The sequence below is a fragment of the Halomonas sp. DP8Y7-3 genome (genome assembly GCF_019801675.1).
In the GTDB taxonomy this organism is placed as follows: Bacteria; Pseudomonadota; Gammaproteobacteria; order Pseudomonadales; family Halomonadaceae; genus Halomonas; species Halomonas litopenaei_A.
In genome coordinates, this window is record NZ_JAHVIO010000003.1 from 343,860 (window position 1) to 401,014 (window position 57,155).

At 62.6% G+C, this 57,155-nt stretch carries 49 protein-coding genes (1 of these 49 only partly in view); 26 read left to right on the forward strand and 23 right to left on the reverse strand.

Going from position 1 to position 57,155, the window contains the following annotated elements:
* Positions 1–64: 64 nt before the first annotated feature.
* The 3 genes from KUV86_RS03855 to KUV86_RS03865 form a co-directional block, all read right to left on the reverse strand.
* The gene (locus tag KUV86_RS03855; protein ID WP_222483649.1) at positions 65–448 is read right to left on the reverse strand and encodes a hypothetical protein; all 384 of its coding nucleotides are present in this window, start codon (positions 446–448) and stop codon (positions 65–67) included.
* A 102-nt stretch (positions 449–550) separates the two neighbouring features.
* Positions 551–1,684 carry a pyridoxamine 5'-phosphate oxidase family protein gene (locus KUV86_RS03860; RefSeq protein WP_222483651.1) on the reverse strand — a complete coding sequence of 378 codons (1,134 nt, stop codon included), beginning with the start codon at positions 1,682–1,684 and terminating at the stop codon, positions 551–553.
* An 81-nt stretch (positions 1,685–1,765) separates the two neighbouring features.
* Positions 1,766–2,404 (reverse strand): glutathione S-transferase family protein, encoded by a 639-nt coding sequence (locus KUV86_RS03865; protein WP_222237296.1) that lies wholly within the window; start codon positions 2,402–2,404, stop codon positions 1,766–1,768.
* Positions 2,405–2,569: 165 nt separating this feature from the next.
* Here KUV86_RS03865 and KUV86_RS03870 point away from each other — a divergent pair, with 165 nt between their 5' ends.
* From KUV86_RS03870 to KUV86_RS03890, 5 genes are all read left to right on the forward strand, one after another.
* Positions 2,570–3,472: a LysR family transcriptional regulator gene (locus KUV86_RS03870; RefSeq protein WP_222483653.1), complete on the forward strand. Its 903-nt coding sequence runs from the start codon at positions 2,570–2,572 to the stop codon at positions 3,470–3,472.
* A 31-nt stretch (positions 3,473–3,503) separates the two neighbouring features.
* On the forward strand, positions 3,504–3,692 hold the full coding sequence (locus KUV86_RS03875; protein ID WP_222483655.1) for a hypothetical protein: 189 nt from the start codon (positions 3,504–3,506) through the stop codon (positions 3,690–3,692).
* 200 nt (positions 3,693–3,892) lie between these two features.
* Positions 3,893–4,708 (forward strand): alpha/beta fold hydrolase, encoded by an 816-nt coding sequence (locus tag KUV86_RS03880; RefSeq protein WP_222161844.1) that lies wholly within the window; start codon positions 3,893–3,895, stop codon positions 4,706–4,708.
* Between the two features lie 26 nt (positions 4,709–4,734).
* The gene (locus tag KUV86_RS03885; protein ID WP_206943188.1) at positions 4,735–5,640 is read left to right on the forward strand and encodes an alpha/beta fold hydrolase; all 906 of its coding nucleotides are present in this window, start codon (positions 4,735–4,737) and stop codon (positions 5,638–5,640) included.
* 265 nt (positions 5,641–5,905) lie between these two features.
* Entirely contained in the window at positions 5,906–6,961 is a 1,056-nt protein-coding gene (locus tag KUV86_RS03890) for a patatin-like phospholipase family protein (RefSeq protein ID WP_206943036.1), read from the forward strand.
* A gap of 207 nt (positions 6,962–7,168) precedes the next feature.
* Here the strand turns inward: KUV86_RS03890 and KUV86_RS03895 are convergent, their stop codons facing one another.
* Positions 7,169–7,756 carry a Smr/MutS family protein gene (locus tag KUV86_RS03895; protein ID WP_206943035.1) on the reverse strand — a complete coding sequence of 196 codons (588 nt, stop codon included), beginning with the start codon at positions 7,754–7,756 and terminating at the stop codon, positions 7,169–7,171.
* A gap of 172 nt (positions 7,757–7,928) precedes the next feature.
* On the opposite strand from KUV86_RS03895, the gene prmB reads away from it, so the two are divergent.
* From prmB to phaC, 5 genes are all read left to right on the forward strand, one after another.
* On the forward strand, positions 7,929–8,918 hold the full coding sequence (gene prmB, locus KUV86_RS03900; RefSeq protein ID WP_206943034.1) for a 50S ribosomal protein L3 N(5)-glutamine methyltransferase: 990 nt from the start codon (positions 7,929–7,931) through the stop codon (positions 8,916–8,918).
* Positions 8,919–8,958: 40 nt separating this feature from the next.
* Positions 8,959–10,044 carry a chorismate synthase gene (gene aroC, locus KUV86_RS03905; protein WP_206943033.1) on the forward strand — a complete coding sequence of 362 codons (1,086 nt, stop codon included), beginning with the start codon at positions 8,959–8,961 and terminating at the stop codon, positions 10,042–10,044.
* A 200-nt stretch (positions 10,045–10,244) separates the two neighbouring features.
* Positions 10,245–10,652, forward strand: coding sequence for a hypothetical protein (locus KUV86_RS03910; protein ID WP_206943032.1), 408 nt, complete (start codon positions 10,245–10,247; stop codon positions 10,650–10,652).
* Positions 10,653–11,044: 392 nt separating this feature from the next.
* Positions 11,045–11,563: a phasin family protein gene (locus KUV86_RS03915; RefSeq protein ID WP_222483657.1), complete on the forward strand. Its 519-nt coding sequence runs from the start codon at positions 11,045–11,047 to the stop codon at positions 11,561–11,563.
* 192 nt (positions 11,564–11,755) lie between these two features.
* Entirely contained in the window at positions 11,756–13,573 is a 1,818-nt protein-coding gene (gene phaC, locus KUV86_RS03920; RefSeq protein WP_409996340.1) for a class I poly(R)-hydroxyalkanoic acid synthase, read from the forward strand.
* 167 nt (positions 13,574–13,740) lie between these two features.
* On the opposite strand, the gene lnt is transcribed toward phaC, so the two are convergent.
* From lnt to miaB, 5 genes are all read right to left on the reverse strand, one after another.
* Positions 13,741–15,234 carry an apolipoprotein N-acyltransferase gene (lnt, locus tag KUV86_RS03925; RefSeq protein WP_222483661.1) on the reverse strand — a complete coding sequence of 498 codons (1,494 nt, stop codon included), beginning with the start codon at positions 15,232–15,234 and terminating at the stop codon, positions 13,741–13,743.
* A gap of 65 nt (positions 15,235–15,299) precedes the next feature.
* On the reverse strand, positions 15,300–16,163 hold the full coding sequence (locus tag KUV86_RS03930) for an HlyC/CorC family transporter (RefSeq protein ID WP_206943026.1): 864 nt from the start codon (positions 16,161–16,163) through the stop codon (positions 15,300–15,302).
* Positions 16,160–16,666, reverse strand: coding sequence for an rRNA maturation RNase YbeY (gene ybeY / locus KUV86_RS03935; RefSeq protein WP_206943023.1), 507 nt, complete (start codon positions 16,664–16,666; stop codon positions 16,160–16,162). The genes KUV86_RS03930 and ybeY overlap by 4 nt, the downstream gene beginning before the upstream one ends.
* On the reverse strand, positions 16,666–17,757 hold the full coding sequence (locus KUV86_RS03940; RefSeq protein ID WP_222161850.1) for a PhoH family protein: 1,092 nt from the start codon (positions 17,755–17,757) through the stop codon (positions 16,666–16,668). Before KUV86_RS03940 ends, ybeY begins: the two co-directional genes overlap by 1 nt.
* 133 nt (positions 17,758–17,890) lie before the next feature.
* Positions 17,891–19,234, reverse strand: coding sequence for a tRNA (N6-isopentenyl adenosine(37)-C2)-methylthiotransferase MiaB (gene miaB, locus KUV86_RS03945; protein WP_222161851.1), 1,344 nt, complete (start codon positions 19,232–19,234; stop codon positions 17,891–17,893).
* A 549-nt stretch (positions 19,235–19,783) separates the two neighbouring features.
* Here miaB and KUV86_RS03950 point away from each other — a divergent pair.
* Positions 19,784–20,410 carry a TIGR04211 family SH3 domain-containing protein gene (locus KUV86_RS03950; protein ID WP_222161852.1) on the forward strand — a complete coding sequence of 209 codons (627 nt, stop codon included), beginning with the start codon at positions 19,784–19,786 and terminating at the stop codon, positions 20,408–20,410.
* Between the two features lie 12 nt (positions 20,411–20,422).
* Entirely contained in the window at positions 20,423–21,073 is a 651-nt protein-coding gene (locus tag KUV86_RS03955) for a thiopurine S-methyltransferase (RefSeq protein ID WP_206943017.1), read from the forward strand.
* An 84-nt stretch (positions 21,074–21,157) separates the two neighbouring features.
* Here KUV86_RS03955 and KUV86_RS03960 read toward each other — a convergent pair whose 3' ends face one another.
* From KUV86_RS03960 to cysP, 5 genes are all read right to left on the reverse strand, one after another.
* A complete protein-coding gene (locus KUV86_RS03960; protein WP_206943016.1) occupies positions 21,158–21,745 on the reverse strand; it encodes a YajG family lipoprotein in 588 nt (195 codons plus the stop codon).
* Positions 21,746–21,897: 152 nt separating this feature from the next.
* Positions 21,898–23,001 (reverse strand): sulfate/molybdate ABC transporter ATP-binding protein, encoded by a 1,104-nt coding sequence (locus tag KUV86_RS03965; protein WP_222483663.1) that lies wholly within the window; start codon positions 22,999–23,001, stop codon positions 21,898–21,900.
* Entirely contained in the window at positions 22,998–23,825 is an 828-nt protein-coding gene (gene cysW, locus KUV86_RS03970; RefSeq protein ID WP_206943014.1) for a sulfate ABC transporter permease subunit CysW, read from the reverse strand. Before cysW ends, KUV86_RS03965 begins: the two co-directional genes overlap by 4 nt.
* Entirely contained in the window at positions 23,825–24,688 is an 864-nt protein-coding gene (gene cysT, locus KUV86_RS03975) for a sulfate ABC transporter permease subunit CysT (protein WP_206943013.1), read from the reverse strand. Before cysT ends, cysW begins: the two co-directional genes overlap by 1 nt.
* A 24-nt stretch (positions 24,689–24,712) precedes the next feature.
* Entirely contained in the window at positions 24,713–25,735 is a 1,023-nt protein-coding gene (gene cysP / locus KUV86_RS03980; RefSeq protein WP_222483671.1) for a thiosulfate ABC transporter substrate-binding protein CysP, read from the reverse strand.
* A 385-nt stretch (positions 25,736–26,120) separates the two neighbouring features.
* Here cysP and rpe point away from each other — a divergent pair, with 385 nt between their 5' ends.
* From rpe to KUV86_RS03995, 3 genes are read left to right on the forward strand one after another with little or no spacing between them, the layout of a single operon-like run.
* Complete coding sequence (rpe, locus tag KUV86_RS03985) at positions 26,121–26,810, forward strand: ribulose-phosphate 3-epimerase (RefSeq protein ID WP_222483674.1); 690 nt, start codon at positions 26,121–26,123, stop codon at positions 26,808–26,810.
* The gene (locus KUV86_RS20125; protein ID WP_409996339.1) at positions 26,807–27,241 is read left to right on the forward strand and encodes a GIY-YIG nuclease family protein; all 435 of its coding nucleotides are present in this window, start codon (positions 26,807–26,809) and stop codon (positions 27,239–27,241) included. The genes rpe and KUV86_RS20125 overlap by 4 nt, the downstream gene beginning before the upstream one ends.
* Before the next feature lie 29 nt (positions 27,242–27,270).
* The gene (locus KUV86_RS03995; RefSeq protein ID WP_206943008.1) at positions 27,271–28,128 is read left to right on the forward strand and encodes a mechanosensitive ion channel family protein; all 858 of its coding nucleotides are present in this window, start codon (positions 27,271–27,273) and stop codon (positions 28,126–28,128) included.
* Between the two features lie 104 nt (positions 28,129–28,232).
* Here KUV86_RS03995 and KUV86_RS04000 read toward each other — a convergent pair whose 3' ends face one another.
* Positions 28,233–29,534, reverse strand: a complete 1,302-nt coding sequence (locus KUV86_RS04000) for an NAD(P)/FAD-dependent oxidoreductase (protein WP_222483681.1) — start codon at positions 29,532–29,534, stop codon at positions 28,233–28,235.
* A 171-nt stretch (positions 29,535–29,705) separates the two neighbouring features.
* Between KUV86_RS04000 and KUV86_RS04005 the strand changes: the two genes are divergently transcribed.
* From KUV86_RS04005 to trpC, 5 genes are all read left to right on the forward strand, one after another.
* On the forward strand, positions 29,706–30,398 hold the full coding sequence (locus tag KUV86_RS04005; protein WP_224908189.1) for a phosphoglycolate phosphatase: 693 nt from the start codon (positions 29,706–29,708) through the stop codon (positions 30,396–30,398).
* Between the two features lie 254 nt (positions 30,399–30,652).
* Positions 30,653–32,155 (forward strand): anthranilate synthase component I, encoded by a 1,503-nt coding sequence (gene trpE, locus KUV86_RS04010; RefSeq protein ID WP_206943185.1) that lies wholly within the window; start codon positions 30,653–30,655, stop codon positions 32,153–32,155.
* A gap of 245 nt (positions 32,156–32,400) precedes the next feature.
* Positions 32,401–32,982 carry an anthranilate synthase component II gene (locus KUV86_RS04015; RefSeq protein WP_222483682.1) on the forward strand — a complete coding sequence of 194 codons (582 nt, stop codon included), beginning with the start codon at positions 32,401–32,403 and terminating at the stop codon, positions 32,980–32,982.
* 18 nt (positions 32,983–33,000) lie between these two features.
* Positions 33,001–34,020 (forward strand): anthranilate phosphoribosyltransferase, encoded by a 1,020-nt coding sequence (gene trpD, locus KUV86_RS04020; protein ID WP_222161922.1) that lies wholly within the window; start codon positions 33,001–33,003, stop codon positions 34,018–34,020.
* Between the two features lie 80 nt (positions 34,021–34,100).
* Entirely contained in the window at positions 34,101–34,901 is an 801-nt protein-coding gene (gene trpC / locus KUV86_RS04025; protein ID WP_206943000.1) for an indole-3-glycerol phosphate synthase TrpC, read from the forward strand.
* 201 nt (positions 34,902–35,102) lie between these two features.
* On the opposite strand, the gene KUV86_RS04030 is transcribed toward trpC, so the two are convergent.
* Both KUV86_RS04030 and KUV86_RS04035 read right to left on the reverse strand, forming a co-directional pair.
* On the reverse strand, positions 35,103–36,935 hold the full coding sequence (locus tag KUV86_RS04030; protein ID WP_222161924.1) for a cation:proton antiporter: 1,833 nt from the start codon (positions 36,933–36,935) through the stop codon (positions 35,103–35,105).
* A gap of 161 nt (positions 36,936–37,096) precedes the next feature.
* Positions 37,097–40,240, reverse strand: a complete 3,144-nt coding sequence (locus tag KUV86_RS04035) for an FAD-binding and (Fe-S)-binding domain-containing protein (RefSeq protein WP_222483683.1) — start codon at positions 40,238–40,240, stop codon at positions 37,097–37,099.
* Positions 40,241–40,591: 351 nt separating this feature from the next.
* Here KUV86_RS04035 and serS point away from each other — a divergent pair, with 351 nt between their 5' ends.
* Positions 40,592–41,869 carry a serine--tRNA ligase gene (serS, locus tag KUV86_RS04040; protein WP_222483684.1) on the forward strand — a complete coding sequence of 426 codons (1,278 nt, stop codon included), beginning with the start codon at positions 40,592–40,594 and terminating at the stop codon, positions 41,867–41,869.
* Positions 41,870–42,011: 142 nt separating this feature from the next.
* On the opposite strand, the gene KUV86_RS04045 is transcribed toward serS, so the two are convergent.
* Positions 42,012–42,854 carry an SIMPL domain-containing protein gene (locus KUV86_RS04045; RefSeq protein WP_206942992.1) on the reverse strand — a complete coding sequence of 281 codons (843 nt, stop codon included), beginning with the start codon at positions 42,852–42,854 and terminating at the stop codon, positions 42,012–42,014.
* 520 nt (positions 42,855–43,374) lie between these two features.
* Between KUV86_RS04045 and KUV86_RS04050 the strand changes: the two genes are divergently transcribed.
* Positions 43,375–44,565: an AI-2E family transporter gene (locus KUV86_RS04050; protein ID WP_206942990.1), complete on the forward strand. Its 1,191-nt coding sequence runs from the start codon at positions 43,375–43,377 to the stop codon at positions 44,563–44,565.
* A gap of 57 nt (positions 44,566–44,622) precedes the next feature.
* On the opposite strand, the gene KUV86_RS04055 is transcribed toward KUV86_RS04050, so the two are convergent.
* Both KUV86_RS04055 and KUV86_RS04060 read right to left on the reverse strand, forming a co-directional pair.
* A complete protein-coding gene (locus KUV86_RS04055; protein ID WP_222483685.1) occupies positions 44,623–46,572 on the reverse strand; it encodes an alkaline phosphatase D family protein in 1,950 nt (649 codons plus the stop codon).
* Positions 46,573–47,080: 508 nt separating this feature from the next.
* Complete coding sequence (locus KUV86_RS04060; RefSeq protein ID WP_222483688.1) at positions 47,081–48,733, reverse strand: FMN-binding glutamate synthase family protein; 1,653 nt, start codon at positions 48,731–48,733, stop codon at positions 47,081–47,083.
* A gap of 367 nt (positions 48,734–49,100) precedes the next feature.
* On the opposite strand from KUV86_RS04060, the gene KUV86_RS04065 reads away from it, so the two are divergent.
* The 4 genes from KUV86_RS04065 (at position 49,101) to KUV86_RS04080 (ending at position 54,168) form a co-directional block, all read left to right on the forward strand.
* Positions 49,101–49,307 (forward strand): cold-shock protein, encoded by a 207-nt coding sequence (locus KUV86_RS04065; protein ID WP_045994373.1) that lies wholly within the window; start codon positions 49,101–49,103, stop codon positions 49,305–49,307.
* A 324-nt stretch (positions 49,308–49,631) separates the two neighbouring features.
* Positions 49,632–51,401, forward strand: a complete 1,770-nt coding sequence (locus tag KUV86_RS04070; protein ID WP_206942984.1) for an SLC13 family permease — start codon at positions 49,632–49,634, stop codon at positions 51,399–51,401.
* Between the two features lie 359 nt (positions 51,402–51,760).
* Positions 51,761–52,429 carry an alpha/beta hydrolase gene (locus KUV86_RS04075; protein WP_206942982.1) on the forward strand — a complete coding sequence of 223 codons (669 nt, stop codon included), beginning with the start codon at positions 51,761–51,763 and terminating at the stop codon, positions 52,427–52,429.
* 119 nt (positions 52,430–52,548) lie between these two features.
* Positions 52,549–54,168: a diguanylate cyclase gene (locus tag KUV86_RS04080; protein ID WP_222483690.1), complete on the forward strand. Its 1,620-nt coding sequence runs from the start codon at positions 52,549–52,551 to the stop codon at positions 54,166–54,168.
* A gap of 157 nt (positions 54,169–54,325) precedes the next feature.
* Here the strand turns inward: KUV86_RS04080 and KUV86_RS04085 are convergent, their stop codons facing one another.
* From KUV86_RS04085 to nirB, 3 genes are all read right to left on the reverse strand, one after another.
* A complete protein-coding gene (locus KUV86_RS04085; protein WP_206943184.1) occupies positions 54,326–55,729 on the reverse strand; it encodes a PhoH family protein in 1,404 nt (467 codons plus the stop codon).
* Positions 55,730–56,105: 376 nt separating this feature from the next.
* Positions 56,106–56,492, reverse strand: a complete 387-nt coding sequence (gene nirD, locus KUV86_RS04090) for a nitrite reductase small subunit NirD (RefSeq protein WP_222483691.1) — start codon at positions 56,490–56,492, stop codon at positions 56,106–56,108.
* A 34-nt stretch (positions 56,493–56,526) separates the two neighbouring features.
* Positions 56,527–57,155, reverse strand: partial view of a nitrite reductase large subunit NirB gene (gene nirB / locus KUV86_RS04095; protein ID WP_206942968.1) — the 3' portion only. 1,912 nt of this gene lie beyond the right edge of the window; the window shows 629 of its 2,541 coding nt (coding positions 1,913–2,541); its start codon lies beyond the right edge, outside the window — the gene reads right to left on this strand; the stop codon is at positions 56,527–56,529.

Consider the following 57,155-nt stretch of genomic DNA (forward strand, 5'->3'; position numbering starts at 1 on the left):
GAGAGGGGGGCGATAGGGAGGCGATAGGGAGGCGCCCCCCCGCTACACCAGGCACCCTGAGAGGTTAAAAGGACTCGCTATGGAGGCGAGCGGCGGGGACGCCGTAGCTGATGAGATCATCGGTCAAGTTCGCTACGAAAGCAGAGGGGCCGCACACAAGATAGTGTGTTTCGGGATGACCAGCGGTCTCGAGCACGGCAGTGGCGCTGAGGCGTCCAGCAACGTGGAAGTCATGTCCGAGGCGATCTTCCGGGGCCGGCTGGCTGTAGAAGATGCGCTGGTGTAAGTGGGCATGACGAGCCACCAGTTCGTTGACTTCCTGGCGCAGGGGATGTTGATCGCCTCGGCGAGCTCCGTGAAGGTACCAGGCGGGGCGTCCTTGTCTGGCCGCCGCGTGAAGCATGGCGACCATAGGGGTGAGACCAATACCCGCACTGATCAATGCCACCGGTGTCTCTTTGTCAGGCAACACGAAGTCGCCGGTGGGCCTGCCTGCTTTGATGATTGCTCCTTCGCCAAGGACGTCGTGCAGGTAGCGTGATACCAGGCCTTAGGCCTCGCGCTTGATACTGAGACGGTAGTGTTGGCTATCGGCAGGATCACCTGACAGCGAGTAGCTACGCGAGGTGGTGCCAAGCTGTCCTGGAATTTGCATGTCCACGTTAAGGTGCTGGCCTGCGGTGGCCGGTACTAGGGGATGTTGGTCGACAGGTGCGAGGTAGAAGGAGGTGACGTCCTTGCTCTCGCGTACCTTGCGCTTGATCGTGAGGTCTCGTGTGTGTTGAAGATCTCGCTGCCAGCGAAGTGACAGCACATGGCGGCGTTCCAGTATGCGTTCGATAGTGACGTGTATAAATCGCCTGGCTTGTGGGTCGGAGGACGCCCCCGGGCTCCAGTTGATTCGTGCGGTGCCACTGATGTGCAGCAGGCTGCCTTGGTTGAAGTCCACGAAGACAAGACCCACCCGTGGATCCTTGAGCAGATTGCCGATGGTGTTGAAGAAGTTGTTACCCGCATAGTCCGGGATGACCAGCTCTTGCTCGCTCTCCACCTTGACGAAGCCCGGCGCGCCCCCGCGATGAGAAGCGTCGAAGCCGTTGTGACGTGCTTCGGAGTGATCGTGATGGCCAGACCCCATAAACATCGTGTCGGCGCGTTCAATCCAGTGAATGTGGTCGCGTGTCAGCTGGCTGAAGCGCTTGAGCGTGCCAGGCGCGTTGGCTTGGGTACGCGATAGTGTGCGCTGTTGAATGTACTGGGGGCAGTTGCCAAAGGACTGCTGAACGTCGATGACGTAGCCATCGGAGGACCGTGAAATTCGCCCGTTGAAGCGATTCCTGCGTCGGCTGGCGAGATCGATGCCCAGCACTCCCACATCACCGCCTGAGAATAAGCGCTCGGCTAGCGGATCACTCGGCTCTGGCTCGGTACGGAGGCTCAGCTGATAGGGCGTGGGAGAGTGCAGAAATCCGTCGGCCCCCTCCAGCACAGTGACCCAGGTACGACCGTTCAGGTCGCTACCTGCCATGACCAGAAAGGGCAGAGCAGTGTGGAAATCTCGATGCTGGTCGGGCAGAAAGTCTCGAATAAAACCGCCTGCCCAACTGGCAACGTCGCCGACACCCGCACGATGCTGGGCCTCGCGTTCGCCCTGATGAAAGGGAGTGGTGGGCACTTGCGTCATGGATATCCTCGCAGGATCTTGGAGGGGAACTGATTGATGGAACTGTATTTTGGGTCGTCGATGAGCTCTGAAATATGACGGTTAGGCCGGGCGCGGCTCTGGCGCCACCACCGGTGACGATGCCATGGCCACGAAGCCAGGCAGTGCGCGCACGCGCTGCAGCCACGTATGCACGCTCGGATAAGGCCTTAAGTCGACGCCGCCTTCTGGGGCATGGGCGATATAGCTGAAGAGCGCTACGTCTGCGAGCGTCGGTCGCCCAGTGGCGAGCCATGCTCGAGTGGATAGGTGAGTGTCCAGGATACCTAGCAGGTCGTGAGCCTTTTCTACTGCTGCCGAGTGATCCAGCGGGACATCGAACACCTTGACGAGGCGAGCGGCGCAGGGGCCTGCAAACAGGTTGTCGGCAGCAATGGTCAGCCAACGCTGCACTTCGGCCGCGTCCTTGGGTGAGGCGGGAAGCCAGTCGCTGTCCGCTGCATAGTTCTTGACCAGATAAACGAGAATGGCGTTGCTGTCCGAGAGTGTATAGCCGTTGTCGTCGATGGCCGGGACGAGACCGAAGGGGCTGATCGCCAGGAATTCGGGTGCTTTGTGCGCGCGATTGGCCATATCAAGATCGACTGTCCGATAGGGCAACCCGAGCAAAGAGAGCATTAGCTCTACCCGGTGGCAGTGACCAGACTTTGGCGTGCGGTATAGGGTGATGGGGTGCGACATGATGGGTGCCTGCTGTGGAAGTGTGAGCTTAAGCCTCGGTAATGACGAGCATTGGACGGCCACTGTGGCGGGCCTCACTGCTTGATGAGCTTATCTCTCTCCGTTTTATGAATTAATATGGCAAAAAAGAAAGGCACTATTTTATGAAATGGAGGTAATCGGCGAATGGATCGGCTGCAAAGCCTAAAGGTCTTCATTGCGGTGGCAGAAGCCGAGAGCTTCGCGGAAGCCGCTCGCCGACTTGGCATGAGTGCGCCCTCGGTGACGCGAGGGGTGAATGCCCTTGAGGCTCGTCTAGGTACGCGGTTACTGATCCGCACCACCCGTCGAGTGCGATTGACAGAAGTAGGTCGCGCCTATCTGGAGGATGCCCGTCACGTGCTGGCGCAGCTGCAGGCCGCTGACGATGCTGCTTCCGGCGCGGCCATTCGTCCGCTCGGCGAGTTGCGACTCACCTGTCCCAATGAGTTCGGCCGGCGATATATGACGCCCATGCTGGTGGACTTTCTCGACGCCTATCCGGATGTGTCAGTGGATGTCGTGATGCTCGACCGAGTGGTCAACATGGTGGAAGAGGGCTTTGATGTGGCACTACGTATCGGTCCTCTTCCGTCATCAGAACTGGTCGCAGTCAGGGTGGGGGACGTGCGACGAGTGATCTGTGCAGCACCTGATTATCTAGAGCGCTGGGGCGAGCCTCAAAAGCCTCAAGAGCTAAAGGATCATCGCATTGCCGCGGTCTCTGCCTTGAGTCCAATCGTCGAATGGCGCTTTGGACGTGACGAAAAGGACACCGTGAGGATAAGTCCTCGGCTACGTCTGAGTAGCGTGGCTGCGGGGATCGAGGCAGCGTGTCACGGCTGGGGGCTGACGCGTGTGCTGTCGTATCAGATCGCGGATGAGCTGGCCTCGGGCCGTCTGCGCGTGGTGCTGCAGGATCACGAGCCCGCTCCTTGGCCGATTCATCTGGTGCATGTCGAGGGCCGGCGTGCGCCAGCGAAGGTGCGTAGCTTCGTGGATTTTGCCCGCGATCGCCTGCGTGCTCGTTTGGCAGACATGCTGGAGTGAGCGGGGCCGCAGCCGCCCTGCGGATAGTCTGATGATTGCAGCCCATTGCAATGAGACTGGCATGCGGGCTTCTGGTGTCGTCACCGATGAGTTACCGGGCCAACCAAAGCCCAATGATCACTGCGATGGCGACGGTGAGGAAGAAAATGCGGTTGCGCTGACGCGTATCACGACGGGGCTTGGAGGACACGTGAAATACCTGGCTGATGAAAGCGAATGACGAGGCGTCAGAAGCGCCGGTGGTTGCCATGAGACCGGTGCAAAGAGGACGAGACTCCACGGTGGCGACCGAAGGCCTACGTCCCACTGCCGGCAAGCCACTTGAGCACGGCGCTGACTCGCCATAGGGTAAACTCGTTAGCCTGCTGACGCTACCGGCGGCCGGATTGCCGCTGCCCCTATGATGATGAGCGAAGGACAATGACCGAGTCACACCGCCCGACCTTGCTGTTTGCCCACGCCAACGGGTTTCCCGGGGGCAGCTATCGCAGTCTGTTGGCTCCACTGAAGGAGCGTTTTGACATCCAGCCACTGGACCGGCTGGGGCATCATCCTGACTTTCCTGTCGGTCACAACTGGCTGGCCTTGCGCGACGAATATCTGGACAGTACGCGTGATCTGCCGGGCCCCTTTATCGGCGTGGGACATTCCATGGGCGGCGTCATCACCGCCATGGCAGCGCGCCAGGCTCCTGAGCGGTTCCAGGCAGTGGTGATGCTCGACCCGCCGCTGATGCTGGGGTTGGACGCAATGGCCATGCGCCTCAGCAAATGGCTGGGCATGGTGGATCGGGTGACCCCGGCGGGCAAGAGCAAAGGGCGGCGCGCGCGCTGGGAAAGCCGCGATGCCATGCGTGCCCAACTGCGGCGCAAGGGGCTGTTTCGGGCCTTTACGCCGGAAGCCCTGGACGACTATATCGAGGCAGGCACGACGGTATTGGAAGACGGTAGTGCCGTACTGAGCTATGACCCGGATATCGAGGTCGAGATATTTCGTCACCTTCCTCACCACCTGGATCGTCTGCCCCGCGAGGTGTCGGTGCCTATCGGAGTGTTGGCGGGAGCGTCGTCGGATCTGCTGACGCCGTCGCGCTGCAGGCGGCTTAGTCGCCGCGGTATCGTGCTGGAGACGGTGCCGGGGACGCATATGTTCCCCATGGAGCAGCCGGATGCGACGCGAGAGGCCTTGCTGTCCATGATCGATCGCCTGCTGGCACCAGAGGGGGCGCGTAAATGACCCGGATTCCGACGACGGCAACCGCCATGACCTCGACAGGCGCTGCTCTGGGTTTGGCTGAAGGGCGCCTGGCTGAAGGGCGTTTGGCTGCGCTGGTCTGGGGGGAAGAGGGGGCGCCCACCTGGCTGGCGCTGCACGGGTGGCTCGACAACGCGGCCAGCTTCAGTCGTCTCGCGCCGCTGCTGGCACGTCGCCTTGGCATACGCATCGTGGCCATCGATATGGCGGGCCACGGGTTGTCACGGCCACTGGCCGGGAGTCTCGATTACGCCATCTGGGACTACTGCCATGACCTGCTGGACGCCATGGACGATCTGGGGCTGGAGCGCGCACCGCTGCTGGCGCATTCGCTGGGGGCAGGGGTCGCCTGTCTGCTGGCCGCTGCGTTGCCCGAGCGGGTCGAACGCCTGGTATTGATCGACGGCCTGGGAGCTCTCACGACCGCACCGCAAGAGACCGCCCAGCAACTCGGACGGTCGCTCAAGGCGCACCGTCGCCGGCGGTCCCGCTCCCCCCGCTATGCGGATCTCGACAGCGCGGTGGAGGCACGTGTCGTCGGTGGTGCGACGCCCGTGGATGCCGAGACGGTTCGTGACATTGTGGCGCGCAATCTGGCACCAGCGGACGATGGGCAGCTGCAGCTGCGCACTGATCCACGCTTGCTGCGACCCTCTCCCGTCAGGCTGACCGACGAGCAGGTCGCCCACCTGCTTGAGGCTATTGCCTGCGAGGTACTGCTGATCGAGGGACGCGACGGTATCCTCGGCGACAGCCCCCGCGGCATTGCGGCGCGGGCACGGGTTCGCCAGCTGACACGGCACGTGCTTGAGGGCGGGCATCATCTGCATGCTTCGCCCAGCCATGTGCAGGCGGTGGCAGACACCATCGTCAGTGCCTTAGGCGACCCCGGGGGTCCCGCCGCTTCATCCTAGCTGGCCCGGCAAGCTCCGGCATGGGCATGGCGTGGGGCGTCAGCCGCTCGTACCAGATGCCGGCCTCGAAGCGGCTGCGCCGTGATCAGCGGTGTAAGTGTTTCCACGCAGGGGTGGACTAATCTGATAGACAGGTTCGAGGCAGCCGTATTCGCCAGAGCCTGTCAGATCATCGTGCGTCGGCAGGACGGTCATTGCCCAGCCCTCGACCTTGCCGTGGACTCGGGGACGACCCGCCGACATCAAGCGGCAGGAGGGCCACGCCATGACGACCTATCGCCACGACTGTCCGCCGGGCTTGCCCGGCAAGCGCATCGCTCTGACCCTGGGCAGCGGCGGAGCCAGAGGCTACGCCCACATCGGTGTTCTGCAGGAGCTGGCCGCGCGCGAGTACGAGATCGTCGCTATCTCGGGGTGTTCCATGGGCGCTCTGGTCGGGGGGATCTTTGCCGCGGGCAAGCTGGAGGACTATCGGCAGTGGGTGGAGGAGCTGGGCTCGTTCGGGGTGCTGCGACTGCTCGACATGTCTTTCACTTCCATGGGCGCCATGCAGGGCAAGAAGGTCATGAGCAAGATCGAGTCCTTCATCGGTGATGTGGCCATTGAAGATCTGCCGATACCGTTCACTGCGGTGGCCACCGACCTGGTGCGCCAGCGCGAGGTATGGTTTCAGCGCGGTTCGTTGCTGAAGGCTATCCGCGCCTCCATTGCCATCCCGGGGGTGTTTACCCCGGTGGAGGACGGGCCACGCCTGCTGGTGGATGGCGGCCTGCTGAATCCCTTGCCGATCATTTCCAATGTCTCGGTACACGCGGACCTGGTAATGGCCGTCAACGTCACGGCCAACAGTCCGCAGCTGGTCACCCTGGAAGAACTGTTGCCGACCCATTGTCCCAGCTGTGACGAGTCACGTGCTGGGTCGGCGTCCCCTGCGTCTTCCCCCTCGAAGGACGAACGACGCAAGGGGGATCGAAGACACGAGGCGAAAGGGACGCCGCTGGTACGTCGGCTGCTGGACAGCGCCAATACCGAGGCCGAGGCGGATCGCGCCGAGCGGGGCACGGCGGCGCTGGGTCCCAAGGACTGGGGACGCCTGGCCACCATCCTCACCTCATTCGATATCACCCAGGCGGCCCTGGCGCGCTACAAGGAAGCGGGATACCCGCCCGATATTCTGGTGGAGGTGCCCAAGACGGTGTGTGGGTCGTTTGAGTTCCACCGGGCCAGAGACCTGATTCGGCTGGGACGTCACCTGACCTGCCAGGCGCTGGATCGTATCGAGACCTGTGGCCTGGTGGAGCATGCCGAGGTGCGTCGCTAAGCGCATCACTGGCGATTACGTGGCGGCGGATCGCCAGCGCAGGCAGTGATGCGGTGTGCCCCAAGGAAGCGCCGCAGAAATGTAGCGAGCGATGGCAGGTCGGCTACTGCCGGAACGGAAAGTCCGGAGTTTACGAGCGGTTAAATGAGGATCTTGAGTAACGCCAGCCGTCGAGATGTCGAGCGCAGCAATTTATGCGGCGTTTTCCTACGGGGTGTGGCCACGTCTGCGCAGGAGCACGTACACCGCGCCGGTGCCGCCCTCGGCATCGGTGGCGGAGCAGAACGCCAGCACGCTTGGCCACTCCCTGAGCCAGGCATTGACGTGGCTCTTGATCACCGGGTAATCCGCGGTGGCGCCCCAGGCCTTGCCATGGACGACAATCACGCAGCGATGGCCGCTGGCGACGGAATCGCGCAGAAAGCTCTCAAGTTCAGCCCGGGCTTCTTCCAGGCTGTAGCCGTGCAGGTCGAGCCCACCCTCCCACTGGATCAATCCGCGCTTCAGCTGGCTGCGCGTCCGGTAGGGCAGGTCAGGCAATGCGAAATCGAGATACTCGGAAGGACGTACCGGCTCTACCCGACCGTCGGAGGTGCGCCCCGTCGCCACGTCATCCCCGGCACTGACCGCGGCCGCGCGTCTCGCGGCGGCGGCCTGGTCCCGCTGTGGATGCGATGTGGTGCGCGGCTTGCCGGTATCAGCGCGATTGTGCCGGATGCGACGGACTCCCGCCTGTTCCAGGGCCTGGCGAAACGCGTTGATGTCGTCGTCGGGCGGTGGCTGGCGGTGGCTCATCGGGGCCTCAAGTGCGTGAATGGGGCGGTCAGTATACCGCGCTCGTCGTGGCAGTGAACCGCTGGCGCGGATACAATGCCGGACAGTCCATTTCGCTACGCCGATTGCCTGTTGCAGCGCGTGCTGCAAGGCCGGATAGCCCCATCGCGAACCCGCTCGACAGGATTCCCCCTTGGCTGATTCTTCTTCTGCCCCCTCATCCACGCGCCTTCCTGCCCAAGGGCGCGACGCTTCCTCCACGCTGGTGCTCGCCGACGGCGAACTTGCCGATGGTCTGATCACCCTGCGCGACTGCCTGCGCTGGGCCACCAGTGAGTTTCATCTGGCCGGATTGACCTACAGCCACGGCACCGATAGCGCCTGGGATGAGGCGGTAGCGCTGGTGCTGGGCGCGCTGCATCTACCCTGGGACGTTGATCCCAGCGTGCAGGAGGCCCGCTTGCTGCCGATGGAGCGTGAGCGCATCGTGGCATTGGTCCGCGCGCGTATTACCGATCGCCGGCCGCTGCCCTATCTGCTCGGCGAGGCATTTTTCGCCGGGCTGACCTTTGCCGTGGATGAACGCGTGCTGATTCCGCGCTCGCCCATCGCTGAACTGATCGAGAGCGGCTACCAGGCGTGGTTCCCGGAAGAGCCGCCGCGACGCATTCTGGACCTGTGTACCGGCTCTGGCTGCATCGGTATCGCCAGTGCCGAATATCTGCCCACTGCAGAGGTCGATCTGTCGGATATCAGCCAGGATGCCTTGGCCGTGGCGCGGGCGAACATCAATCGCCATGATGTAGGGCGTCGGGTGCGCGCGGTGCAAAGCGATGTCTTCGATGGCCTGGAGGGGCAGCGCTACGACCTGATCGTATCGAATCCGCCCTATGTGGATCTGCGGGACCTGACCACCATGCCTGAAGAGTTTCGCCATGAACCCGCGCTGGCACTGGGTGCCGGCAGCGACGGCCTGGATATCGTCCGGCGCATCCTGCGCGAGGCGAGAGCACACCTGACGGACCAGGGCGTGCTGATTGTCGAGGTGGGCAATTCTGACCATCACCTTGAAGCGGCCTTCCCCGAGGTGCCGTTCCTGTGGCTCGACTTCGAGCGCGGCGGTCAGGGCGTGTTTGCCTTGACCGCCGATGAACTCGACGCCCATGCGGCGTCCTTTGCCTGAGTTCGCCTAACACTTTCGCGATACACACAGAGGAGCGCCCATGTCCGGCAATACCTTCGGCAAACTGTTTACCGTCACCACCTTCGGCGAGAGCCACGGGATCGCGCTGGGCGCCATCGTCGATGGTTGTCCTCCTGGCATCGAGCTGAGTGAAGCCGACCTGCAGGCGGACCTCGACCGCCGGCGTCCCGGCACGTCCCGTCATACCACCCAGCGGCGCGAGCCGGACCAGGTCAAGATCCTGTCCGGCGTGTTCGAGGGCAAGACCACCGGCACATCGATCGGTCTGTTGATCGAGAATACCGATCAGCGCTCGAAGGACTACTCCAAGATCAAGGACCAGTTCCGGCCCGCCCACGCGGACTACACCTATCACCACAAGTACGGCGTGCGCGACTATCGCGGTGGCGGTCGCTCCAGCGCCCGCGAGACCGCGATGCGCGTCGCTGCTGGCGCGATTGCCAAGAAGTACCTGGCCAGTCAGGGCATTGTGGTGAGGGGCTACATGAGTCAGCTGGGTGAGCTGGCCATCGAATTTCGCGACTGGGCCTCGGTAAACGATAATCCGTTCTTCTGCCCTGACCCAGAGCGCGTGCCGGAGCTCGAGGCCTACATGGACCAGCTGCGTCGTGATCAGGACTCGGTCGGTGCCAAGATCACCGTGACCGCGGAAGGCCTGCCGCCTGGCTTGGGCGAGCCGGTGTTCGACCGTCTCGATGCTGACCTGGCCCACGGCTTGATGAGCATCAATGCGGTGAAGGGCGTAGAAATCGGTGATGGCTTTGCCAGCGTGTCACAGCGTGGCAGTGAGCATCGCGACGAGATGACTCCCGAAGGCTTCCTGTCCAATCATGCGGGCGGTGTGCTGGGGGGGATTTCCAGTGGTCAGACCTTGATCGCTCATCTCGCGCTCAAGCCGACCTCGAGCATCACCATTCCAGGACGCTCCATCGATGTGGACGGCAATCCGGTAGAGGTAGTGACCAAGGGCCGTCATGACCCCTGCGTCGGCATTCGTGCGACGCCGATTGCCGAAGCGATGATGGCGTTGACGCTGGTGGACCACCTGTTGCGCCATCGCGCACAGAATAGCGAGGTTTCCGTCAGCACCCCACGGTTACGCTGAATCGCGGAGCGTGACAGGACTGCTACACTCAAGATGGCGTGAAAGGAAGATGACGAAGCAAGGCATCTTTTGCTTATTGCGTCTTGTGCTTGCTGCGCAGGGTGGCGCTGGTCAGGACAGTCGCCGTCGATATCGCTGATGTGATATTCCCCTAGCGCCGACGCAACGTCGACATATCGACCAGGGAGTAAGAGGCCAGCATGAAAATCAACGTCGAGTTCGATCTGACGCCAGAAGAATTCCGTCAGGCACTGGGGCTTCCCAATATCGAGGCCTTCCAGCAGGACCTGCTTGATCGCATTCAGCGGCAGATGGAATCCGGTGTCGAGGGCTATGACCCCATGAGTCTGATGCAGCCCTTCCTGCAGCAGCCTGCTCTGCAACAGGGCTTGTCCCAGGGTCTGGCCAGCTTTGGCAACTATCAGAAAATGATGATGGATATGCTGACTCAGGCGGCTCAGAGTGCGCGCAGTACATCGAGCTCCTCGAGCGACTCGGAGCAGGAGTCGGGATCGGCGTCGCGATCCAGCAGCACCGCTCGGTCGAGCAGTGCGTCTCGTCGGACAGGCAGTGCCAGTGCCAGGTCCGGCAGCAAGGACAAGGGCTGACGGCTTGGCCATGGCAACAGGCGCGGCGATGCCGGTGACGAGTGTCCCATGCATATTCGCGCAGCTCGAGGGGATGTCATGGCACTGTCATCCTGTGTGTGCCAGACTGACCTTTGTTGCGTTGCAACAATGATGCTGATGGCGCGCGCCAGGAGCAACGTCAGGCTGGCCTGCAGTTGCCATGCAGAGCCATGCAAGAGCCATGGCGGTCGCCTGGAACGACAGGCGTCATGTGACTCCAAAGGGGCGCAATGCCCCCATGAAGAGTCCGCATGAAGTGCCTGCATGAAGAACATCCGGTGCGCTGACGCTACGGCGTCATTGACACGAAATGCTGAATGAACAGGCTGTTTGGACAGGGTTCATCGACAGGACTTCCAGGAGGTTTGGTCATGCAAGACAAGATGTTCGACAACTTCAGCGAGCAGACTCGTCAGTTCTTCGAGCCGATGCGCAAGCTCAATTCCCTGATGCTGGACAACATGGAAAAGATGTCCCAGTACCAGATGGAATCGATGAAGCGCTATAGCCAGATGGGCACCGAGCGCATGCGCGATGCCACCGAGATCAACGATGCCGAGGGGCTGCGCGACTTCTCCACCCGTCAGGCCGAGATGCTCAACGAGCTGTCGGCGCAGATGCTGGAAGATGCCCGCGCCATGAGCCAGCTCAGCCTTGAGTTCAAGACAGAACTGGAGACGTTGTTCGCCGAGTCCGGCCAGCAACTTGCCGAACAGGCCACCCAGGCACGGGACCAGGCTACGGCCGCCGTGGAAAAGGCCACCCAGCAGGTGACCGAAGCGGCGGAAAAGACCGCCCAGCAAGCGTCGCAGGCAGCCTCCAGTGCTACTACATCTACCAAGTCGACAGGCACCGCCAGGGCGACCTCGAGTCGCAAGCGCACGTCCTGATCGCGGTATCACCCTGGCGGTCGGTCAAGCGACAGCCAGCAAAGGGCAGGGGTCCGGTGGACCCTTGCCCTTACGCATCAAACAACCATGACAAGATGAGGGTGGATACCGCGATGCCGGCCGGCGAACGGTGAGCCATCCTGTGTGCGGGGCAGTGGAGAGGAGGTCGCCATGGCGGCAGGTGAGCAGGTAATGGACAACCCTGAAGAGTGGGGCAGCCAGTTGTCAGTGCTGAGCGCAGAGTACCAGGCACTGATGGAGGACTTTCTTTCACGCATGGTACCGAGTGATGCAGCCGACTCGGTGATGGAAGATATTCGCAACAGCTTCCAGGCAGGTGCGGAATCGCTGATGCGTAACCCCACCTTGCTGTGGGAGACCCAGACGAAGTTGATGCAGGATCAGCTGGCGCTGTGGCAGCAAGCCATGTCTGCCGCCAGCGGCGGCGCCCTGGAGCCCTTGGTGACTCCCTCGCGGGGGGATCGCCGGTTCAAGGATGAGGCCTGGACCAGCGACCCGGCCTATAACGCCATCATGCAGCAGTATCTGCTTTTCTCCAGCACCGTGGAGAACCTGGTGGATCGGCTGGACGACCTGAGCCCTGGCGAGAAGCGCAATCTGTCGTTCTACGCTCGCCAGATGGTCAATGCCATGTCACCGACCAACTTCGTCTCGACCAACCCGGAGGTCATGCGCAAGACCCTGGAAACCCGCGGTCAGAATCTGGTGGATGGTCTGGCGCGACTGCGCGAAGACCTGGCCAACTCTGCCGAAGGTCTGAACGTGACCATGACCGATCGCAGTGCCTTTGAGGTCGGCCGCAACATCGCGGTGTCCGAAGGCGCCGTGGTCATGGAAAACGAGCTGATCCAGCTGATTCAGTATGCGCCCACCACGGAAAAGGTGTTCAAGACACCGCTGCTGATCGTTCCTCCCTGGATCAACAAGTATTACGTGCTGGACCTGCGCCCGGAAAACTCGCTGGTCAAGTGGCTGGTGGACCAAGGGCATACCGTCTTCCTGATTTCCTGGCGCAACCCAGGCCCCGAGCAGCGCGACCTGACCTGGGCGGACTACATGCAGCTGGGGCCCATCGCGGCGCTGGATGGCATCGAGCAGGCTACCGGAGAGAAGTCGGCCAATTTCCTCTCCTACTGCATTGGCGGCACCCTGACCGCGTCGACCATGGCGTACCTGACCAGCACCCGGCGCGGGCGCAAGGCCAAGTCGGTCACCTACATGGCGACGCTGCAGGACTTTCGTGATCCTGGGGAAATCGGCGTGTTCCTCAGCGAGCCGGTGCTGCAAGGGATTGAAGCCAAGCTCGAGCAGGATGGTTATCTTGATGGCCGGGTGATGGCGTATTCCTTCAACCTGCTGCGTGAGAATGACCTGTTCTGGTCGTTCTACGTCAACAACTACCTCAAGGGCGAGGACCCTGCCGCCTTTGATCTGCTGTACTGGAACACGGACGGTACCAATCTTCCGGCGGGCACTCACGGCTGGTATCTGCGCCACCTGTACCAGGAAAACCTGCTGGTCGAGCCGGGCGGGATCGAGCTGGACGACGTCAAGATTGATCTGCGCAAGGTATCGACCCCCAGCTACTTCGTCGCCACCCGTGAAGACCACATCGCCAAGTGGAACAGCAGCTACTACGGGGCCTTGCTGCCCAAGGGGCCCGTCACCTTCGTACTTGGTGGCTCCGGGCATATTGCCGGGATCATCAACCCGCCCCACAAGAACAAGTACGGTTACTGGACCAATAGCGAACTGCCCGACAACCATGACGACTGGCTGGCTGGCGCCGAGGCCCACGAAGGATCCTGGTGGCCGCATTGGCAGCAGTGGATGTTGGACGGTGGCTATGTGGATGCAGACAAGATGGTCGAGGCCCGTCAGCCCGGAGGGGGAGAGCTGGCCTTGCTGGAACCTGCGCCAGGACGTTTTGTGAAGATCTCGATTCCGGAGGTACTGGGCGAGTCTCCCGAAGACGAACCGTCCTCCTGAGACGCGCTCTGACGAGGGCTGTCACGACAACGCCGCAAGGGCCTTGGCCCTTGCGGCGTTTTGCTTGCGGGTGCTCTGTCTGCCGGTCTTTGGTAGCGATTGGCGCTTGCTGGGGCGATAGGCCTTTAGCGGCTGACGCCACCAGTCAGCTGCGCATCACTCTTTCGTCAGGCGGTGCGGCGGCGCCAGCCGATCCCGACCAGCAGCAGCAGGGCGGCCAGTGCCCAGGTGGGCCAGCTGCCGGTGCGCGTGAAAGGCGTCAGGCCTTGCATCGGTTGCACCTCGCCGTCCAGCCTGGCGGTGGTGAATTGTGGCAGCTGGTCGAGGATCTCGCCCTGGTCGTCGATGATCGCCGTAATCCCGTTGCTGGTGGCACGGATCACGTAGCGGCCGTTCTCCAGGGCTCGCAGGCGGGCCATCTCCAGATGCTGGTGCGGGCCGATGGAGTTGCCAAACCAGCTATCGTTGGACACGGTCAGCAGCAGTTCGGCGTGGCGAGCTCGCTGGGCTACCAGGTCGGCATAGATGATTTCGTAGCAGATCGCGTTGCCGATGGTATGCCCCGCGGCCACCATCGGGTCCTGGCGATCGGGACCCGGTGTCATGGCCGGCATCGGCAGGTCGAAGAAGGCGATGGCGCCGCGCAGCACGCTCTCCAACGGCAGATATTCACCGAAGGGCACAAGATGCGCCTTGCGATAGCCGCCGCTGGCGTTGCCGTAGGCGGATACGGCGTTGTAGAAGCGGCCGTCTTCATCCCGCTGCAGGATGCCCGTCAGCAGTGCCGTGTCGGGTGCCAGGGCAGCCTGTGCGCGGGCCATGATGGGTTCTGCCTGGTCTTCGAACATCGGCAGGGCAGCCTCCGGCCAGATGACGATATCCGGCTCGGCGGGACGGCTGGCCTCCAGTTCTCCCGTCATGCCGAGATAGGTGTTGACGGCTTGACGCTGACCTTCAGGCAGCCACTTGATCTCCTGGGGCAGGTTACCCTGCAGCAGGCTGACCTTGAGTGGCTCGCCAGCAGGTGTGGTCCAGTGGCTTGGCAGGACGACGGCCACGGCCCAGATCAGGACCAGTGGCAGTGCTGCCAGATAACGCCTTTGCAGCAGCTCTACCAACAGGGCACCACTGGCGGCAACGGCTAACGACAGCAGATAGACGCCGCCCAGGGGAGCCAGCGTCGACAGCGGCGAGTCGACCTGGGTACTGCCCAGCAGCAGCCAGGGAAAGCCGGTGAATAGCCAAGTGCGAATCCACTCCATCAGCACCCAGAAGCCGACAAAGCCCGCAAGCCCCGCGACGACGGTAGGGCGTGCTGGCATCAGGCGCCGGAACAGGCCAAGAGGAATGGCGACGAACAGGGCCATGCTGGCAACGAACAGCGAGGTCAGAAAGAAGGCCAGTGGAGCGCTGGTGTAGCCATAGTCGTGGATGGACACATAGACCCAGGAGGCGCCGCTGCCAAATAGCCCCAGGCCATAGCTCCAGCCGCGCAGCAGCGCCTGACGCGGCGACATGAGGTAAAGGCCGGCGTAGACCAGCGCGGGGGAAAGGAGGGCCAGCCACCACCAACCAAAGGGGGCAGCCGCCAGGGTGGTCAGGCCACCGGCAAGCAGGGCAGCAAGGTAACCGAGTCGGCCACCGAACAGTCGCTCGAGCATGGAACGTCCATCCTTGGGTCACGAGAGATAGGGGAGGGGCGATGCCCCTTGCGGGGCATCGGGGATCATTCGCTTTCGGCGTTGGCGGGCTCGACTTCCAGCAAGCGAATGCGTCGGTTATCGGCGTTGAGCACGGTGAAGCGCCAACCGCCGATCTGGGTATGTTCACCGCGAGCCGGAAGGTGGCCGAAGCGTTGCATGACCAGGCCGCCAAGGGTGTCGAATTCATCATCGGAAAAGCGGGTATCGAAGCGCTCGTTGAAGTCTTCGATGGGGGTCAGGGCTCTGACGGCGTAGCGATCTTCACCCAGCTGACGAATGTCCTCTTCCTCGTCGGTATCGTGTTCGTCTTCGATGTCGCCGACGATTTCCTCGAGGATGTCCTCGATGGTGACGATACCCGCGGTGCCGCCGTATTCATCCACCACGATCGCCATGTGATTGTGGGTATCGCGGAATTCCTTGAGCAGGCTGTTGAGGCGCTTCGACTCCGGGACGAACATGGCCGGACGCAGCACTTCCTCAAGCTGAAAGGGGCGTTCCTCGCTGTTGTTCTGCAGCAGGGGCAGCAGATCCTTGACCAGCAGGATGCCCTTGACCTCATCGAGGTTCTCGCCGATGACCGGATAGCGCGAGTGGCCGGTTTCCAGAATGATGGGCAGGTAGTCTTCCAGCGGTTGTTCGAGCTCAAGCGCAGTGACCTGAGAGCGCGGAATCAGCACCTCCCTGACCTGCTGATCGCTGATGTTCAGGGCGCCCTCGATGATGGTCATGGCGTCCTGTTCCAGCCGTAGACGGCTGCCTGCCTGGCGCAGGAATTCACGGAGTTCTTCCCGCGAACTGGGCTCGTCGCTGTCGTTGGACAGCGCGCTGAAGAGTTTGTCGAACCAGGACTTGTTGGCCTGGCTACTCGATCGGTCTTCGCTCATGCGTCGGCTCTCTCGTCCTCGCTATCGGGATCTGGAGATGGGGCCGGCGGGGCGTAGGGATCAGAAATACCCAGGCCGGCAAGGATACTGCGCTCGAGGTTTTCCATGACCTCGGCTTCATCGTCCTCGATATGATCGTGGCCGAGCAAATGCAAGGTGCCATGGACGACCATATGAGCGTAGTGATCGATCAGCCGCTTGTCCTGCTCCATCGCTTCGCGCTCGACCACCGGGTGACAGACCACCAGGTCTCCCAGCAGCGGCAGGTCGAGGCCGGGTGGGGCCTCGAAAGGAAAGGACAGAACGTTGGTCGGGGCATCCTTGCCACGATAGTCACGATTGAGGGCCTGGCTTTCGTCGCTATCGACCAGGCGTATCGTCAGTTCGGCATCTTCACGGCCGGGAAAGTGTTCCAGCACGGCATCGACCCAGCGTTGAAGCTGGGCCGAGTCGGGCAGCGCTTCGGCGTGGCTGGCGATCTGACGATCGACGCAGGCGCTCATCAGTGGGCGTCTCCGTTGCTGCCATTGCTGAACTGGAGGCGATCGGCACGTTCCTGGCGGCGTTCTTCGGCGCGGGCCTCGCGGCGCGCGCGTTCCTCGGCTTCCTGGTTGGCTTCGAACAGGTCATAGGCCTCGATGATGCGCTGGACCATCGGGTGGCGGACCACATCCTTGGCGGCGAAGTGTGTCACGCCAATGCCGGCGGTGTCCTTCAGCACGTCGAGCACCTGAATCAGGCCTGAGCTCTGCCCGCGCGGCAGGTCGACCTGGGTCACGTCACCGGTGATCACCGCGGTCGAGCCAAAGCCGATACGGGTGAGGAACATCTTCATCTGTTCGCGAGTGGTGTTCTGGCTCTCGTCGAGGATGATGAAGGCGTTGTTGAGGGTTCGTCCACGCATGTAGGCCAGCGGGGCGATCTCGATCACCTGGCGCTCGATCAGCTTGGCAACCTGCTCAAAGCCGATCATTTCATACAGGGCGTCGTACAGCGGACGCAGGTAAGGATCGATCTTCTGGGCCAGGTCGCCAGGCAGGAAGCCGAGTTTCTCGCCGGCTTCCACGGCTGGGCGTACCAGCAGGATGCGGCGCACCTGCTGCTGATTGAGGGCCTCTACCGCGGCCGCCACGGCAAGATACGTCTTGCCGGTGCCCGCCGGGCCGATGCCGAAGTTGATGTCGTGCTGGCGGATGCTGGTGACGTAGCCCTGCTGGTTCAAACCGCGAGGCTTGATCAGCGTACGCGGCGTACGGATCAGCACTTCGCCGTCGCCGATCTCTTCTTCGGTCTCTTCCTCAAGGGCTTCGATACCGGATTCCTGCAGGAACAGGTGAACGCTGTCAGGGGTCAGTTCGGTAGACGCGGTCTCGCGGTAGAGATGCTCCACCAGGTTGGAGGCTGCCTTGACCCGGGGGCCGGGACCCGCCAGCTGGAACATGTTGCCGCGGTTGCGCAGGGTGACGCCGAGCCGGCTTTCGATCAGCTTCAGGTGCTCGTCGCGCTGGCCGCACAGATTGGCGAGACGGCGCGGCTCGTTGGGTTCAAGGTTGAGCGTGATGATGCGATTGGCCTGGGTCGATGGCTGGCTCAAGGCGAGAAAAATCCGTGGTTGATGACTAGAGGGTGTAAACAGTTCCGTCAGCTTACTGCCCCGGCGTAGGCCAGGGCAATGATCCGAGGTGGTGTCGATGCGTGTTGGACAGCCACCTCCGGTCGGCTGCGTATCAGTAGCGCTCGCCAGAGGCGAGTTCGCCGCGCAGTGAATTGGGCAGCGCTTCGGTGATTTCCACGTCGACAAAGTAGCCAATCAACTCGGTCGGATTGGCCGCGCGGAAGTTGACGACACGGTTGTTCTCGGTGCGGCCGGACAGCTGTCCCGGGTCACGCGGCGAGAAACCGGATACCAGCACGCGCTGGGTAGTGCCTACCATGCGACGACTGATCTGCATGGCCTGCTGGTTGATACGCTCCTGCAGGATGGCCAGGCGCTGCTTCTTGACCTCTTCTGGCGTGTCGTCCTCAAGCGCCGCTGCCGGGGTACCCGGACGGGCAGAATAGACAAAGCTGAATGAGACGTCGAAGCCGATCCGGTGAATCAGGTCCATGGTGGCTTCGAAGTCTTCTTCGGTTTCACCGGGGAAGCCGATGATGAAGTCGGAGGAGAAGCTGATGTCGGGACGCAGCGCGCGAATGCGCTCCATCTTGTCGACGTACTCCTCGACCGTGTGACCGCGCTTCATGGCCGCCAACACACGGTCGGAGCCTGCTTGCACCGGCAGGTGCAGGTGGCTGACTAGTTCCGGGATGTCAGCGTATGCCTCGATCAGGCTGTCGCTGAACTCCACCGGGTGGGAGGTGGTGAAGCGGATGCGGTCGATGCCATCCACTGCCGCCACGCAGGCAATCAGCTCGGCCAGGTCAATCTCGTCGCCATCGTCGTTGATGCCACGGTAGGCATTGACGTTCTGCCCCAGCAGGTTGATTTCGCGAACGCCCTGGTCGGCCAGGTGGAAGACCTCATCCATGACGGCCTCGAAGGGCCGCGAGACCTCTTCGCCGCGGGTGTAGGGCACCACGCAGAAGGTGCAGTACTTGGAGCATCCCTCCATCACCGAGACGAAGGCACTGGCACCATCGGAGCTTGGCTTGGGCAGGTGATCGAACTTCTCGATCTCGGGGAAGGTGACGTCCACCACCGAGATCTGGTTGGAGCGGCTGGCATCCAGCATGCCCGGCACGCGGTGCAGGGTCTGTGGACCAAACACCATATCCACGTGGGGAGCACGCTTGCGGATGGCATCGCCTTCCTGGCTCGCCACACAGCCGCCGACGCCGATGACCAGGTCGGGGTTCGACTGCTTGAGCTTTTTCCAGCGGCCGAGCTGGTGGAAGACCTTTTCCTGGGCCTTCTCGCGAATCGAGCAGGTGTTGAGCAGGATCACGTCTGCGTCTTGCTCGTTGTCGGTCAGCTCCATCTGATGAGATTCGCCGAGCAGGTCCGCCATGCGGGCGGAGTCATACTCGTTCATCTGGCAGCCGTGGGTCTTGATGAAGAGCTTCTTCGTCATAACGGTGGTCGGGCTCCCGGCCCGAAGTGCATCAGGCAGGCCTGGTTACGTGAATGTGGGTAATCGGGCGCGAGACTGGCGGCCGAACGGCCGTGGCGCATGGGGGCACATTATACGCACCGACCGGGGATGGGGCCAGTGTGCCCCTGTCTGCCGGCACGGCTTGGGCCGCGCTGTGGCAGGGGCTGCTCACGGGAGGCGAGAGCCCTGCGATGTGGTAGTCTTGCCTGCGAGCCAGACAGGCGGGTGATTATTTTGTGACCGTTTTGAGTCAAACCCAGGCGACGCGCCCCGGGCGCGGCGATGTCCAGCGGTTTTCCCGACAGTTGTCCACAGCTGTTGTGGAACGTTTTTCACCTCGTCGCTGTCCTGTGTCGAGTTGCCAAGAAAGCCCTTGAGAGCCTCCTTGGCAAGCATGGCACGCGTCGGCACGCCGGCCGCGCCGCACAGCGAGCGACCCTATTCTCATTGCGCGCTGTTGAGCTGGCAGGATGCCAGTGCAGCGTCACAAGCGTCGTAACCGAGCCCAGATTAGTCAGGAAAGACGGCATGAAAACGCAATTTCTCAAGACAGTGACCCTTGGCCTTGCGCTCGCCAGCAGTGCCTTGCCGGTGATGGCCCAGGACGATGGCAACGCCAGGTGGGTCACGGATGAACTGACCACCTATGTGCGCAGCGGCCCCACCGATGGCTACCGCATCGTTGGCACGCTGACGGCGGGCCAACCAGTCAGTCTGCTCGACACCTCCGGTGACTATTCACAGGTGCGCAGCTCCAGTGGCGATGTGGTGTGGGTGCCCAGCAGCGAGCTTCAGGAAACGCCCAGTGCCAGCGACCAGCTGCCTCAACTCGAATCGCGAGTGGAAGAGTTGACGGCAGAGCTCGACGGCATCAATGAAAGCTGGGAAGAACGCACCAGTACCATGACAGAGACGCTTAAGGTGCGTGAGCAGCGCATTACCGAGCTTGAGACGCGCAATCACGAGCTGGAGAGCTCCTTTGACGAGATCAGTGAGGTCAATCGGGATCTGGAAGCGCGTCTGGAGACCCGCAAGGAAGACCTGCTGATGCGCTACTTCATGTACGGTGGCGGTGTCGCCGGTGCTGGCCTGATCGTCGGTTTGATCGTTCCGCACCTGCCCCGTCGTCGCCGCAAGCGCGATCGATGGTTCTAAGCGAGACCGCCCATGCAACAACACTGGCTGAAGCGCTGGGAGGAAGGCCGGATCGGCTTTCATCGCGATAGCGTGCACCCGGCGCTGGTACGGCACTGGCCGCTTCTCGGCGCGACACCGGGTACCAAGGTACTGGTGCCTTTGTGCGGAAAGAGCCTCGACATGCGCTGGCTAGCCGAGCATCAGCACCCGGTGCTGGGCATCGAGCTGGCCGAAGCCGCCCTGGCCCAGTTTGTGGAAGAAGGACCGGGTGAGGTGTCGCGCTATCAGCAGGACGGATTTTCCATCCAGCGCCAGGGCAGCATCGAGCTCTGGTGCGGCGATTTCTTCCACTTTCACATCGCCCAGGCGGCGGAGATTGGTGCCTTCTACGACCGGGCCGCCCTGATCGCCTTACCCGAGGCGACGCGTCAGCGCTACGCCTTCCACCTGGCGCAGTTGATTCCGCCTGGAGCACGCGGATTGCTGGTCAGCCTGCGACGAGATGGCGAGGACGGGCCGCCCTACAACGTCAGCGATGAGGAGATTCGTCGCCTGTTCGACCCGAATTTCATCGTCACCCACCTGGAAGATGGTGAGCGTGAGGACAACGGGTTTCAGGAGTCGGTGTGGGCGCTGGTGCGGCGGGGACCTGTCACCGACGAGCCAGCGCAGCATCGGTAGGTCGTTACGCTAGCGCACAACGAAGGCGCTTGCCGGCCACTGGACCGGCAAGCGTGGACCGGTAACCGGCAATGACAGGAGGGCTTAGCGAGCCAGCAGCTGGCCCAGTTGGGGGTCGGCGAAGGCGCGATTGAGTCCGTCGGACAGCAGGTCCGTGACCATGCGCTGATTAGTCGCCTTGTCAGGTTTTACCGCGTAGCTCTGCACGCGTCGTGAGGTGTAGGTGCCGGTGTAGGTTTGACCATCGTTGGTGGCCACCGCTTCGATCACGCTCTCCAGGCGAGCTTCGTCTACCAGTGGCTGGCTCTGGCCGCGCTGGTAGCTGAGCTGCTTCAGCGTCAGGGTCAGGGTGGGACGTCCCGGGGCCGGTTCAGCGGTAGGGGCGAAGCCCATGTCGCGCACGGCGCGTTCCGCCTCGGCTTGCAGCCGCGGCACGATCTCATGGGGGCTGACGGTGATGGTCGCCGTCGAGCTGGCGCTGCCGGTTCGGGTGCCGAGCACGTCGGAAGGACGGTCATCGGCGGCAATCACGGTGACTGCCTGGCCAGAGCCGGACGCGGGCACGGCCACGCTGCGCTGGGGATCAGGCTGAAGCTGGTGGGGGCTGGAGCAGGCGGCAAGGGCAAGCAGCATGGCCATGCCAGCTGCGCCCTTCAACAGGCGACGAAGCATAGGGGTGAACTCCTTGTCATGGTATCTGAAAGTCGCAAAAACGCGTCGGCCGGTCACGCCGCTGCAGCAGCAGCGTGTGTCCGGGCTGCGCGATGATACGCCTATCAGAAGGGCAAGCGCAGGGAAAAGTTCCTCTAAGGCGCCTGATGGCGTCAGGCGCTAACCTGCTGCGGGCGCACCTGGGGGCCAGGGGCCTCCTGGGCGTCGGGATAGTGATGCCAGCGTCTGGGCAGGGCATGCACGCGCATGCCGCGCTTGAGGGAGAGGCGCTCGGCGTCCTGGTGGCTTAGTGTGGCCATCCACGGCTCGCTCATCCAATCGGCACTGAGCTCTACACGGACTTCTGCACCCACCGGCACTATCGACATCACGCTGGCAGGCAGGTGGGCATCCGCCTGTGCCTGCAGGGCCACCTGAACCTCGTGGGGACGCAGCAGCAGTTCCTGGCGTCCGTCCTCGAGGTCGACCGCCAGGCGCGCATCACCGCAGGTCAGCACGCCGTCCTGGACGACTCCCTCCAGGTGATTGACGTCGCCGAGGAATTCGAACACGAAACGATTGCGGGGTGCCCGATAGAGCGTATCCGGCGTGTCGACCTGCTCGATCCGTCCATTGCTCATCACTACCACGCGGTCGGACAACTCCAGTGCTTCCTCCTGGTCATGGGTCACGAAGACGCTGGTAAAGCCGAGCTCATCGTGCAGGTGCCTCAGCCAGCGGCGCAGCTCCTGACGAACTTTGGCATCCAGTGCACCGAAGGGTTCGTCCAGCAGCAGGACTTCCGGCTTGAGCGCCAGGGCGCGAGCCAGTGAGACGCGTTGCTGCTGGCCACCGGACAGCTGCGCGGGAAACCGCTCTGCCAGGTGCGACAGCTGGACCATCTCCAGCAGCTGCATCACCCGGGAGCGAATCTCGGCACTGGAGGGGCGCTCGGCGCGGGGCAGAACGGTCAGGCCGAAGGCGACGTTGTCGAAAACGCTCATGTGTCGGAACAGCGCGTAGTGCTGGAACACGAAGCCGATGCGGCGATCGCGCACGTGGACCTGGGTGACATCGCGCTCGCCGAACAGGATGCGGCAGTCTCGATGGTCATCGGGGGTCTCGAGGCCGGCAATGATCCGGAGCAACGTGGTCTTGCCGGAGCCAGACGGGCCGAGCAGGCCGATCAGCTCACCGCTGCGGATCTCCAGGTCGATAGGAGACAGCGCCTGGGAGCGTCCAAAGTGCTTCTGGATGTGGCGCAGATGAATGCTCATGTCAGGGCCTCCCGGCGCGTGGCGCGCCATTCAAGCATGGCCTTGGCGGCCAGGGTGAGAAGGGCAATCAGGGCTAGCAGGGCGGCGCTGGCGAAGGCGCCTACCGTGTTGTAATCCTGGTACAGCAGCTCTACGTGAAGCGGCAGGGTGTTGGTTTCACCGCGGATGGCGCCAGACACCACCGATACCGCACCGAATTCACCGACCGCCCTGGCATTGGTCAGAATCACGCCGTAGAGCAACGCCCAGCGAATGTTGGGCAGGGTCACCCGGCGGAACAGGGTGAAGCCTCTGGCGCCCAGTGTGACGGCGGCTTCTTCCTCACGGGAACCCTGTGCCTGCATCAGCGGAATCAGCTCCCGCGCGACGAAGGGGCAGGTGACAAAGATGGTGACCATCAGGATGCCAGGCCAGGCAAACATCAGCTGAATGTCGTGGGCATCCAGCCACCCGCCGATCCAGCCGTTGCGACCGTACAGCAGCAAGTAGACCAGGCCAGCCACCACGGGGGAGATGGCAAAGGGAATGTCGATCAGTGTCTGCAGCAGGCGGCGTCCAGGGAAGGCAAACCGGGTGACCAGCCAGGCCAGCATCACCCCGAAGACGAGGTTGATCGGAATCGTCAGCAGGGTGACGAACAGCGTCAGGCCGATCGCTGCCAGGGTGTACTGGTCTGTCAGGTTGGCGATGAAGGGACCGACCCCTTCGGCCAGTGCCTGGGCAAAGATGGCGACCAGGGGCAGCAGCAGGAACAGTGCCGACAGGCCCACGGCCACCGCGATGAGGCTGCGTCTGAGCCATGGTGCATCACCGATACGTTGCATCAGCCACGTCCTCCATGCAGGCGGCGGATAAAGCGGCCTTGCCACAGGTTGATCGCCAGCAGCAGCAGCAGCGAGGTCAGCAGCACCACGGAGGCAATCGCGGAGGCACCGACGTAGTCATATTCCTGCAGCTTGACGAAGATCATCAGCGAGGTGATTTCCGTCTCGTAAGGCATGTTGCCGGCGATAAAGATAACGGCGCCGAATTCGCCGAGCGAGCGCACAAAGGCAAGGCCGGTACCGGTCACCAGGGCGGGCCACAGGTGCGGCAGGATCACCCGACGAAAGGCGACGCCATCTCTTGCCCCCAGGCTCATGGCGGCCTCGTCGATTTCGCTGGGCAGATCCTCGAGCACTGGCTGCACGGTCCGCACCACGAAGGGGATACTGGTAAACGCCATGGCCAGGGCGATGCCGACCCAGGTGTAGGACACCTGCCAGCCCAGCGGCTCCAGCAGCTGGCCCATCCAGCCCTTGGAGGAGTAGAGCGTCGCCAGGGTGATGCCGGCCACTGCGGTGGGCAGGGCAAAGGGCAGGTCCATCAGCGCGTCCAACAGACGCTTGCCGGGGAAGTCATAGCGCACCAGCACCCAGGCCATGAGCAGGCCAAAGACGGCATTGATCAGTGCCGCGACGAAGGCGCCGCCGATGGTGGTGACGTAGCTGGCCACGACCCGTGGTTCGGTGATGATGAACCAGTATTCGGAAAGGGACAGCCCCTTCAACTGGCCCACCAGGCCGGTCAACGGCAGCAGCAGCACCAGCGAGACAAAGGTCAGGCTGATGCCCAATGACAGGCCGAAGCCCGGCAGCACATGGCGCCGGGCTTTGCGGGCTAAGGGCAGGGAAATGGCCTTCAGCATGGGGGCAATGGTTAACCTTGAGGTTTAACGGCGCTGCAGCTGGTCCAGCTCGCCGCCGCTCTTGAAGTGGGTGTCCATGGCATTGTCCCAGCCACCAAACACGTCCTTGACCTCGAACAGCTCGGTGGCAGGGAAACGGTCTGCGAACTCTTCCTTCACCGCCTCGTCATGCACGCGATAGTTGAAGCCAGCCAGCTGGCGCTGGGCCTGTTCGGTGTAGAGGTATTCCAGGTAGGCACGAGCCAGGTCCAGGTTGCCGTTGCGCTCGGCGTTCTCCTCGACCACGGCCACCGGGAATTCTGCCAGGATGCTGACAGGCGGGACGATCACGTCGTATTCATCGCTGCCGTATTCGTCACGGATGTTGTTGACCTCAGACTCGAAGCTGATCAGCACGTCACCAATGCCGCGCTCGATAAAGCTGGTGGTCGCGCCGCGGCCGCCGGTATCGAACACCTTGACGTTGCCGAGGAAGTCGCTCATGAACTGGCGAACCTGATCTTCGTCACCGTCGAAATTACGTTCGGCCGAACCCCAGGCAGCCAGATAGGTGTAGCGGCCGTTGCCGGAGGTCTTGGGGTTGGGGAACACCAGCTCGACGCCCTCGGCTGCCAGATCTTCCCAGGTCTCGATGCCCTTGGGGTTGCCCTTGCGGACCAGGAAGGCGGTGGTCGAGTAGTAGGGGGATGCGTTGTTGGGCAGCTGGCTCTGCCAGTCTTCCGCGACCAGGCCTGCATCCGCCAGGACCTGAACGTCGGTGACCTGGTTGTAGGTCACGACATCTGCCTTGAGACCCTGCAGGATGGCACGTGCCTGAGCGGATGAGCCGCCGTGGGACTGCTTGATCGTCAGGGTGTCGTCGTGCTCGGCCTGCCAGTGTTCCTGGAAGGCTGGGTTGATGGCGGCAAACAGCTCGCGCGCGATGTCATAGGAAGAGTTGAGCAGCTCCTTGTCCTCGGCCATTACCGGCGAGGCCATGGTGCCACCAAGGCCTGTAGCCAGGGCGAGGGACAGGGCGGTACGGCGAAGGATCGGGGACAGCTTCATGTCAGGCTTCCTTGACGTCAGAGAATGTCGCGAGTCCTTCGAGAGCCGTTCGATAATGCTTGGCGAGGACTGCGAGAGGGTGCGCGAGGGTTGCGCCAGTGCCGTGCCCGGGGATGCAAGAGCGTTGCAGGAACTCCGGGAACGATACGCAGGCTAAACCTAAATTTTGGTAATGACAATCCTTCTGCTTAAAACGTTTGGCTATATAAGGCGATAAGATGTGAATAGGTTGCAAGCCATGACGGCGCTGTTGCGGCGAAGGATGTCATTGGTTAACGCTGCCCTGCCACGGCCCAGCTGCTAGAATGCGATTTTCGTCAGGTGGCGGCACCCTTGACCGCTGTGCGGCGCCGCTCGCTTTTTGTCTCTTGCCAGCAGGGATGTCATGAACGATTTTCTGATTGCGCCTTCCATTCTGTCCGCCGATTTCGCCCGGCTGGGGGAGGAGGTGGACAATGTGCTTGCCTCCGGCGCCGATATTGTCCACTTCGATGTCATGGACAATCACTATGTGCCCAATCTGACCATTGGCCCCATGGTCTGTGAGGCCCTGCGCAAGCATGGCGTCACTGCCCCGATCGATGCACACCTGATGGTCAAGCCGGTGGATCGCCTGATTGGTGACTTTATCGACGCCGGTGCCACCTACATCACCTTCCACCCGGAAGCCTCGGAGCACATCGATCGGTCGCTGCAGCTGATACGTGACGGTGGTTGCAAGGCTGGCCTGGTGTTCAACCCGGCGACGCCGTTGTCCTACCTTGATTATGTGATGGATAAGGTCGACATGGTGCTGTTGATGAGCGTCAACCCCGGCTTCGGCGGCCAGTCCTTCATTCCCGCGACACTCGACAAGCTGCGCCAGGCGCGTCAGCGGATTGATGCCAGTGGTCGTAACATTCGCCTGGAGGTCGATGGCGGCGTCAAGGTCGACAATATTGCCGAGATCGCCCGCGCTGGTGCCGATACCTTTGTGGCTGGCTCGGCGATCTTTGGCGGCCAGCGTAGCGACGACCCGCACGGCTACGACAGTGTCCTCGCCGATTTCCGGGCACAGCTGGCCGGTGCGCGTTGAGCGCTGAAGCGGACTATTCTGGCTCAGGGTGGGCTGGCTCTGACGGGGCTGACCCAGCCCAGCTCGACCCGACGCAGCGTGACTCGAGCGGGGACGAAGCAGGCAACCAGGCCGGCCTGCCGCAGACGTCCGCACGCTGGTACCTGTACGTGGTGGAGACGGCCGCTGGTGCCCTTTACACCGGCATCACCACGGATGTCCCCAGGCGACTGGAGCAACATCGCAGCGGCAAGGGAGCCAAGGCGCTGCGAGGCAAGGGCCCCCTGACCCTTCGCCATCACGAGGTGGTGGGTTCGCGCAGTGAGGCGAGCCGCCTGGAAGCTGCCGTAAAGCGCATGACGGTGCGCAGCAAACGACAGTGGCTGACGGCCCGGCGGGACAGCGGTTTGCCCGTCCTGCCGGCGGAACAGGCCCAGCAGCCACCCCCATAACGAAGAAAATGCCAAGCAAGGAGAGGGATATGGACGTTCTGGATAAGCTCAATGTGGATGCTCTGGTGGCATTTGCCTCCACCACAGGGCTGCAATTTCTGATCAACCTGGTCGCCGCTGCGGCGATCTTTATCATTGGCCGTTGGGTGGCCAAGGCGGTACACCGCGTTGTGATCAAGGGCATGGAGCGGGCGAACGTCGAGCCGCTGCTGATCAAGTTCCTTGGCAACATCCTGTACGCCTTGCTGCTGATCTTTGTGGTGCTGGCAGCGATCAGCCGCATTGGTATTCAGACGGCGTCACTGATTGCGGTGATCGGTGCAGCAGGCCTGGCGGTCGGCCTGGCATTGCAGGGGTCATTGGCCAACTTCGCCGCGGGAGTGATGGTGATCATCTTCCGTCCCTACCGCATCGGTGACTATGTGGAGGCAGGCGGCGTCAGCGGCACGGTGGAAGATGTGCAGATCATCAGCACCGAGCTCAGCACCCCTGACAATCGCAAGATCATCGTCCCCAATGGCCAGATGATGAGTGGTGCCGTGGTCAACTACTCGGCCCATGCCACACGTCGTGTAGACCTGGCGGTGGGTGTCGGCTACGACGACAATATCGATACCGTTCGCCGTGTGCTGGAAAGCGTGGTGGCCGACGATCCTCGCGTGTTGAGTGAGCCCAAGCCCAATATCCGCATGAATGCGATGGGGGACTCCTCCATTACCTGGATTGTGCGTCCCTGGGTCCAGGCTTCCGATTACTGGAGCGTCTACTGGGAAATGACCGAGGAGATCAAGCGCCGCTTTGACCGCGAGGGTATCAGTATTCCGTTCCCCCAGCGCGATGTGCATCTCTATCATCACGCCAAGGAAGAGAGCCAGGCCAACGGCTAAACTCGCCGTTTATTGACCTGTTGCCAAAAAAAAGGCTGCCTTCCCGGGCAGCCTTTTTTTCTGGAGTGCGCCAGGCATGGCGCCTGGCACACCAGGGCGCAGGATCAGTGCAGCTTGAGGCGTGGCTTCAAGAACCGGTTGAGGCCATCGACCACCACCATCATGGCGGTCTTGATGGAGCCATGAATGGTGCGCTGGTGCATCCGGTACAGCGACGCATAGAAGAAACGTGCCAGGTTGCCTTCGATAAACAGGCTGCGAGCGGAAGCGGCCCGCATGAGGCTGCCGATGGCATCGAAGTGTGCCAGGGAGATCAGCGACCCTCTGTCACGGAACACGAACTCCTTCAGTGGCTTGTCGTCGATCACGGCGCACAGGTTCTTGTACAGGACGCTGGCTTGCTGGTGGGCGGCCTGGGCCCGTGGCGGTACCACCTTGCCGTCTGGCTGGGGACAGCTGGCACAGTCACCGAAGGCGAAGATGTGCGGGTCATCAATGCTCTGCATGGTCGCGGCCACCTTGATGCGGTGGTTGCGCTCTGTCTGCAGGCCCAGCTCCGAAAGAAAGGCGGGTGCCTTGATGCCGGCGGCCCATACGCCGAGGTCGATGTCGATGCGCTCATCATCCGAGGTGGTGATCGCATGTTCGTCGACCTTGGTCACGCGGGTATCCACATGGACCTTGACGCCGAGTTTCTCCAGCTCCTTGTGCACGGCCTGACTGATGCGGTCCGGCAGGGCCGGCAGGATCTTGGGTGCCGCCTCGATCACATGCACCCGCAGATGCTCACGGCCGAGCTCGGTGAATCCGTAGCTCTTGAGCATGCGTGATGCATCATGCAGCTCAGCGGCGAGCTCGACCCCGGTGGCCCCGGCACCGATGATACCGACGGTGATGCAGGGCGGTTCATCGTTGGTCATCCGGGTGCTGTAACGCATGAAGGTATTGAGCAGTGCCTGACGGAAGCCTTCTGCCTGGGCCGGGCTGTCGAGAAAATGGCAATGGTCGGCGACGCCCTCGGTACCGAAGTCATTGCTGACGCTGCCAACGGCCATGACCATGTAGTTATAGGACAGGCGCCTGGCAGGCAGGATCTCGTGTCCATCGTCGTCAATGATGGCTGCCAGGGTCAGGGTTCTGGTGTCTCGGTCGAGATCGCACAATGTACCGCGCTGGAAACGGTAGCCGTTGCTGGCGGAATGGGCCTGGTAGGAAATCTCGTCCTGGCCGGAGTCGAGCACGCCGGTGGCAACCTCGTGCAGCAGAGGCTTCCAGATGTGCGTGGAATTGCGGTCCACCAGCACCACGTCCGCCTTGCCTTTCTTGCCCAGGCGTCTGCCCAGGCGGGTGACGAGTTCCAGGCCGCCGGCGCCACCGCCGACAACAACAATGGTGGGTTTGCTCATTGCAGAGCTCCATAAAGGGGAGGGGAGCGCCATCATAGGCAGATAAGTGCTTGGCTGACCACGGTGGTTGCGCCAGAATGTGCGCCTCGCATGTACATTCCGTTTTCTGCATAGTGAAGGGGATCGTGCAGGGGACGGTGCAGGGTATAGAGCAGGGGATAGTGCAGGGACATGGTGAACGACGGTTGGAAAATGCCTGTGGGCGAGGCCCTGGATGGGTCACAGTTGGTGGCCTTTGACCTGGATGGCACCCTTATCGACTCAGTGCCTGACCTGGCCGCGGCGGTCGATGCCGCGTTGCTCGACGTGGACCTGCCCGTGGCAGGTGAGGCGCGCGTGAGAGACTGGGTGGGCAATGGGTCATGGTCGCTGCTGGAGCGGGCGCTGACAGATGCCTTGGGCGAGGCCCCCAGTGAGGTGTTGTGCAAGACCGCCCACGAGCGCTTCCTCGAGCACTATCACCGGCACCCCTGCGTGCATACCCGCCTCTATCCGGGGGTCGAGACCGCCTTGTCTCAGCTGTTTCGCCGAGGCTTGATCCTGTGCCTCGTCACCAACAAGCCCGAAGCGTTCATTGGTCCCATTCTCGAGCACCTGTCGATCGACGGCTACTTCACGGTGTGCCTGGGAGGCGACACTCTCCCTCGTAAGAAGCCGGACCCCATGCCGCTCAGGCACCTGTGCCAGCAATTCGACGTCAGTCCTTCGCAGTGTGTGATGGTGGGCGATTCACGCCATGACATTCAGGCCGGCAAGGCCGCTGGGTATCGGACCATTGCGGTGCCCTATGGCTATAATCACGGCGAACCTGTCAGCCTCAGCGAGCCCGATCTGATAGTTGAATCGCTTGACCAACTCGTTTAGGGTTTTTCGGCATGACGCTATGTCATGGCGTTATGCCGATAGGCTCTGGCTATAGCCATGACGACCTCGCCGAGGCGGAGTCGTGTTGCCTTTTCACCCCCTGACTTGCTGCGATGGATTGCCCATGGCCCAGCCTTCTTCTTCCTTGATGACCCACCCGCACTGCTCGATGTCGGCGACACCGGCGCGTTGCGGTTGGCGATGGTGACGCTGGACCCTCTGTCACCCACTTTTTCATTGAGGACCTGGGCATGATGACCCCCGAGCGTTTTGCTGAGCTGGCCGACGCTGGCTATAACCGTATTCCCGTTACCCGTGAGCTGATGGCCGATCTGGACACGCCGTTGTCCACCTACCTGAAACTGGCCGATCAGCCTTGGACCTTCCTGCTCGAATCCGTCACTGGCGGCGAAAAGTGGGGGCGTTACTCGATCATTGGCCTGCCCTGTCGTGAGCGCATCGAAGTGCGCGGTCATCTGGTCAAGCACATCGTCGATGGTGAAGCGTCCGGGCTCACCGAGGCCGAAGATCCGCTCGCCTGGATCGAAGAGTTCCAGAGCCGTTTCAAGGTGCCGGTGCTGGATGACCAGCCGATCTTTGACGGTGGTCTGGTGGGCTATTTCGGCTACGACACCATCCGTTACATCGAACCCCGCCTCGCCGGCGTCGAGAAGGATGATCCCATCGGGGTGCCGGATATTCTGCTGATGGTGTGCGATGAGCTGGTCGTGTTCGACAACCTTTATGGGCGCTTGACCCTGTGGACCCACGCTGACCCGGCGACGCCTTCCGCCTATAGCGCCGCGCTGTCACGACTGGAGGCGCTGGAGGAGTCACTGCGCAGCCCGCTGGCGCTGCCTTCCCGGCTTCCCGGCCAGGCTCGACCGCAGGTCGAGGAGGGGCACTTTACCTCCGGCTTCACGGAAGAAGGGTTCAAGGCCGCCGTGGAGAAGATCAAGGACTATGTGCTGGCCGGAGACGTGATGCAGTGCGTGCCGTCCCAGCGTATGTCCATCGACTTCGAGGCAGAGCCGCTGGATCTGTATCGTGCCCTCAGAAGCCTGAATCCGTCGCCCTACATGTTCTTCTTCAATCTTGATGATCACCATGTGGTGGGCGCCTCGCCGGAGATCCTGACGCGGCTGGAAGATGGCATGGTGACCGTGCGCCCGATCGCCGGGACCCGTGTGCGCGGCAAGACCGAGGCCGAGGACAAGGCGCTGGAAGAGGACCTGCTGGCAGACCCCAAGGAAGTCGCCGAGCATCTGATGCTGATCGATCTGGGGCGCAATGACGTGGGCCGCATCTCCGAGACCGGTAGCGTCGAAGTGACCGACCAGATGGCCATCGAGCGTTACTCGCACGTCATGCACATCGTCTCCAACGTGACCGGCAAGTTGAAGCCTGGCTACAGTGCCATGGATGTCCTGCGTGCCACCTTCCCAGCGGGTACCTTGTCCGGCGCGCCGAAGATTCGTGCCATGGAGATCATCGACGAGGTCGAGCCGGTGAAGCGCGGCGTCTACTCCGGAGCTGTGGGCTACCTGTCCTGGCACGGCAACATGGATACCGCCATCGCCATTCGCACGGCCGTGATCAAGGATGGCCAGCTGCATGTGCAGTGCGGTGCAGGCGTGGTGGCGGACTCGGTCCCCCAGTCGGAGTGGGACGAGACGCTGAACAAGGGCCGTGCCCTGTTCCGCGCCGTCGCCATGGCCGAGCAGGGTCTCGACAAGCCGGGTGGGCGCAGCCGCTGAAGGCAGGCGGCAGACGCGCCAGGCTTGACAGTCCTGAGGTCGACACACACTATAAGCCCATGATGAAGATGAATCCGACAACATCCCGTGATCGCCAGCAGTGGTGGCGCCCCTTCAACTGAAGAGGGCGGAAGACCCCGTGCCAGCCAACGGGATGTCGTGACAGCAGAAGTGCCGCCCATGAGGCGGCATTTTTGTGTGGTTCGTCTCGATGGGTGAAGCCAAATTTTGATTCTGGAGCCAACATGATCTTGATGCTCGATAACTACGATAGCTTCACCTACAACATCGTGCAGTACCTGGGGGAGCTGGGAGCCGAGGTGGTGACGCGGCGTAATGACACCATCAGCCTGGATGAGATCGAGGCCATGGCACCGAGTCATATTGTGGTGTCGCCGGGACCCTGTACCCCCAACGAGGCGGGTATCTCGCTGGACCTGATTCGCCACTTCGCCGGCAAGCTTCCGCTGCTGGGTGTCTGCCTGGGACATCAGGCCATTGGCCAGGTGTTCGGTGGCAAGGTGGTGCGAGCGCCCCAGGTCATGCATGGCAAGACCTCTGACATTCGCCACTCTGGCCAGGGCGTGTTCAAGGGACTGGATGACCCCCTGTCGGTCACGCGCTATCACTCCCTGGTGGTCGAGAGAGAAAGCTTGCCCGAGTGCCTGGAAGTGACCGCCTGGACCGATGCGGACGACGTGACGCCAGGCTTGATCATGGGCTTGCGTCACAAGGAGCTGCCCATCGAAGGCGTCCAGTTCCACCCGGAGTCGATTCTGTCCCGACAAGGCCACGAAATGCTGGCCAACTTCCTTGAGCGCCACTGAACCGATCAGGAGACTAGCATGCAGATGACCAATGCCATCGCGGCGGTGATGCGCCGGGAAAATCTTGGCCGCGAGCAGGCTTACGCAGTGATGAATACCATCATGACCGGCGAAGCGACCGACGCTCAGGTCGCCGCCTTTCTGATGGGCATGGCCATGAAAGGGGAGACCGCTGAAGAGATCACTGGCTGCGCCCAGGTGATGCGCGATCTGATGACCCCGGTCCGGTTGTCCTGCGAAAACGTGGTGGACATCGTCGGTACCGGCGGGGATGGGGCAAACCTGTTCAACGTCTCCACCGCGTCCAGTTTTGTGGCGGCCGCTGCCGGGGCCCATGTGGCCAAACACGGCAATCGCGGCGTGTCCTCGTCCTCCGGCAGCGCAGACCTGTTTCAGGTGGCGGGCATTGGCCTTGATCTGGATGCTGAGCAAGTGGGCCGCTGTATCGAGGAAGTGGGTGTTGGCTTCATGTTCGCGCCGAACCACCACCCGGCCATGCGTCATGCGATCGGCCCGCGTCGTGAGATGGGGGTGCGCACGCTGTTCAACATCCTGGGTCCGCTGACCAATCCGGCGGGGGCGCCCAATCAGTTGTTGGGGGTGTACCATCCGGATCTGCTCGAGCTGATGGTCGAAGTACTGAGGAAGCTGGGCAGCCACCACGTTCTGGTGGCCCATGCCGAGGATGGACTGGATGAAATCTCTCTGGCCGCGCCGACCCGGATTGCCGAGCTCAAGGATGGTGAGATTCATCGCTACACCCTGACTCCAGAAGACGTGGGCATCGAACGACAGTCCCTCGATTCGCTGAAGGTCAGTAGCGCCGAGGACAGCCTGCGCCTGGTGGAAAAGGCGCTGACCGGTGAAGGGCCCGCTGCCGATATTGTCGCGCTCAATGCCGGTGCTGCCTTGTACGCCGCCGACGTGGCGGACTCCCTAAAGGAAGGGGTGCTGATGGCCCAGGATGCCCAAGGGACGCGGCTGGCGCTGGAAAAAATGAAGGAGCTGGCGCACTTCACGCGAGTCTTCGCGCAGTGACCGCGACGGCTTGGACGTCAGTGACGACTGTTTTGACGCCGTAATGGCATGCCCGCAGGGGCCGCAAGGAGAATCACAACATGGCCAATGCCACCCCGACGATCCTCGAGAAGATTCTCGAGCGCAAGGATGAAGAAGTTGCCAGCAGGCGCCAACAGGTGAGTGAGCAGGCGCTGCTCGAGCGGGCTCGCGAGCAGGATGCGCCGCGGGGCTTCGTGCGCGCGCTGGCGGAGCGCATCCGTGAAGGCGATCCCGCGGTGATTGCCGAGATCAAGAAGGCATCGCCATCGAAGGGACTGATCCGCGAGGACTTTCGTCCCGCCGAGATTGCCGAGCAGTACGCTCGTGGAGGCGCTGCATGTCTCTCCGTGCTGACCGATGCAGACTTCTTCCAGGGACACGAGGACTACCTGGTGGCGGCCAGGGCTGCTTGCGACCTGCCGGTGATCCGCAAGGATTTCATTGTGCATGGCTATCAGGTCAGCGAGGCCAGGGCCATCGGAGCCGACTGTATCCTGCTGATCGTTGCTGCGCTGGACGACGTGAAGATGCAGGACCTTCACCAGCAGGCCGGTGAGCTGGGCATGGACGTGCTGGTGGAAGTCCATGATGCCCATGAACTCGAGCGGGCACTGGCACTTAACCTGGCGTTAGTGGGGATCAACAACCGCGACCTGCACACCTTCAACACGCGGCTCGAGACGACCCTGGACCTGCTGCCGCGGATTCCGCCGAATGTCACCGTCATCACCGAGTCGGGGATTCACGATCGCCACGACGTGCTGCGCATGCGTGAGCATGACGTCAACGGCTTCCTCGTGGGCGAGGCCTTCATGCGTGAGGAGGAGCCTGGGGAGGCGCTGAGGCGGCTATTCTTCTGACGCTCGTCCGAGCGCACTAGGCTCGGTCTGCTGGGGTATTTGCCCCACCAGCAGGTGTCCCGCATGTCTTCCCATATGACTTGGGCCGGTCGTTTGACCGGCCCAAGTTGTTTTCAGGTGAGGGGCGTTTTCAGGTAAGGGGCGTTTTCAGGCGAGAGACGTCTTCGGGCGGAAGGTGGCCTCATGCAAGAGGCGGCTGGCTCAGGTGATGTCTCCACCGGGCATGACCAGCCGGATGACATGATCGCCCTTGCGCGGGCTGAGCGGTGCATCCGCACTGGCAATCCTCGGTCGCCCCGACGAGCCGATGCAGATGAGAGGCGCTGTGCGGGTACCGGGTGCGCCGATGGGGGGCGCCGCCTTCTCGCCCGAAGGCCTCAGCACCTGACGATGGCGTGGGGTTTCCGTCAGTTTCTCGACCTCGAAGCGGGCGCCTCGCTCGACCAGGCTGGATAGCTGGGCAAAGGTCATCTCCCTGCCGAACAGGTAGGGCACGTGTTCAATGGCAGTGGCATGCTGGCGTCTGGCCTGGCGGCCCAGGTTGACCGCCAGGCGAAACACCTGGCCCTGGCCGAGCAGGTGCTCGAAGTGCAGTGCCGCCAGGTCGTTGAGCTCGCGGTAGGGAGACAGCGGCACGAGGTAGCCGATGCCGGTCAGCTCCATGTGCTGTGAGGCGTGTTCCGACAGCGGATCACCGTAATAGGCGGACAGCTTTTCGGCGCGCGCCGCTTGCACGGCATCCCAGCTTGAGTCGGTCAGCAGTACCCCAAGGCCTGCCTGGCGCAGGCAGTGTGCCATCTGGCGGGCCACCGGGTTGGCGCCAATGATCAGTACGCCATGGGCGGAAGGGCGGCGCACCTTGAGCCAGTCTCCCACCGGTCGAGCGAGCAGGCTCTGTGACACCACGGTTGCGATGATGACCAGAAAGGTCACCGGCACCAGCCGATCGGCGCCGGGCACTCCGATCTCTTCGAGACGCAGGGCGAATAGCGATGCCACGGCGGCGGCGACGATACCGCGAGGAGCAATGAACGCCAGCAAGCCTTTCTCGCGCCAGTCCAGGCCACTGCCAATAGTGCATAACCATACCGCCAACGGACGGACCAGCAGCAGCAACACCGCCAGGAAGGCCCAGGCAGGCCATCCCAGCAATGCCAGCTGCTCCACGGTCAGGCGCGCTGCCAACAGGATGAACAGGCCAGAGATCAGCAGTACTGACAACGTTTCCTTGAACTCGATGATCGGCCGTGTCGGCACCCCGCGCATGTTGGCAAGCCAGGCCCCCATCACGGTAACGGTCAGCAGCCCCGATTCATGGAACAGGGCGTTGGATACCGTGAAGAGCCCCAGCATGGTCATCAGAGTGCCAAAGCTGTGCAGGCGCTGTGGCAGCAAGTGCTGGCGCAGCACCTGGCCCCACAGGTAGCCGCCGGCCACACCGAGCCCGAAACCGACCAGCGCCGTCTGGGCGAACAGCGCCAAGGTATGCGGTAGCGCCTGGGTGCCGGAACCCAGTGCCACGAATTCATACACCAGTACGGCACCGATGGCGCCCACCGGGTCGATCAGAATACCTTCCCAGCGCAGGATCTGGGTCAGGTGCTCACGGGCCCGCAGCGTCTGCAGTAGCGGCAGGATGACCGTCGGTCCCGTCACGACCAGCAGCGCACCAAGCAGACTCGCCATCTCCCAGCTCAGCTGCAACAGCCAGTGTGCCGCCAATGCACCGCACACCGCAGTGATCAGGGCGCCCCAGGTCACCAGTCGTCGCACCGTGCGGCCATGGCCGCCGAGCTCGCGAAAGTTCAGGGTCAGGCTGCCTTCGAACAGGATCACCGCCACCGCCAGCGACACCAGCGGAAACAGCAGGTCGCCGAACAGCGCGTCGGGGTCCAGCAGGCCCGTGACAGGGCCGGCGGCGATGCCTGCAATCAACAGGGTCAGGATGGCGGGGACCTTGAGACGCCAGGCCAGCCACTGTGACCCCAGTGCCAGCAGGCCCACGCTGGCCAAGGTGAGTCCGGCATGCTCCATGATCGGTTGACTCCGAAAAGAGAAAAGCCGCGCAGACTAGCGGCGCGGCGTCCATCATGCAATGCATTCGCCTTATAGACGTCAACGATGGTCTGACTGTTGCTCTATGGGAGCCACCGCATCTCGCTGCCGCGGGTTCTCTCTGCTCCCGGGGCAGCGCCTCAGCTGGCGCGGCGCAGGGCCTCCAGCAGAGCCTGCAGCGGGTGGGGCAACTGCAGGTCCGAGAAACGCTTGGTCTGGCTGCGGCAGGAATAGCCGGTGGCCAGCAGTCGCCCCTGGGCGCCATGTTGCTGCACGACGGGTTCCCACGACTGAGCATAGATGGTGCGTGACGTCGCCAGGTTGCGGGCTTCATGGCCGTAGGTGCCGGACATGCCACAGCAGCCGGATGCCAGCGGTGCCAGGTCCAGCCCGAAGCGCTCGAACAGCTGTTGCCAGGCCTTGGGGCTGCCGGGCGCCTGGGTCTTCTCGGTGCAGTGCGACAGCAGCTGGAAGGGCGCCTCCTGGCTCAGGTCCAGTCCGCTGGGGACCAGGCCATTGCCAAGGCTGAGCAACCATTCCTGCAGCATCAGCACCTCGGGAACCGCGTCCGACCCCAGTGTCTTCACGTACTCCTGGCGGTAAGTCAGGGTCATGGCGGGGTCGATGCCGACCAGGGCGACGCCACTGCTGGCCAGCGCCCTGAGTTCCCGAGCACGGCGTCGGGCGGTTCGCTCGAAGGCCCCCAGGAAACCCTGCACATTGAGTGGCTTGCCGTTGGGCTTGAAGGGCGCCACGAAGACGCGGATATCCAGTCGTGACAGTAGCTCCACCACATCGGCGACCAGCCTGGCTTCGAAGTGGCTGGTAAAGGCGTCCTGTACCAGGATCACACTGCGTGCCTTCTGGCGCTCGCTCAGCCGGCCAAGGGTCAACGGCGTCGCCTGTGGCACGCCCCAGGCCTTGAGCTGCTTGCAAAGGCGTGCTTGCGACAGGCGCGGACTGTCGACCATGCCCAAGCCGTTGCGCAGCAGCCGATCCACCAGTCGATGGTTCAGCGCGGTGTTATAGGCGGGCGCCAAGGGAGCCAGTGCCGGCAGCATGAACTCCAGTCCGCCGATTAGGTAGTCCCGTAGCGGACGCAGGTAGCGACCGTGATAGACCTCGAGAAACTGCGAACGGAAGGCGGGGACATTGACCTTGACCGGACATTGGCCAGCGCAGGACTTGCAGGCCAGGCAGCCGGCCATGGCGTCGTAGACCTGGTGGGAGAAATCGTCCTTGCCGCGCAGACTGTTGCGCGCCCGTCCGGGCAGGTGCTTGAGCCATCCCAGCAGCGTTTCCTCTCTCTTGCGTTGCGCTTCCTCGACCACATCGATGCCGGCCTGGCCCTGCAGGCGCAGCCACTCGCGCATCAGGCTGGCTCGCCCCTTGGGGGAGTGCACCCGGTCCCGCGTGGCTTTCCAAGACGGGCACATGGCGTCATTAGGGTCATAGTTGTAGCAGGCGCCGTTGCCGTTGCAGTAGACCGCATCTGCGTGGGCCTGCCAGACCCGCTCATCGATCTGGCGATCGAAGTCCCCACGCATGGGCACCTTGTCAATCGCCAGCAGGCCCGGATCGGTGGCCGTCACCGTGGTGTCGCTGCTGGAGTCGTCGACGCGGTCAGCCACGAGGGGCGTGGCAATCTTGCCCGGGTTGAGCTGGTTGTGGGGATCGAAGGCGCCCTTTAGTCGGCGCAGGCTGGGGTACAGCTCACCGAAAAAGGCCGGCGCATACTCTGAGCGAACCCCCTTGCCGTGCTCGCCCCACAGCAGGCCATGATAGCGCTGGGTGAGGGCGGCCACCTCGTCGGAGATCTCCCGGATCATGGCCTGCTGCTGCGGGTCTTTCATGTCCAGGGCCGGGCGCACATGCAGCACGCCGGCATCGACATGGCCGAACATGCCGTAGTCGAGGCCCCGGGCGTCGAGCAAGGCACGGAATTCGGCAATGTAGTCGGCCAGGTGCTCTGGCGGAACGGCGGTATCCTCGACAAAGGGCAGGGGCCGTTTCTCGCCCTGCACGTTGCCCAGCAGACCCACGGAGCGCTTGCGCATGGCATAGACGCGACCAATCGCCTCGCGGCCCTCTGCACGGGTGTAGCCCAGCCTTGTGACGCTGGTATCGCTGTCCAGAGCCTGGCAGAACTCGGCGACCCTGGCGCTCAGGCGATCCGGGTCGTCGTCGTTGAACTCCACCAGATTGATGCCTTCGATGGTCATGCCCGCTTCCACCGGGAAGAACTCAGCGACCGCGTCCCAGACGAAGTCTTCCATGGCCAGGCTCAACACCTTGTCGTCCACCGTCTCGATCGACGTGGGACGCAGCGCCTGCTGCGAGTCCGGTGAAGCGCCACCGGCCATCAGCGCCTTGGCATCGGCCAAGGCATCCATGAAGCTTGGGTAGCGGATGTTGACCAGCACCGCGTGGCGAGGAATCGGCAGCACGTTGAGCACCGCTTCATTGGTCAGCGCCAAGGAGCCTTCTGCGCCGCACAGCACGCTATTCAGGTTCAGTCGACCGTCTTCGCTGCGTAGATGAGCCAGGTCATAGCCCGTCAGGCAGCGGTTGAGCGGTGGAAAGATGGCGTCAATCTGAGCGCGCTGGTGATCGATGATCTCTCGAGCCACCCGGTAAGCACGTCCCCTGGCGGTCTGTTCCTGGCACAGTGCGGCCAGTTCGCTCTCGTCCACGGGTCCCGTGACCAGCCGCTCCCCACCGATCAGGATGCTGTCCAGTTCGAGTACGTGATCACGCGTCTTGCCGTAGGTGCAGCTGCCCTGGCCACTGGCATCGGTGGCGATCATGCCGCCGATGGTCGCCCGATTGGAGGTGGATAGCTCAGGGGCAAAGAACAGGCCGTGGGGCCTCAGGGCAGCATTCAGCTGATCCTTGACCACACCTGCCTGAACCCGCACGCGGCGGTTTTCCACGTCGATCTCGAGAATCTGGTTCATGTGGCGGGAGACATCCACCACTAGGCCGTCGCTCAAGGATTGTCCATTGGTGCCGGTACCGCCCCCACGCGGCGTCAGCGTCACCTGGCGGAATTCATCGCGCCCGGCCAGTCGGCCCAGCAGCACCAGATCGTCGGCGTGGCGTGGAAAGACCGCGGCCTGGGGCAGGCGCTGGTAAAGGGAATTGTCAGTGGCCAGCACCGTCCGACTGGCATAGTCGGGAGCCATCTCGCCCTCAAAGCCTTCGTTCTTCAATGTCGTGAGGAAGGTGACATAGTGCTGGTCAAGGTCGGTCGCGGTGTCAACAAGAGGCAGGGAAGCGATCATGGTCTCGGTCGAAGCTGGCCCCGCATTGGCGAGTTGTAGCGCTCGCGACAGGGCGGAAGAATGAGGTGTGCCTACTTTACCGCGACTTTGGCTGCGATACATCCTGAACCCGGCTGTCCCTCGTGTCCGGTAACGCCAGCATCTGCCAGGCCGGTGATGTCAGCCCGGGCCAATGGCGTCGCCTGCGGGATTTGCCTACAATGACTGGCCTGCGCGGAGGGCGCCCGAGCCGAATGCCTCCACCTGTGGTGAGTCATGGCTCGTTGGCGATGCAGTATGTCGGCCCACGGCGCCTCCGCACCAGACTGATACGTCATCTCCATTTCCTACATAGCCGACGGACCCGATTCCATGCTCGATCCGAAACTGCTGCGCGGCGACCTCGACACGGTCGCGACACGACTGGCCACCCGCGGATATACCCTCGACAGTTCAGCGCTGTCATCGCTGGAGGCCCGGCGCCGTGAGCTGCAGGCCGAGACCGAGCGCCTGCAGAACGAGCGTAATACACGCTCGAAGGCTATCGGCAAGGCCAAGGCGGCGGGAGAAGATATTCAACCGCTGCTTGATGAGGTGAGTGATCTGGGCGAGCGCCTGGACGCGGCAAAACATACCCTGGGCGGCGTCCAGGGGGAGTGGGACGATATCGTGGCGGGCATTCCCAATCTGCCCCACGACAGCGTGCCCGCGGGCAAGGATGAAAGTGACAATGTCGAGGTGTCCCGCTGGGGAACCCCGGCTGAGTACGCCTTCGAGGTGCAGGATCACGTCGACCTGGGCGCCAAGAAGGGCGACCTGGACTTCGAGGTGGCCGCCAAGCTCACGGGCGCTCGCTTTGCCGTCATGCGAGGCCCCATCGCTCGGCTGCACCGTGCTCTGACCCAGTTCATGCTCGACAAGCAGACGCTGGAGCACGGCTATGAAGAGTGCTACGTGCCCTATATGGTCAACCGCGATTCGCTGTACGGTACCGGCCAGTTGCCGAAATTCGGCGAGGACCTGTTCAAGCTCGATGACGAGCGTGAGTTCCACCTTATCCCCACCGCCGAAGTGCCGCTGACCAATCTGCTGCGCAATGAAATCGTCGATGCCAAGTCGCTGCCGCTGAAGCTGACGGCGCATACACCGTGCTTCCGCAGCGAGGCGGGCTCTCATGGTCGTGATACTCGCGGCATGATTCGTCAGCATCAGTTCGACAAGGTCGAAATGGTTCAGCTAGTGGATCCTGCGACCAGTTATGACGCCCTGGAAGAGATGCGCGGCCACGCCGAGGCCATCCTGCAGGCGCTGGAATTGCCGTACCGTGTGGTGACTCTGTGCACCGGCGATATGGGCTTCTCCGCGGCCAAGACCTACGACCTTGAAGTCTGGCTGCCCAGCCAGGCCACTTATCGTGAAATTTCTTCGGTATCCAACTGTGAGGATTTCCAGGCACGACGCCTGCAGGCTCGTTTCCGTGCCCAGGGGGAAAAGAAACCCCAGCTTTTGCATACCCTGAACGGCTCAGGCCTGGCCGTGGGCCGCTGCCTGATTGCCGTGATGGAAAATCATCAGAATGAAGACGGCTCGATCACCGTGCCCGAGGTACTCAGGCCGTATATGGGTGGCGTCGAGCGCATCAACATCTAGAAAGCCCGGCAGCAGCGGTGATTCCAGCGCTGCAACAAAGCCCCCGGTAGGGACCACTACCGGGGGCTTTGTCGTGTTGAGCGCGGGTGGTCCACCCGCCGCTTGCCGTCAAGCCATGTGGCTGGCGGCTTGGTCGCTGCCTTCAGGGACTGGACGCGGTTGCCGCCTGACTGTCCGGGTGATCGGCCGACGGGCTTTCCTGTCCTGCCAAGGCCCAGCGCACCTGGACGCCAGCGTCGATGGTAATGTTGCCGGGGCTGTAGTCTGCCGCACCGCCGCTTTCCGCCATGTCGGCGCGCATGGCCATCATGCGTGGCTGGAACACCGGGGCGTTGGTCTCGCTGACCTGAACCACGTCACCCAAGGTAACGCCCAGGGTATCGGCCATCAGTTCGGCCTTGGCACGAGCACGCTCCAGCGCCTGAGTTAGTGCCTGATCGCTGGCAGCATCGCGATCGGCGAGGTCGTAGCTGACCCCATCCAGAGCGTTGACGCCTGCAGACGTCAGCGCGTCAAGCAGGGTGGGCAGGCTGTCCAGGTCGCTGATGGAAAGACGGATCGGTCGTTCGAGGCGGGTGCGTACCATGGGGGTCGGGTTGTCGCCATTCTGGCTCGCGCGATGCAGCATTTCCTGCTGCACACGCAGCGATCCGGCGTTGATGGCATCACGCTCAAGCCCGGCGTCCTCCAGCGCGGCGATCAGCTCAGCGGCCCTGGACTCCAGCTTGGAGCGGGCCTGACCGAGGGCCTCTGCGTGATCGCCACTGTCTTTCTCCTGGGCAATAGCGGGGGTCAGCTCCCATAGCCGTGCGCTCAAGGTCGCCTTGTCGGGAGCCACCTGGAGCTCTGACTGCGCCTGAATATCCAGGTAGCGCTGCGGCGCCGGTTCGCTGGCCAGCAGGGGACCGCTGGCAAGTGCCAGGCCAAGCCCGAGCCCCAGCAGGGCGGCAGGGGAAAAGCGGCGGCGGGGATGGGTCAGTGCCATGATGTGCTCCTTGGGTGTTCCCTTTCCTATGGTCTTGTGTGCCGGGTGGCAGCTATCCGAGAGACAGCCTTGGTGCGACGGTTGTGGCTCGACCCGCACGGTGAGACTGGCCTTCCGCCGGCCCCGGCGATTCAGTCCTTCGACGTCGCCAATGGCGATGCGTTCCTGGCCTGGCAAGAACGTCCATGATAGTTGCATGGTTGCAGTCGCGTTCAATGACGGCATGGCCGAGGGCGATGGACATGGGCCTCCCGCTCAGAGCCCAAGGCCTTGAGTTTACGTACCTGGGCCCAAGGGCCCGGGCCTGCAACGTATTGTGGTAGCGGTCATGTTACTTTGTGCTGAAATGATTGGCAGGGCAGTATGTCGTGCGAGCCGGATGCGGCCTGGACGGGAGTGTGGCCGAGGACGTCATTGTCTCGGTGGCGTGTAGGCCCGTCAGCAAGCCCACGGCATGCGTTGAGTCGCTGCCACCCCAGTCAAGGACGACCTGACCTACCTGACAGAGGAGTACAGGTGCATGGAAGACGATGTCAATGCGCAGGAAGAGCGCAGACTTCCCCTCAACTTGACCCTGGCGCTGGCGGCGCTGGTGGTCATTGTCGCGGGGATGCGGGCCGGCTCCGATCTGCTGGTGCCGGTGTTGCTGTCGCTGTTCATTGCCGTGGTGTGTACCGCTCCGGTGCAATGGCTGCACGAGCGTGGCCTGGGACTGCGCTCCTCGGTGTGGCTGACGCTGGTGGTCATCGGGGGCATGCTCAGTCTGCTGGCGCTGTTGCTGGTCAATACGGTCAGCACCTTCTCCGAAGCGCTGCCCGGCATTGAAGAGAAGCTCTACGAATATTATCTGCGCCTGCTGGATGGTCTGGCGAGCATGGGGCTGGCCATCGATACCCAGCGTCTGGCGGGTTTTCTTGATACCGAGCAGCTGGGCGAGTGGATCCCTGCGCTGCTCAGCCAGTTGGGCAACCTGATGATGCAGAGCATGGTGGTAGCCTTGCTCGTGGTATTCATGCTGTTCGAAACCCTGAATTTCCGGGACAAGGTGTCGCGGGCGCTGGCGAATCCCGCGCCTAGTCTCGAGCGGTTCAACGAGTTCAGCCACACGCTCAAGCGATATCTGGCCGTCAAGACGGTGATCAGCCTGATTACCGGTGCTCTGGTGTGGATCGCCTGCCAGATCGTGGGAGTAGACTTCCCGCTGTTGTGGGCAGTGTTGGCCTTTGCGCTCAATTACATCCCTAACATTGGCTCCGCTATCGCTGCGATCCCCCCGGTGTTGCTGGTACTGGTCTCCCCAGAGGGTGGCCTGGGTGATGCCTTGCTGCTGAGCCTGGCCTACCTGTCGATCAACTTCGTGATGGGCAACCTGATCGAGCCGCGGGTCATGGGGCGCGCCCTGGGCTTGTCTACCTTCGTCGCGTTTCTGTCGCTGGTCGTGTGGGGCTGGATCTTCGGCGTCACCGGCATGTTGCTGTCGGTGGTGCTGACCATGACGCTGAAGATTGCCCTGGACAGTCATCCCCAGACACGCTGGATCGCACACTTGCTCGGCCCGGCCAAGGGGGGGCCGGTGGAAGACGCCAGCCGACCGCTGGCCGAGCGCGTGCGCATGGCCAAGCTGCACCGCCAGGCCATGCGCAAGGGAGTGCGAGGACTGATGTCCCGGGAGCCGTCCTCGAAGGACCAGGCTAGCTCCAACGATAGCTGAGCCGTCAGGCAGGACCTGCGAGCGCCGAGACGCCTGGGTCCTGCCTGCGCGGGCAGGTCACGGCGCCTTGTCGGGCGGAGGAAAGGTGACCTCCATTCCACGGGCATCGAGCTGGCGAATGTCGTCCGGGCTTCCGTCCTCGGCCAGCGTGATCAGACCGATGCCTGGCCCATTCCATAGCCGCTCGCCTGCCTTGGCGTGGTCAGGGTCGCGCGGTTCGACGGCCATTGGACGGCGCTGGGTAAACCAGTTGAGGGGCGAGCGTGGGGAATACAGCCAGCGGTTGAGCCGATCGAAGGTATCCAGCAGGGTGTCGGGAAAGCAGTTCTTGATCCCGCTGGAGGTCACCTGCCAGATCTTGGGCCCCTGGCGACGATGGCGAATCCGAATGTCATAGACAAAGGAGTAGTGCACGTCGCCGGAGAGAATGACGTAGTGCCCCGGGGTTCGGGAGTGGCGAAAGATGTTGAGCATGACGCTGGCGGCGCCGCGGTGGGCCATCCAGTTTTCCGCGTCCACCATCAGGGGTTTACCCGCCAGGGTGAAGAGCTTCTGGATCGCTTCGATCAGCTTGACGCCGAACATCGGGGCCGGTGACACAATGACCACCGATGGGGCATCGATCAGTTCCTGTTGAAACTCTGACAGTGCCTCCCAGTCCATCAAGCCCGACGGACGGTGGGGCTTGCGCCCATTGCGCCAGCGGCGCGTGCGGGTATCCAGGACCACCAGGCGGGGCGTCCCCTCGACCTGAAACTCCCAGCCCTCGAAGCGGAAGAGTCGCTCAAGGCAGGCATCCTGATCGGCAGCCGACAGCCAGCCCTGGCGCTGGCGCGCGTCCTCGAGCAAGGCCTGGGCGTCGTCCAGGGGAGTCTTGAGGCGATCTGGATCGTTGCCCCAGCCCTGGCACAGCAGGTAGGCCATCAAGGCATTGCCGATGATTCGCTTGGAGAAAGGATGCCCATAGGCCGTTTGCTCCCACTGGGCGGTCAGATTCCAGTCATCGGTGACGTCGTGATCGTCAAAGATCATCAGGCTGGGCAGATGCGCCATGACCCTGGCCGCGGCGGGCAGCGTCTCGACAAAGTCATCAATGACACGGGCCTGTTCCTGGTAGCGTTCGCGATGCTCGTCATCGAGTTCGGGGCAGGTCAGCTCGATGATGCGCCAGGGCGTCGGGGACCACACCAGCAGGTACATGGCCATCATTTCGGCGAAGGTCATCAAGTGATTGGCGGCGCTGGCCGAGGTGAACACCGGCTTGCGCACGCCGCCGAAGAAGCGATCCTTGAGGTCGTCGGTGCTCTTGACGTCCGGCAACAGCTCTTCCCTGCGGTAGTAGCTGGCAGGGCTTGCGTAGAGCGCCGGGCTATCGTCGATCACCGCGCCTTCGAGCACTTCATCGAATAACCCCAGGCGCTTGATGAGTGCGTGGATGGCCACCAGCATCGGGCCAGCGACGTCATCCGCGTAGACCTGATCCCCGGTCATCAGTAGCCAGGCGGGCATCGCCTCGGGGTGGTCAAGCTGCCCGGCCAGCCAGCTGTCCAGGTGCGCCAGACCATCGGGGCCATCGTAGTGGGGGCGGCGACAGGAGCCATGCAGCAGCCGTCGATGACTGGAGGCCAGGACGAAGCGGGGGGCGGACTGGCCGTCGTGGCAGAGGTGAGGGGCCCATCTTGCAGCACCTTGTCCAAGGCTGTCCGGGGCATTCTGCTCCACGACCTGAAGGTCATAGGCGATCAGAGTGTCCTGCGGAAGCGGGGCATCCACGGCGGCGTCGATGAGATACAGCCAGGCATGGCGCCCCAGGGGAATCTTGCGGTAGTCGTCGTCGCCGAGCACTCGGCGGTGAGGCGCTTCATCCTGCGGCGTAAGCTCCAGCTTCAGCGTCAGCTCGCGACTGGTGACCAGCCATGCTCGGAATCTCTCGCGCGTCAGGCGTCGCAGGATGGGCCCGGCAAGGATAGCGGGCAGGTCATGGTCTGACGTTCCAGTGTCGTTCATGGCGATCCTGTCGATGTCGTCGTGCTGGCAACAGCATGATGAGGTTCAGATACTGCAAAGAATATCATCGCTGCTCGGCACTGAAACCCGGCTCACGCCTCCTGTGGCTGCGGTGGTCGTGGTGGTGGTGGTGGTGGCAGCAATAATGATCGTCGGTGCTAGTGACCACCGGACGGGTGCAGGCCGAGGCCTAAGAGTGGACATGATGTGCTGAAAGGGGTTCCGCCACCGGGTGAACAAGGCATCAATGCCGGCGCGAATGCCGGCGCGGACGAGCCGCTGCCCTTTAGCGCCTAGCCATGCTCGGGGGATGTGTCGGCACTTGCCTGCGCTGTGAAGCCTCTCTGCTGCCATGCATCATCAGCGTCGCGAGCAGGCTCAACAGCGTGAGCGCTGCGAAAGTAGATAAAGGAAGGGCCGCCGCGGTATCCGTGTGAGGGAGTGGGCCTGGTGCGACGAGCGGCGGGGAGCCCACAGGCCTTTCACGTCATGAAAGGCCTGTAGGGCATCAAAGCAGCTTGGTTTGCCTGAGACTTTGCAGCGCGTCAGGTGCATCGAAGCTATTGGCGTTCGCCAGGTCCCAGAACTCACGATACAGCGGGTGGTCCTTGGCGCCCCCACGCAGCAGCTCGCCTGGCGCCAGGCTATCTATCAGGCTGATGTAAGGCAGAGCCTTGCCGTTATCCAGGCGGCGGATGATATGTTCCGGGCCCAGCTCGTCGGGATGGTACAGGCCTGCGGCTTCCAGCATTTCACACAGAGCGAACTTGGTATTGGCATGGAAGTTCTTGACTCGCACGGCCTTGTCATCCACATCCAGGCGGCTGCCACGGGCCTTGTCCTGGGTAGCGATACCGCTGGGGCACTGGTCGTTGTGACAGCTCTGGGCCTGGATACAGCCGAGCGAGAACATGAAGCCCCGGGCCATGTTGACCCAGTCTGCGCCTAGCGCGAGGGTGCGTGCGATGTCGAAGGCGCTGATCAGCTTGCCGCTGGCGGCGATACGGATGTCGTCGCGCAGGCCTGCGCCCACCAGGGTATTGTGAACCAGGATCAGGGCGTCGTTGAGGGGCATACCCAGGCGATTGATGAACTCCAGCGGGGCCGCGCCGGTACCTCCCTGTCCTCCGTCGACGACGATGTAGTCGGGATGATCGCCACATTCCAGCATGGCCTTGACGATGGCAAACCATTCCCAGGGATGTCCCAGCGCCAGTTTGATGCCCACCGGTTTGTCACCGGACAGCTGCCGCAGCTGCTGAATGAAATGAATCATCTCGCAAGGGGTAGAGAACGCCGAGTGGCGAGAGGGGGAGAGGACGTCCTGGCCTTCCGGGACACCGCGGGTGGAGGCGATTTCGGCGGTGACCTTGGCGCCGGGAAGAATGCCGCCGTGGCCGGGCTTGGCCCCTTGGGACAGCTTGATCTCGATCATCTTCACTTCGTCGCGGCGAGCGTTGTGGCGAAACTTCTCGGGATCGAACCCGCCATCTTCCCTGCGGCAGCCGAAATAGCCGGAACCGATCTGCCAGACCAGATCGCCACCACGCAAGTGATAGGGCGAGATGGCTCCTTCGCCGGTGGTGTGATAGAAGCCGCCTTCTTTCGCGCCCTCATTGAGGGCGCTGATGGCGTTGGGTGACAGAGCGCCAAAGCTCATGGCGGAAATGTTGATCACGCTGGCCCGGTAGGGGTGGGCGCGCTGCTCTCCGACCACAATGCGAAAGTCGTGATCGGTGATGTCCACGGGTGACAGTGACGGGCCCATCCATTCATATCCCGGGGCACTCATGTCTCTCAGTGAACCGAAGGGTTTCTTGTCGCTGGTGCTCTTGGCACGGCGATAGACCAGCGAGCGCTGTTCCCGCGAGAAGGGCGCCTCGTCGGTGTCGGACTCGATGAAGTACTGGCGAAACTCAGGACCGATGGACTCCAGAAAGTAGCGGATGTGGGCAAGAATAGGGTAGTTGCGGCTGACGGTGCGACGTCGCTGCACGATATCGTAGATGCCCAGTGCGGTGAGGGCACCGAACGCCAGCACGCCGGCCAGCCACCAGGCCGAGGACGTTCCGACGCCGATCACGCTGACGATGAGGCCTGCAATGGCGAGGTAGAACGCGCCGAAGCGAGTCGGAGCGTGGCGTGACAGTAAAGAGGCCATGAAGAGCTCCCTGCAGCTCAGGTCGAAGGAAAACGCTGCCAACCATGCAAGCATATAACCCTGCTTGGGCATAGTATGCCGGGCCCGCCGTGACGACTTGGCACACTGCATGACGCAGCGGGAGCGGGAAGGGCTGGACGGGTTAGGTAAATTGAGCCGGCACCGTCATCTTCTCGTCATCCAGGGCAAATAGTGTTTGACCTTGGCGCCAAGACGGCGCATGCTGCTGGCAGTTGGTTAGCAAGTTGAACGTCTCAGAGGTCATCGAAGCATCCTAGCGTCGATTGCCCGGGGAAAGGTTTCTTGTTTTACCCACTGCAACTCGGGTATCTCCCGGTCAATAAACACGCTAGTCGAGGATTCGATCATGGCAACTGGTACAGTCAAGTGGTTCAACGACACTAAGGGCTACGGCTTCATTTCTCCGGACGACAACGGTGACGACCTGTTCGCTCACTTCTCCGAGATTCAGGCTGACGGCTTCAAGTCCCTGCAGGACGGCCAGAAGGTCTCCTTCGAGGTGACTCAGGGCAAGAAAGGCCTCCAGGCCTCCAACATCAAGGTCATCGACTAAGTCGATCGCTTGATGGCCGCGTAAGCGGCAGCGTCCTTCGAGGGCGCGACGATAAAGGCTCGCTTCGGCGGGCCTTTTGCGTTTTTGTGCCTTTAAAAGCCTTCTGGTTGTCAGCCTCTTCTCAGAGTGATGATATTGCCGGCGAGCTATTCTGCTGCTGCGGCTGATAGACACGAAAGTGTGTAGGGATGGGGAGCTGTCCTGGAGAGATGTGCACAAGAAGTCTATATATGCCTGAAAGTGATAAAAAAATAATACATTGTAACTATTTAGCATAAGTTAAAGCAGGCACAATGAGCGCTGTCTCACCAGCAAGGCCACCCCATGTCTCTGGATGCCTGGATCGCTCTCTCTGTTGCTTGCGCTGTCTTTCCGTTGATGGCGCTCACCCGCGCCGGGCCAGACATGGTCATGATGGGCGCGTTGGTGGTGCTGCTCAGCCTCGGTGTCATCGATGCCCAGCAGGCGCTGAGCGGATTTTCCAGCAGCGGCCTGTTTACCGTGGCTTTCATGTACGTGCTGGTGGCCAGCTTGCGCGATACTGGGGGTATCGACCTGATCATTCGGCATGTGCTGGGGCGGCCGAAGGGCGTGCGTCATGCCATGGCGCGGCTGATCTGGCCGGTCACGGCGGTCAGCGGTGTGCTCAACAATACCCCGGTGGTGGCCACCTTCATTCCTGCCGTGATCAGCTGGAGCCGTCGTTTCTCCATCGCTCCTCAGTATCTGCTGATGCCCTTGAGCTTCGCGTCCATCCTCGGCGGCACCGTGACCTTGATGGGGACCAGTACCAATCTGGTGGTGCATTCGCTGATGCTGGAGCGCTTTCCGAACCTGCACCTGGGACTGTTCGAGATCGCCCTGGTGGGCGTGCCGATGGCGCTGGCCGGTGTGGGCTATCTGCTGTGGGCGGGGCCGCGCATGCTGTCTGGCCATCCCGGTAGCGAAGCCGCTTTTGCCAACCTGCGTGAGTTCACCATCGAGATGGAGGTAGACCCGCAGGGGCCGTTGGTTGACCGCACGGTAGAAGACGCCGGGCTGCGCCACCTGGCCGGTCTCTTTCTGGTCGAGATCGAGCGCGGTGGCAACGTGGTCAGCGTGGTGGGGCCTGGGGAGACCCTGAAAGGCGGCGACCACCTGGTCTTCGCCGGGACCACCGATGGTGCGGTGGAATTGCAGCAGATTCGTGGCCTGCGCCCCTCTCGGCTGGGTGAGTCCCACCTCGAGAAGGAATTTCGAGAGCGTCGCCTGGTCGAGGCGGTGGTCTCCGATCAGTGTCAGTTCATCGGCCAGAAAATTCGGGACGGACACTTCAGGACGCTGTACGGCGCTGCCGTGCTGGCGGTCTGCCGCAATGGGCGCCGGGTGGTGGGAAGCCTCGGCCAGATTCGCTTGCAGCCCTCGGATGTGCTGCTGCTCGAGGCTCGTCCTGCCTTCGTGGAGCGTCATCGCCAGTCCCAGGACTTTCTGTTGATCAGTCAGGTCAATGGTCAGGCGCGCCCCGCCTTCGACCGCGCTCTGCGCGCCTGGGGCATATTGGCGGCGGTGGTGCTGGTGGCCACCACGGGCCTGATGAGCATGATGAATGCGGCCATGCTGGGGGCTGCCGCGGCACTCTTGAGCGGCTGCGTCAGTGTGCGCAGCGCCCGCCGAGGCATGGACACCCAGGTACTGTTGACCATCGCTGCCTCGTTTGGCCTGGGGGCTGCACTGCACACCTCCGGCGCCGCCGATGCGGTGGCGGCCGGGCTACTGGAGCTGGTGGGCAATAGTCCCTGGGCCCTGTTAGTAGGCACCTACGTGGTGGTGGCCTTGTTGACCTCGCTGGTGACCAACAATGCCGCCGCCGTGATCACTTTCCCCATCGCCATGGCCGGTGCAGACAGCCTTGGCGTCAGCCCGTTGCCGTATGTAGTGGTGGTCATGTTTGCGGCCTCAGCGAGCTTCCTGACCCCTATTGGCTACCAGACCAACCTGATGGTCATGGGGCCTGGCGGCTACCGCTTGCGGGACTATCTGCGCCTGGGGGGGCCTCTCAACCTGCTGACCGCTGCCGTGGTGCTAGGACTTACCCCGCTGTTCTGGCCGTTCTAGCTGCCCAGAGCTGTCCGGTTTAGTAGCCCAGAGCTGTCCGGTTTAGTAGCCCAGAGCTGTCCGGTTTAGTAGCCCAGTGCTGTCCGGTTTAGTGGCCCAGTGCTGTCCGTTCTAGCCGCCGTTGTCGCAGGAAGGGGCGGCAGTGGTGGCAGTGGCAGCAGTGGCGGCAGAGGAAGAAACAGGCCCTTGGGCGGTGCGCCCTGCGACCCACGTCTCGTTATGCTCGCTGCTGTTGCCAAGCTTGAGACTCGTTCCTGAGCGTATAGTGCGCTAGGGTAGCGACGTATTCCCTGAAAGCTGCGTGCATTGCCACCTACCTGCGCTGCACTTAGAGCTGAAACACAGATAGAGACCCGCCCATGAGCAATAACGACCAGTTGGTCATCGAACCGCGTGGCGATGCACCCGCTGACGCCTGCATGATCATTCTCCATGGCCTTGGCGCCGACGGTCGGGATTTCGAGCCCGTCGTGCCGATGCTGCCCAGGCCTGACTATGCCCAGGTCCGCTTCATCCTGCCCCACGCGCCCCGTCTACCGGTGACCATCAATGGTGGCATGGTCATGCCTGCCTGGTACGACATTCTCGAGATGAGCCTGGATCGCCGCGTCGATGAGATGCAGCTGCGTCTTTCGGCCGAGCGTATCAAGGGCGTGATTCAATCCCAGATTGATGCCGGCATCGATAGTCGACGTATCCTGTTGGCTGGCTTCTCCCAGGGTGGGGCAGTGGCCTACGAAGCTGCGCTGAGCTTTGATCAGCCGCTGGGAGGGCTGCTGGCCATGTCGACCTACTTTGCCACGGCGAACTCGATCGAGCTGAATGACGCCAACCGCGACCTGCGTGTCGAGGTGCATCACGGCAGTATGGATCCTGTGGTACCTGAATCATTGGGCCGGGCAGCCTTCGCACGGTTGGAAGAGCTGGGCTATCACACGGTGTATCGGCAGTACCCCATGGCCCATGCGGTGTGTCCCCAGCAGATCGGCCATATTGGCGAGTGGATGAGTGAGCTGCTCAGCCGCTGAGGCCCGTTCCTGCGGCGGCCCATCGACGGGTAATGAGATTTTTCATCCAGCACAGGTAAGACGGTTCTTCTAAGCTTTTTCTTACAAAATTTTAAGAAATTGACTATGGGAACATGGGTATGTCATTGCTGGCATTCTTCCGACGTCGATGGTCCGCCGGAGTGCTTGAGCCGCCAACGGGCGCGGCTTTCAGCACTGAGCTCGACGCCTTGCTGGGGCAGGCACCGTCGATGGCGCTAAGCCTAGGCGCTGATGGTCTGGTCGTCTGGGCTAATAGCAGCCAGTGTCAGCAATTGGGCCTGTCGCTGGAGGCGCTGGTCGGGCAATCGCTGTCCCAGGTGTTTTGTCCCGAGGCTGCGAAAATACTGGAAACGGCCCTGGACCACTGCCGCGCCAGCGGATCGGGCTGGCAGGGAGTCGTTATCTGCAGCAAGGGGCCGCAACTGCGTCACCTCAGTAGCACCTTGCATCCCGTTCGCCGGGAGCCAGCCTGCTGGCTGTTGATGTCCCAGGATATCACCTTGCTGCAGCGCCAGGCCGCCTCGGCAGAACGCCTGAGTGAATCCATCGAGAGCAGCGTAGCACGGCTTCCGGGGGTCGTCTTTCGCCTGCATCAATCGCCCGCAGGCCAGCTATCGTTCGGTTATCTAGGACCCGGTTTCGAGGCGCAGACCGGCCTGTCACGGGCCCGGGCGCTGGAAGACGCCGAGGTGGTGCTGTCGCGCCTGGCCGAGGAAACGCGGGAGCAGCTGACGTTGGTACTGGCTCAGTCGCTGGTCAGCCTGACGCCGTGGCATCTGGATGTGAGGCTTGCGCGGCAGGGCGATGACAGTGGCGAAAGCGAGCGCTGGTTCGAGGCAAGAGGCACGCCACAGCGGTTCGAGGATGGCGCGGTGGTCTGGGATGGGCTGCTGCTGGATGTCACCAAGCGCAAGCAAGCGGAAAGGCGCATTGCCAAGCTGGTGAGTACCGACGTGCTGACCGGGGTGATGAACCGCAGGGCGTTCTTTGAAGCGGGTGCGGGGGCCTTGGCCCGGCTTCGGCGACGCCAGGAGCCCGCCGTGCTGGCCATGCTCGACCTGGATCATTTCAAGGCACTGAATGACGCCTTTGGCCACTCCGCGGGGGATATGGTGCTCAAGGCATTTGCCGATACCTGTCGCCTGAGCCTGCGCCCCTATGACGTGCTGGCGCGGATTGGCGGTGAAGAATTCGTGGTGCTGCTGGCCGATGTAGTGGCCGAGGATGCCTGGGATATTCTTGAGCGTCTGCGGCGTAACGTTGAGACCACCACCTTGAAGGTGGACCATCGTGCCCTCAAGGTAACAGTGAGCATGGGGGCCATCAGTGTCGGCAAGGAAGAAAGTCTCGACATGGCGATGCGCCGAGTGGACGCAGCGCTCTACGAGGCGAAGCGAGCTGGGCGCAATCGTCTCAGTGGCCTCCTGCAACGTTTCGATGAAGTCAACGGTGGGTCGCAGCAGGCCCGTGAGTATTCCAGCATTCACAAGGAGTTGAAGATGGCGTTGAGCGAAGATCTGCGAATCCCGAAGGCCTGTCCTAACTGTGGCAGCCATAACATGCGCGTGCCCGCTACCAAGAACCCTGATGAGAAGGTGCACTGTGCCTCCTGCCAGAGCTACGTGTGCCTGTACTCTGAAGCGGCGGAAATGATCGAGAAGACGCCCAAGAGTGAAGAGGAAGCCTTGATCGAGAAGGCGATGAACCGCGACAAGTAAGCCGGGCGTGGGGCGGGTCGCCGCTTCTCTGCCGTTCAGCATGTAGACAGCGCCCCCGCCTTTGCAGGCGGGGGCGCTGGTGGTTCAGGGTGCCGCTAGGGGCGGGTCACTGTCGCACGACAGTGTTCGACAGAGCACGACAGAGCACGACAGAGCACTACAGCAGCTCCTCGCCGGCGAGGGCCAGGCGGGAGCGTTCCACGCTCTTCAAGGTCACGTGTCCAGCGTGGGGCCAGTTCTTGAAGTTCTGGACGACGGCAGCCATGCCGCAGGTGTTGGCGGTCAGGTAGGGGGTGTCGATCTGACCGACGTTACCCAGGCAGACGATCTTGGTGTTGCGCCCGGCACGGGTGATCAAGCTCTTGAGCTGTTTTGGGGTGAAGTTCTGCGCCTCGTCGATGATCAGGAAGGTGTCGTTGAGCGTACGACCGCGCATGAAGCCCGGCGCACGAATCTGCACCCGAGACGCCAGCAGCTGGCGCGTGGCATCCTGGTTCCAGGTTGAACTGCCGTCGTGCTCGTCTCTCAGCAGGTTGTCCATGTTGTCGTGGAAGGCGCCCATCCAGGGTGACATCTTCTCCTCTTCTGTCCCTGGCAAAAAGCCGATGTCCTCGCTCATGGAAATGGGGGCACGGGTAAACACCACGCGCTCGAAGCGTTTGCTGTCCAGGGTTTGTTGAAAGGCTGCCGCCAGGGTCATGAAGGTCTTGCCGGTGCCCGCGCTGCCGGCCACCGTGACCAGATCGATGGCATCGTCCATCAACAGGTTAAGGGTAAAGTTCTGACGGCTGTCGTGGGCATGGACGCCCCAGACGCTGGCGCCGTGACGGTAGTTGGTCAACAGCTCCAGGGTGGCCTGGTGCGGGGCCAGTTCGCGCACGATGGCTTCGAAGCTGGCTTCGCTGTCAGCGTCGGAGACCAACATGCCAAGGTGCCAGTGGGCGGGGATCTCTCCGCTCAGGCGATAGATCACCTTGTCCTGTTCACGCTCGACCTTGACGTCAAGAGCCATGGCGTCCCACAGGTCATGACCGGCATCCGGGTAGACAGACACGCCATCGGTCATGGCGTCGGAGTCGTCAAAGGCGCGGTCGGTCAGGTAGTCCTCGACGGGCACGCCCAGGGCGGCAGCCTTCACCCGCAGGTTGATGTCCTTGGTGACGAGAACGACCGATGCATCGGGTCGCTCCTGACGCAGCCGGCAGGTTTCTCCCAGCAGCCGGTTGTCAGGACTGTCCTCCAGGTTGTCAGGCAGGGTCAGGTCGGAGTAGCACAGCAGCCGGAGTCGGCCTTCCGGGCCGCTGACGCGGGTAATCGGGATGCCCTGGCGAATCTGGTCGATATCGACATTGGCGGTGAGGTCAGAGAGGGTCCGGCTGACTTGCCGGGCGGTGCGAGCAATTTCTCGGATGCCGTTCTTGTGCTTGTCGAGCTCCTCGAGCACGGTCATGGGGATAACCACTTCGTGCTCTTCGAACTGGTAGAGGGCGCTGGGGTCGTGGATCAGTACGTTGGTGTCCAGCACGTACAGTCGGGTGGCCTTCTTGTCGATGCGTACCATCGGCGCAGCTCTCCTGATGATCACCTTGGGCGTCAACATGACGCCTCGATGTCGACACTCTCAGCGCAACGTGTCAGAGATGTGACAGAGGCCGAGGTGTCGGCTTGCTCGCGTGGGGGTCCTCCTGTGGTGGCTGGGGCGACAGCCGCTCGCTGACGGCGTCGCTGTAAGGTCGTTGAGAAGGGCGGCAAAGACGGTCCTGCTCATCCTTTTGACCGTGATGTTCTCAACTGGTGCCTTTGACCTAAGCATGGACGATGACAGAAATGCTGCAAGGGCGAACAGTTTCAACGCTTGATGACGTTTTGCTGTTGGCGGCCCCGGCGATCCTTGCCGGAGCCCGCCAGACAGCCTGGCCAGCCCAGAGGCTGAAGACTCAGGTGGCGATCATGACCCTGTCCTGGTCGAAGGCCACCGGCCAGGTGCGCAGTTGGATATCGGGATCTTCCAGGCATTGGCCGTCGGCCAGTCGGTAGTGCTGCTTGTAAAGCGGGGAGGCCACCATCGGCTCCCCCTGATGGTCGCCCAGCAGACCGCGAGCGATCACATTGGCTTGGGCGACAGGGTCGTGGTGGTCGATGGCAAAGAGCTCCGTGGGTTGGCCCGGCAAATAGAACAGGGCGACCTGGTGGGCGCCGTCACTGCTATCGCACCAGGCAGCAACGCCGGAGTACGCCACCAGATCGCTGCGTTGGCACAGCACGGTCCAGTGAGCCCCGTGCGCGGAGGGAGAGAGCGAAGCGTTTGGACAAGAAAGCGTCATGGTGGGTCCTCGGTATCCTGGATGGCGGGGTGGATCATGCCGGGCGCAGCTGACCGCGCTCCTGGGTGACGATGATGTCGGGGTCGGCGCGGTGATCGTTGACATAGCTGCGAAAGCGCTTGAGCTTGTCCGGGTCGGAGAGGGCGCCAGCCCATTCGCACTGATAGCTGTCGATGACCTGTTGCATCTGGCGCTCCAGCTCCGCACCGAGGCCGAGGCTGTCGTCCAGGATCACCGCCTTGAGATAATCGAGCCCGCCTTCCAGCTGCTCCCGCCATACCGAGGTGCGCTGCAGTCGATCGGCGGTCCGCACGTAGAACATCAACAAGCGGTCGATGGTCTGGATCAAGGTCTGGTCGTCCAGGTCAGTGGCGAACAGCTCTGCGTGGCGTGGACGCATGCCGCCATTGCCGCAGACATACAGGTTCCAGCCGTGCTCGGTGGCGATGACGCCGATATCCTTGCTCTGTGCTTCGGCGCATTCCCGTGTGCAGCCCGACACCGCGAACTTGAGCTTGTGCGGGGAGCGCAGGCCCTTGTAGCGGTGCTCGAGCCGCAGTGCCATGCCGACGCTGTCCTGAACCCCATAGCGACACCAGGTGCTGCCGACGCAGGATTTCACGGTACGCAGCGACTTGCCGTAGGCGTGTCCGGTCTCGAAAC

Excerpts from the sequence above, each read along its gene's own strand:
- KUV86_RS03860 (WP_222483651.1), bottom strand. The coding sequence starts at position 1,684 with ATGACGCAAGTGCCCACCACTCCCTTTCATCAGGGCGAACGCGAGGCC.
- KUV86_RS03865 (WP_222237296.1), bottom strand. The coding sequence starts at position 2,404 with ATGTCGCACCCCATCACCCTATACCGCACGCCAAAGTCTGGTCACTGC.
- KUV86_RS03870 (WP_222483653.1), top strand. The coding sequence starts at position 2,570 with ATGGATCGGCTGCAAAGCCTAAAGGTCTTCATTGCGGTGGCAGAAGCC.
- KUV86_RS03875 (WP_222483655.1), top strand. The coding sequence starts at position 3,504 with ATGATTGCAGCCCATTGCAATGAGACTGGCATGCGGGCTTCTGGTGTC.
- KUV86_RS03880 (WP_222161844.1), top strand. The coding sequence starts at position 3,893 with ATGACCGAGTCACACCGCCCGACCTTGCTGTTTGCCCACGCCAACGGG.
- KUV86_RS03885 (WP_206943188.1), top strand. The coding sequence starts at position 4,735 with ATGACCTCGACAGGCGCTGCTCTGGGTTTGGCTGAAGGGCGCCTGGCT.
- KUV86_RS03890 (WP_206943036.1), top strand. The coding sequence starts at position 5,906 with ATGACGACCTATCGCCACGACTGTCCGCCGGGCTTGCCCGGCAAGCGC.
- KUV86_RS03895 (WP_206943035.1), bottom strand. The coding sequence starts at position 7,756 with ATGAGCCACCGCCAGCCACCGCCCGACGACGACATCAACGCGTTTCGC.
- aroC (WP_206943033.1), top strand. The coding sequence starts at position 8,959 with ATGTCCGGCAATACCTTCGGCAAACTGTTTACCGTCACCACCTTCGGC.
- KUV86_RS03910 (WP_206943032.1), top strand. The coding sequence starts at position 10,245 with ATGAAAATCAACGTCGAGTTCGATCTGACGCCAGAAGAATTCCGTCAG.
- KUV86_RS03915 (WP_222483657.1), top strand. The coding sequence starts at position 11,045 with ATGCAAGACAAGATGTTCGACAACTTCAGCGAGCAGACTCGTCAGTTC.
- phaC (WP_409996340.1), top strand. The coding sequence starts at position 11,756 with ATGGACAACCCTGAAGAGTGGGGCAGCCAGTTGTCAGTGCTGAGCGCA.
- lnt (WP_222483661.1), bottom strand. The coding sequence starts at position 15,234 with ATGCTCGAGCGACTGTTCGGTGGCCGACTCGGTTACCTTGCTGCCCTG.
- KUV86_RS03930 (WP_206943026.1), bottom strand. The coding sequence starts at position 16,163 with ATGAGCGAAGACCGATCGAGTAGCCAGGCCAACAAGTCCTGGTTCGAC.
- ybeY (WP_206943023.1), bottom strand. The coding sequence starts at position 16,666 with ATGAGCGCCTGCGTCGATCGTCAGATCGCCAGCCACGCCGAAGCGCTG.
- miaB (WP_222161851.1), bottom strand. The coding sequence starts at position 19,234 with ATGACGAAGAAGCTCTTCATCAAGACCCACGGCTGCCAGATGAACGAG.
- KUV86_RS03950 (WP_222161852.1), top strand. The coding sequence starts at position 19,784 with ATGAAAACGCAATTTCTCAAGACAGTGACCCTTGGCCTTGCGCTCGCC.
- KUV86_RS03955 (WP_206943017.1), top strand. The coding sequence starts at position 20,423 with ATGCAACAACACTGGCTGAAGCGCTGGGAGGAAGGCCGGATCGGCTTT.
- KUV86_RS03960 (WP_206943016.1), bottom strand. The coding sequence starts at position 21,745 with ATGCTTCGTCGCCTGTTGAAGGGCGCAGCTGGCATGGCCATGCTGCTT.
- KUV86_RS03965 (WP_222483663.1), bottom strand. The coding sequence starts at position 23,001 with ATGAGCATTCATCTGCGCCACATCCAGAAGCACTTTGGACGCTCCCAG.
- cysW (WP_206943014.1), bottom strand. The coding sequence starts at position 23,825 with ATGCAACGTATCGGTGATGCACCATGGCTCAGACGCAGCCTCATCGCG.
- cysT (WP_206943013.1), bottom strand. The coding sequence starts at position 24,688 with ATGCTGAAGGCCATTTCCCTGCCCTTAGCCCGCAAAGCCCGGCGCCAT.
- cysP (WP_222483671.1), bottom strand. The coding sequence starts at position 25,735 with ATGAAGCTGTCCCCGATCCTTCGCCGTACCGCCCTGTCCCTCGCCCTG.
- rpe (WP_222483674.1), top strand. The coding sequence starts at position 26,121 with ATGAACGATTTTCTGATTGCGCCTTCCATTCTGTCCGCCGATTTCGCC.
- KUV86_RS03995 (WP_206943008.1), top strand. The coding sequence starts at position 27,271 with ATGGACGTTCTGGATAAGCTCAATGTGGATGCTCTGGTGGCATTTGCC.
- KUV86_RS04000 (WP_222483681.1), bottom strand. The coding sequence starts at position 29,534 with ATGAGCAAACCCACCATTGTTGTTGTCGGCGGTGGCGCCGGCGGCCTG.
- KUV86_RS04005 (WP_224908189.1), top strand. The coding sequence starts at position 29,706 with ATGGTGAACGACGGTTGGAAAATGCCTGTGGGCGAGGCCCTGGATGGG.
- trpE (WP_206943185.1), top strand. The coding sequence starts at position 30,653 with ATGACCCCCGAGCGTTTTGCTGAGCTGGCCGACGCTGGCTATAACCGT.
- KUV86_RS04015 (WP_222483682.1), top strand. The coding sequence starts at position 32,401 with ATGATCTTGATGCTCGATAACTACGATAGCTTCACCTACAACATCGTG.
- trpD (WP_222161922.1), top strand. The coding sequence starts at position 33,001 with ATGCAGATGACCAATGCCATCGCGGCGGTGATGCGCCGGGAAAATCTT.
- trpC (WP_206943000.1), top strand. The coding sequence starts at position 34,101 with ATGGCCAATGCCACCCCGACGATCCTCGAGAAGATTCTCGAGCGCAAG.
- KUV86_RS04030 (WP_222161924.1), bottom strand. The coding sequence starts at position 36,935 with ATGGAGCATGCCGGACTCACCTTGGCCAGCGTGGGCCTGCTGGCACTG.
- KUV86_RS04035 (WP_222483683.1), bottom strand. The coding sequence starts at position 40,240 with ATGATCGCTTCCCTGCCTCTTGTTGACACCGCGACCGACCTTGACCAG.
- serS (WP_222483684.1), top strand. The coding sequence starts at position 40,592 with ATGCTCGATCCGAAACTGCTGCGCGGCGACCTCGACACGGTCGCGACA.
- KUV86_RS04045 (WP_206942992.1), bottom strand. The coding sequence starts at position 42,854 with ATGGCACTGACCCATCCCCGCCGCCGCTTTTCCCCTGCCGCCCTGCTG.
- KUV86_RS04050 (WP_206942990.1), top strand. The coding sequence starts at position 43,375 with ATGGAAGACGATGTCAATGCGCAGGAAGAGCGCAGACTTCCCCTCAAC.
- KUV86_RS04055 (WP_222483685.1), bottom strand. The coding sequence starts at position 46,572 with ATGAACGACACTGGAACGTCAGACCATGACCTGCCCGCTATCCTTGCC.
- KUV86_RS04060 (WP_222483688.1), bottom strand. The coding sequence starts at position 48,733 with ATGGCCTCTTTACTGTCACGCCACGCTCCGACTCGCTTCGGCGCGTTC.
- KUV86_RS04065 (WP_045994373.1), top strand. The coding sequence starts at position 49,101 with ATGGCAACTGGTACAGTCAAGTGGTTCAACGACACTAAGGGCTACGGC.
- KUV86_RS04070 (WP_206942984.1), top strand. The coding sequence starts at position 49,632 with ATGTCTCTGGATGCCTGGATCGCTCTCTCTGTTGCTTGCGCTGTCTTT.
- KUV86_RS04075 (WP_206942982.1), top strand. The coding sequence starts at position 51,761 with ATGAGCAATAACGACCAGTTGGTCATCGAACCGCGTGGCGATGCACCC.
- KUV86_RS04080 (WP_222483690.1), top strand. The coding sequence starts at position 52,549 with ATGTCATTGCTGGCATTCTTCCGACGTCGATGGTCCGCCGGAGTGCTT.
- KUV86_RS04085 (WP_206943184.1), bottom strand. The coding sequence starts at position 55,729 with ATGGTACGCATCGACAAGAAGGCCACCCGACTGTACGTGCTGGACACC.
- nirD (WP_222483691.1), bottom strand. The coding sequence starts at position 56,492 with ATGACGCTTTCTTGTCCAAACGCTTCGCTCTCTCCCTCCGCGCACGGG.